The sequence below is a fragment of the Burkholderia crassaminum genome (genome assembly GCF_964265005.1).
Lineage (GTDB): Bacteria > Pseudomonadota > Gammaproteobacteria > Burkholderiales > Burkholderiaceae > Burkholderia.
The window spans coordinates 1,149,646-1,204,640 of sequence record NZ_OZ183799.1 but is presented as its reverse complement, the minus strand read 5'-3'; the positions used below and the strand labels follow the sequence as shown (position 1 = coordinate 1,204,640).

Annotated in this window: 59 protein-coding genes and 2 tRNA genes (2 of these 61 only partly in view); 25 read left to right on the top strand and 36 right to left on the bottom strand. The window is 66.0% G+C overall.

Annotation, left to right across the window (positions count from 1 at the left end; all coding sequences use genetic code 11):
• A protein-coding gene (gene pncB, locus ACPTTF_RS05575; RefSeq protein ID WP_166957582.1) for a nicotinate phosphoribosyltransferase crosses the window boundary here: on the bottom strand, positions 1-747 show its 5' portion. It extends 453 nt beyond the left edge of the window; 747 of the gene's 1,200 nt are visible here — the first part of the coding sequence; it begins with the start codon at positions 745-747; its stop codon lies beyond the left edge, outside the window.
• Between the two features lie 310 nt (positions 748-1,057).
• Here pncB and fdxA point away from each other — a divergent pair, with 310 nt between their 5' ends.
• The 8 genes from fdxA (at position 1,058) to ACPTTF_RS05535 (ending at position 5,439) form a co-directional block, all read left to right on the top strand.
• On the top strand, positions 1,058-1,381 hold the full coding sequence (fdxA, locus tag ACPTTF_RS05570) for a ferredoxin FdxA (protein ID WP_011351384.1): 324 nt from the start codon (positions 1,058-1,060) through the stop codon (positions 1,379-1,381).
• A gap of 100 nt (positions 1,382-1,481) precedes the next feature.
• Positions 1,482-1,557 (top strand) — tRNA-Asn (locus ACPTTF_RS05565).
• Positions 1,558-1,628: 71 nt separating this feature from the next.
• Positions 1,629-1,704, top strand: a tRNA-Asn gene (locus tag ACPTTF_RS05560).
• Between the two features lie 119 nt (positions 1,705-1,823).
• Positions 1,824-2,309 (top strand): CreA family protein, encoded by a 486-nt coding sequence (locus tag ACPTTF_RS05555; protein ID WP_423370506.1) that lies wholly within the window; start codon positions 1,824-1,826, stop codon positions 2,307-2,309.
• 61 nt (positions 2,310-2,370) lie between these two features.
• A complete protein-coding gene (locus ACPTTF_RS05550) occupies positions 2,371-3,270 on the top strand; it encodes an AraC family transcriptional regulator (protein ID WP_423370505.1) in 900 nt (299 codons plus the stop codon).
• Between the two features lie 122 nt (positions 3,271-3,392).
• Positions 3,393-4,160, top strand: a complete 768-nt coding sequence (locus tag ACPTTF_RS05545; RefSeq protein WP_423370504.1) for an AzlC family ABC transporter permease — start codon at positions 3,393-3,395, stop codon at positions 4,158-4,160.
• Entirely contained in the window at positions 4,157-4,495 is a 339-nt protein-coding gene (locus ACPTTF_RS05540; RefSeq protein ID WP_128846180.1) for an AzlD domain-containing protein, read from the top strand. The genes ACPTTF_RS05545 and ACPTTF_RS05540 overlap by 4 nt, the downstream gene beginning before the upstream one ends.
• A gap of 161 nt (positions 4,496-4,656) precedes the next feature.
• On the top strand, positions 4,657-5,439 hold the full coding sequence (locus ACPTTF_RS05535) for a DUF4088 family protein (RefSeq protein WP_166957574.1): 783 nt from the start codon (positions 4,657-4,659) through the stop codon (positions 5,437-5,439).
• Between the two features lie 123 nt (positions 5,440-5,562).
• On the opposite strand, the gene ACPTTF_RS05530 is transcribed toward ACPTTF_RS05535, so the two are convergent.
• A complete protein-coding gene (locus ACPTTF_RS05530; RefSeq protein WP_423370503.1) occupies positions 5,563-5,964 on the bottom strand; it encodes a hypothetical protein in 402 nt (133 codons plus the stop codon).
• Between the two features lie 270 nt (positions 5,965-6,234).
• On the opposite strand from ACPTTF_RS05530, the gene ACPTTF_RS05525 reads away from it, so the two are divergent.
• From ACPTTF_RS05525 to fumC, 3 genes are all read left to right on the top strand, one after another.
• Positions 6,235-6,453 (top strand): RNA-binding S4 domain-containing protein, encoded by a 219-nt coding sequence (locus ACPTTF_RS05525; RefSeq protein ID WP_006486208.1) that lies wholly within the window; start codon positions 6,235-6,237, stop codon positions 6,451-6,453.
• Between the two features lie 135 nt (positions 6,454-6,588).
• Positions 6,589-7,977, top strand: a complete 1,389-nt coding sequence (norM, locus tag ACPTTF_RS05520) for a multidrug efflux MATE transporter NorM (protein ID WP_166957570.1) — start codon at positions 6,589-6,591, stop codon at positions 7,975-7,977.
• 155 nt (positions 7,978-8,132) lie between these two features.
• Positions 8,133-9,527, top strand: a complete 1,395-nt coding sequence (gene fumC, locus ACPTTF_RS05515; RefSeq protein ID WP_166957568.1) for a class II fumarate hydratase — start codon at positions 8,133-8,135, stop codon at positions 9,525-9,527.
• A gap of 58 nt (positions 9,528-9,585) precedes the next feature.
• On the opposite strand, the gene ACPTTF_RS05510 is transcribed toward fumC, so the two are convergent.
• Complete coding sequence (locus tag ACPTTF_RS05510) at positions 9,586-10,098, bottom strand: acyl-CoA thioesterase (RefSeq protein ID WP_012328135.1); 513 nt, start codon at positions 10,096-10,098, stop codon at positions 9,586-9,588.
• 132 nt (positions 10,099-10,230) lie between these two features.
• The gene (locus tag ACPTTF_RS05505) at positions 10,231-10,371 is read right to left on the bottom strand and encodes a hypothetical protein (protein ID WP_163008963.1); all 141 of its coding nucleotides are present in this window, start codon (positions 10,369-10,371) and stop codon (positions 10,231-10,233) included.
• A gap of 195 nt (positions 10,372-10,566) precedes the next feature.
• On the opposite strand from ACPTTF_RS05505, the gene ACPTTF_RS05500 reads away from it, so the two are divergent.
• Positions 10,567-11,274, top strand: a complete 708-nt coding sequence (locus tag ACPTTF_RS05500; protein ID WP_166957566.1) for an ArsR/SmtB family transcription factor — start codon at positions 10,567-10,569, stop codon at positions 11,272-11,274.
• A gap of 162 nt (positions 11,275-11,436) precedes the next feature.
• Complete coding sequence (locus ACPTTF_RS05495) at positions 11,437-14,001, top strand: DUF6600 domain-containing protein (RefSeq protein WP_423370502.1); 2,565 nt, start codon at positions 11,437-11,439, stop codon at positions 13,999-14,001.
• A gap of 102 nt (positions 14,002-14,103) precedes the next feature.
• Here ACPTTF_RS05495 and ACPTTF_RS05490 read toward each other — a convergent pair whose 3' ends face one another.
• Positions 14,104-15,075, bottom strand: a complete 972-nt coding sequence (locus ACPTTF_RS05490) for a thymidylate synthase (RefSeq protein WP_423370501.1) — start codon at positions 15,073-15,075, stop codon at positions 14,104-14,106.
• Positions 15,076-15,116: 41 nt separating this feature from the next.
• On the bottom strand, positions 15,117-16,514 hold the full coding sequence (locus tag ACPTTF_RS05485; protein WP_423370500.1) for a sigma 54-interacting transcriptional regulator: 1,398 nt from the start codon (positions 16,512-16,514) through the stop codon (positions 15,117-15,119).
• A gap of 609 nt (positions 16,515-17,123) precedes the next feature.
• Here ACPTTF_RS05485 and ACPTTF_RS05480 point away from each other — a divergent pair.
• Positions 17,124-17,342: a hypothetical protein gene (locus ACPTTF_RS05480; RefSeq protein ID WP_423370499.1), complete on the top strand. Its 219-nt coding sequence runs from the start codon at positions 17,124-17,126 to the stop codon at positions 17,340-17,342.
• Positions 17,343-17,368: 26 nt separating this feature from the next.
• Here the strand turns inward: ACPTTF_RS05480 and ACPTTF_RS05475 are convergent, their stop codons facing one another.
• Entirely contained in the window at positions 17,369-17,590 is a 222-nt protein-coding gene (locus tag ACPTTF_RS05475; RefSeq protein WP_166957556.1) for a hypothetical protein, read from the bottom strand.
• Between the two features lie 26 nt (positions 17,591-17,616).
• Between ACPTTF_RS05475 and ACPTTF_RS05470 the strand changes: the two genes are divergently transcribed.
• On the top strand, positions 17,617-18,117 hold the full coding sequence (locus ACPTTF_RS05470) for a dihydrofolate reductase (RefSeq protein WP_423370498.1): 501 nt from the start codon (positions 17,617-17,619) through the stop codon (positions 18,115-18,117).
• Between the two features lie 81 nt (positions 18,118-18,198).
• On the opposite strand, the gene pmbA is transcribed toward ACPTTF_RS05470, so the two are convergent.
• Positions 18,199-19,569: a metalloprotease PmbA gene (gene pmbA / locus ACPTTF_RS05465; RefSeq protein ID WP_166957552.1), complete on the bottom strand. Its 1,371-nt coding sequence runs from the start codon at positions 19,567-19,569 to the stop codon at positions 18,199-18,201.
• 127 nt (positions 19,570-19,696) lie between these two features.
• Between pmbA and yjgA the strand changes: the two genes are divergently transcribed.
• Both yjgA and mog read left to right on the top strand, forming a co-directional pair.
• Positions 19,697-20,299, top strand: a complete 603-nt coding sequence (gene yjgA, locus ACPTTF_RS05460) for a ribosome biogenesis factor YjgA (protein WP_423370497.1) — start codon at positions 19,697-19,699, stop codon at positions 20,297-20,299.
• Complete coding sequence (mog, locus tag ACPTTF_RS05455) at positions 20,283-20,891, top strand: molybdopterin adenylyltransferase (protein WP_080681382.1); 609 nt, start codon at positions 20,283-20,285, stop codon at positions 20,889-20,891. The genes yjgA and mog overlap by 17 nt, the downstream gene beginning before the upstream one ends.
• Positions 20,892-20,925: 34 nt before the next feature.
• Here mog and orn read toward each other — a convergent pair whose 3' ends face one another.
• A complete protein-coding gene (gene orn, locus ACPTTF_RS05450) occupies positions 20,926-21,546 on the bottom strand; it encodes an oligoribonuclease (protein ID WP_423370496.1) in 621 nt (206 codons plus the stop codon).
• A gap of 117 nt (positions 21,547-21,663) precedes the next feature.
• On the opposite strand from orn, the gene ACPTTF_RS05445 reads away from it, so the two are divergent.
• The 3 genes from ACPTTF_RS05445 (at position 21,664) to ACPTTF_RS05435 (ending at position 24,241) form a co-directional block, all read left to right on the top strand.
• Positions 21,664-22,923: a M48 family metallopeptidase gene (locus tag ACPTTF_RS05445; RefSeq protein WP_166957546.1), complete on the top strand. Its 1,260-nt coding sequence runs from the start codon at positions 21,664-21,666 to the stop codon at positions 22,921-22,923.
• Positions 22,920-23,861, top strand: a complete 942-nt coding sequence (gene rsgA / locus ACPTTF_RS05440) for a ribosome small subunit-dependent GTPase A (protein ID WP_166957544.1) — start codon at positions 22,920-22,922, stop codon at positions 23,859-23,861. Before ACPTTF_RS05445 ends, rsgA begins: the two co-directional genes overlap by 4 nt.
• A 62-nt stretch (positions 23,862-23,923) precedes the next feature.
• The gene (locus tag ACPTTF_RS05435; protein WP_423370495.1) at positions 23,924-24,241 is read left to right on the top strand and encodes a DUF2007 domain-containing protein; all 318 of its coding nucleotides are present in this window, start codon (positions 23,924-23,926) and stop codon (positions 24,239-24,241) included.
• Positions 24,242-24,305: 64 nt separating this feature from the next.
• On the opposite strand, the gene ACPTTF_RS05430 is transcribed toward ACPTTF_RS05435, so the two are convergent.
• The 6 genes from ACPTTF_RS05430 to rpsP form a co-directional block, all read right to left on the bottom strand.
• Positions 24,306-25,244, bottom strand: a complete 939-nt coding sequence (locus tag ACPTTF_RS05430) for a CobD/CbiB family protein (protein WP_166957540.1) — start codon at positions 25,242-25,244, stop codon at positions 24,306-24,308.
• Positions 25,245-25,364: 120 nt separating this feature from the next.
• Entirely contained in the window at positions 25,365-26,051 is a 687-nt protein-coding gene (locus ACPTTF_RS05425; RefSeq protein WP_423370494.1) for a CoA pyrophosphatase, read from the bottom strand.
• An 87-nt stretch (positions 26,052-26,138) separates the two neighbouring features.
• On the bottom strand, positions 26,139-26,531 hold the full coding sequence (gene rplS, locus ACPTTF_RS05420; RefSeq protein WP_166957536.1) for a 50S ribosomal protein L19: 393 nt from the start codon (positions 26,529-26,531) through the stop codon (positions 26,139-26,141).
• Between the two features lie 133 nt (positions 26,532-26,664).
• Positions 26,665-27,459: a tRNA (guanosine(37)-N1)-methyltransferase TrmD gene (trmD, locus tag ACPTTF_RS05415; protein WP_043181891.1), complete on the bottom strand. Its 795-nt coding sequence runs from the start codon at positions 27,457-27,459 to the stop codon at positions 26,665-26,667.
• 1 nt (position 27,460) lies between these two features.
• A complete protein-coding gene (rimM, locus tag ACPTTF_RS05410) occupies positions 27,461-28,138 on the bottom strand; it encodes a ribosome maturation factor RimM (RefSeq protein ID WP_166957534.1) in 678 nt (225 codons plus the stop codon).
• A gap of 42 nt (positions 28,139-28,180) precedes the next feature.
• Positions 28,181-28,435: a 30S ribosomal protein S16 gene (gene rpsP / locus ACPTTF_RS05405; protein ID WP_006050280.1), complete on the bottom strand. Its 255-nt coding sequence runs from the start codon at positions 28,433-28,435 to the stop codon at positions 28,181-28,183.
• A gap of 152 nt (positions 28,436-28,587) precedes the next feature.
• Here rpsP and ACPTTF_RS05400 point away from each other — a divergent pair, with 152 nt between their 5' ends.
• Both ACPTTF_RS05400 and ACPTTF_RS05395 read left to right on the top strand, forming a co-directional pair.
• On the top strand, positions 28,588-29,727 hold the full coding sequence (locus tag ACPTTF_RS05400; RefSeq protein WP_423370493.1) for a PQQ-dependent sugar dehydrogenase: 1,140 nt from the start codon (positions 28,588-28,590) through the stop codon (positions 29,725-29,727).
• A 109-nt stretch (positions 29,728-29,836) separates the two neighbouring features.
• Complete coding sequence (locus ACPTTF_RS05395) at positions 29,837-30,304, top strand: NINE protein (protein WP_060062168.1); 468 nt, start codon at positions 29,837-29,839, stop codon at positions 30,302-30,304.
• A gap of 49 nt (positions 30,305-30,353) precedes the next feature.
• On the opposite strand, the gene ACPTTF_RS05390 is transcribed toward ACPTTF_RS05395, so the two are convergent.
• Together ACPTTF_RS05390 and ACPTTF_RS05385 are read right to left on the bottom strand one after the other, a co-directional pair.
• Entirely contained in the window at positions 30,354-31,541 is a 1,188-nt protein-coding gene (locus ACPTTF_RS05390; RefSeq protein WP_423370492.1) for a PA0069 family radical SAM protein, read from the bottom strand.
• A 90-nt stretch (positions 31,542-31,631) separates the two neighbouring features.
• A complete protein-coding gene (locus ACPTTF_RS05385; protein ID WP_166957528.1) occupies positions 31,632-32,120 on the bottom strand; it encodes an Lrp/AsnC ligand binding domain-containing protein in 489 nt (162 codons plus the stop codon).
• A gap of 145 nt (positions 32,121-32,265) precedes the next feature.
• On the opposite strand from ACPTTF_RS05385, the gene ACPTTF_RS05380 reads away from it, so the two are divergent.
• Complete coding sequence (locus ACPTTF_RS05380) at positions 32,266-33,552, top strand: D-amino acid dehydrogenase (protein WP_166957526.1); 1,287 nt, start codon at positions 32,266-32,268, stop codon at positions 33,550-33,552.
• 93 nt (positions 33,553-33,645) lie between these two features.
• On the opposite strand, the gene ACPTTF_RS05375 is transcribed toward ACPTTF_RS05380, so the two are convergent.
• The 6 genes from ACPTTF_RS05375 to ACPTTF_RS05350 form a co-directional block, all read right to left on the bottom strand.
• Entirely contained in the window at positions 33,646-35,436 is a 1,791-nt protein-coding gene (locus ACPTTF_RS05375; RefSeq protein WP_423370491.1) for an acyl-CoA dehydrogenase, read from the bottom strand.
• 98 nt (positions 35,437-35,534) lie between these two features.
• A complete protein-coding gene (locus ACPTTF_RS05370) occupies positions 35,535-36,470 on the bottom strand; it encodes an electron transfer flavoprotein subunit alpha/FixB family protein (RefSeq protein WP_423370490.1) in 936 nt (311 codons plus the stop codon).
• 16 nt (positions 36,471-36,486) lie between these two features.
• Complete coding sequence (locus tag ACPTTF_RS05365) at positions 36,487-37,236, bottom strand: electron transfer flavoprotein subunit beta/FixA family protein (protein ID WP_423370489.1); 750 nt, start codon at positions 37,234-37,236, stop codon at positions 36,487-36,489.
• Positions 37,237-37,464: 228 nt separating this feature from the next.
• Positions 37,465-38,259 (bottom strand): MetQ/NlpA family ABC transporter substrate-binding protein, encoded by a 795-nt coding sequence (locus ACPTTF_RS05360; protein ID WP_166957518.1) that lies wholly within the window; start codon positions 38,257-38,259, stop codon positions 37,465-37,467.
• Between the two features lie 29 nt (positions 38,260-38,288).
• The gene (locus ACPTTF_RS05355) at positions 38,289-38,942 is read right to left on the bottom strand and encodes a methionine ABC transporter permease (RefSeq protein ID WP_043181878.1); all 654 of its coding nucleotides are present in this window, start codon (positions 38,940-38,942) and stop codon (positions 38,289-38,291) included.
• The gene (locus ACPTTF_RS05350; RefSeq protein ID WP_166957516.1) at positions 38,932-39,966 is read right to left on the bottom strand and encodes a methionine ABC transporter ATP-binding protein; all 1,035 of its coding nucleotides are present in this window, start codon (positions 39,964-39,966) and stop codon (positions 38,932-38,934) included. Before ACPTTF_RS05350 ends, ACPTTF_RS05355 begins: the two co-directional genes overlap by 11 nt.
• Before the next feature lie 216 nt (positions 39,967-40,182).
• On the opposite strand from ACPTTF_RS05350, the gene ACPTTF_RS05345 reads away from it, so the two are divergent.
• The gene (locus tag ACPTTF_RS05345; RefSeq protein ID WP_423370488.1) at positions 40,183-41,103 is read left to right on the top strand and encodes a lysophospholipase; all 921 of its coding nucleotides are present in this window, start codon (positions 40,183-40,185) and stop codon (positions 41,101-41,103) included.
• 30 nt (positions 41,104-41,133) lie between these two features.
• On the opposite strand, the gene ACPTTF_RS05340 is transcribed toward ACPTTF_RS05345, so the two are convergent.
• Positions 41,134-42,057 carry a histone deacetylase family protein gene (locus ACPTTF_RS05340; RefSeq protein WP_166957512.1) on the bottom strand — a complete coding sequence of 308 codons (924 nt, stop codon included), beginning with the start codon at positions 42,055-42,057 and terminating at the stop codon, positions 41,134-41,136.
• Positions 42,058-42,100: 43 nt separating this feature from the next.
• Here ACPTTF_RS05340 and mltB point away from each other — a divergent pair, with 43 nt between their 5' ends.
• Positions 42,101-43,444: a lytic murein transglycosylase B gene (gene mltB, locus ACPTTF_RS05335; protein WP_423370487.1), complete on the top strand. Its 1,344-nt coding sequence runs from the start codon at positions 42,101-42,103 to the stop codon at positions 43,442-43,444.
• An 80-nt stretch (positions 43,445-43,524) separates the two neighbouring features.
• Here mltB and cysM read toward each other — a convergent pair whose 3' ends face one another.
• The 12 genes from cysM to ACPTTF_RS05275 all read right to left on the bottom strand — a co-directional run.
• Positions 43,525-44,427 (bottom strand): cysteine synthase CysM, encoded by a 903-nt coding sequence (gene cysM, locus ACPTTF_RS05330; RefSeq protein WP_166957507.1) that lies wholly within the window; start codon positions 44,425-44,427, stop codon positions 43,525-43,527.
• Between the two features lie 212 nt (positions 44,428-44,639).
• Entirely contained in the window at positions 44,640-44,972 is a 333-nt protein-coding gene (locus ACPTTF_RS05325; RefSeq protein ID WP_423370486.1) for a ComEA family DNA-binding protein, read from the bottom strand.
• A 73-nt stretch (positions 44,973-45,045) separates the two neighbouring features.
• A complete protein-coding gene (rfaD, locus tag ACPTTF_RS05320; RefSeq protein ID WP_166957503.1) occupies positions 45,046-46,038 on the bottom strand; it encodes an ADP-glyceromanno-heptose 6-epimerase in 993 nt (330 codons plus the stop codon).
• Positions 46,039-46,101: 63 nt separating this feature from the next.
• Entirely contained in the window at positions 46,102-47,052 is a 951-nt protein-coding gene (gene rfaE1, locus ACPTTF_RS05315; protein ID WP_051363294.1) for a D-glycero-beta-D-manno-heptose-7-phosphate kinase, read from the bottom strand.
• 7 nt (positions 47,053-47,059) lie between these two features.
• Positions 47,060-48,460 carry a UDP-glucose dehydrogenase family protein gene (locus ACPTTF_RS05310; protein WP_423370485.1) on the bottom strand — a complete coding sequence of 467 codons (1,401 nt, stop codon included), beginning with the start codon at positions 48,458-48,460 and terminating at the stop codon, positions 47,060-47,062.
• Between the two features lie 90 nt (positions 48,461-48,550).
• Entirely contained in the window at positions 48,551-49,723 is a 1,173-nt protein-coding gene (gene lapB, locus ACPTTF_RS05305) for a lipopolysaccharide assembly protein LapB (protein WP_166957497.1), read from the bottom strand.
• Positions 49,724-49,776: 53 nt separating this feature from the next.
• A complete protein-coding gene (locus tag ACPTTF_RS05300) occupies positions 49,777-50,070 on the bottom strand; it encodes a lipopolysaccharide assembly protein LapA domain-containing protein (RefSeq protein WP_021157458.1) in 294 nt (97 codons plus the stop codon).
• Positions 50,071-50,280: 210 nt separating this feature from the next.
• On the bottom strand, positions 50,281-50,604 hold the full coding sequence (locus ACPTTF_RS05295) for an integration host factor subunit beta (protein WP_006486894.1): 324 nt from the start codon (positions 50,602-50,604) through the stop codon (positions 50,281-50,283).
• A gap of 22 nt (positions 50,605-50,626) precedes the next feature.
• Positions 50,627-52,339 (bottom strand): 30S ribosomal protein S1, encoded by a 1,713-nt coding sequence (rpsA, locus tag ACPTTF_RS05290; RefSeq protein WP_166957495.1) that lies wholly within the window; start codon positions 52,337-52,339, stop codon positions 50,627-50,629.
• 142 nt (positions 52,340-52,481) lie between these two features.
• Positions 52,482-53,168, bottom strand: a complete 687-nt coding sequence (cmk, locus tag ACPTTF_RS05285) for a (d)CMP kinase (protein WP_166957493.1) — start codon at positions 53,166-53,168, stop codon at positions 52,482-52,484.
• A gap of 13 nt (positions 53,169-53,181) precedes the next feature.
• Complete coding sequence (gene aroA / locus ACPTTF_RS05280; RefSeq protein WP_423370484.1) at positions 53,182-54,486, bottom strand: 3-phosphoshikimate 1-carboxyvinyltransferase; 1,305 nt, start codon at positions 54,484-54,486, stop codon at positions 53,182-53,184.
• Positions 54,487-54,499: 13 nt separating this feature from the next.
• A protein-coding gene (locus ACPTTF_RS05275; protein WP_423370483.1) for a prephenate dehydrogenase/arogenate dehydrogenase family protein crosses the window boundary here: on the bottom strand, positions 54,500-54,995 show its 3' portion. It continues 431 nt past the right edge of the window; 496 of the gene's 927 nt are visible here — the last part of the coding sequence; the start codon falls outside the window, past its right edge — the gene reads right to left on this strand; it ends in the stop codon at positions 54,500-54,502.

The following is a 54,995-nucleotide window of genomic DNA, read 5'->3' as shown; positions in this document are numbered from 1 at the left end:
GAGGTCGCCGCGATACTCCTTCGCCCACATCTCGAAGCCGTAGATCTGCGAATCGCGCAGCCGCGGGCCGAGCGCCTGGCACGCCTGCAGATACTCGTGCGCCATCGTGCCGAGCGGCGTGATGTCGTGCCGCATCGCGTACAGCACGTTGCTCGTGCCCGCGAACTGCGGGCCGAGCCCGTCGCGCAGCGTGAGCGCGACCTCCTCGTGCCAGACCTTCGAGAAGCGCCGGCGCGTGCCGTAGTCGGCGATCTTGCAGTCGGCGAACTCGGGCTTCGCGCCGAGCAGCTTGATCTTCTCGCACAGCCGCTCGCGACCTTCGCGATAGTCGGGCTCGCGCTGCGTGTTGCGGAAATAGACTTCGTTGACGATCGCGAGCACCGGGATCTCGAACAGGATCGTGTGCAGCCACGGCCCCTCGATCACGATGTCGATCTCGCCGTTGCCCTTCGGCGACGGCGTGATCGAGATGTACTTCTCGTTCAGGTGGAACAGCGCGAGGAAATCGACGAAATCGCTCTTGATGAAGCGCATCCGCCGCAGGTAGTCGAGTTCGACGTCGATGAAGCGCAGCGCACACAGGCCGCGCACCTCGTCGCGGATCTCGTCGATGTACGGCACGAGATCGACGCCCGGCGTGCGGCACCGGAAGCGGTACTCGACGTTTGCGGCAGGAAAGTGATGCAGGACGACCTGCATCATCGTGAACTTGTAGAGATCCGTGTCGAGCAGCGAAGTGATGATCATGATTACGGCACCGCCAATATCGTGACAGGGCCCCGGCGCACCGCGCGCCGCCCGGTCTGTCGGCCATGTTACCCGAATGCGGGCCCGACCATCGTGAAACCGCCTGCCGCCCTGCTCCGGTCGCGCCGCCGTACCGGCGTACGGTACACGCGCCCCCGTTGGTGCGCCCCTTCGGCAGGCCGCCATAAACTAATCACGAAACGATATAAGCCGGATAGCCGACCACGCCATGCGGGTTTTGCGCTTCAGTTACAATGCCGGTTTTGGCGCAAACGCCACCCCATATATACCGCCAAGCAGGAGCGTTTTAATGACTCACGTTGTGACCGAAGGCTGCATCAAGTGCAAATACACGGACTGCGTGGATGTGTGCCCGGTGGATTGCTTCCGTGAAGGTCCCAACTTTCTCGCCATCGATCCGGACGAGTGCATCGACTGCGCCGTGTGCGTCGCCGAGTGCCCGACCAATGCGATCTATGCCGAAGAAGACGTTCCGGGCGACCAGCAGCAGTTCACCGCGCTGAACGCCGAGCTGGCGAAGGACTGGCCGTCGATCACGAAGACCAAGCCGGCACCGGCCGACGCGGACGAGTGGAAGGACGTGCAGGACAAGCTGCACCTGCTCGAGCGCTGATCGCGTAGCGGCCGCAAAAAATTTGCTCGCCGCGGCTCAAAAGTATTGACGGCTTGATCAACGCTCCATATAATCTCGTTTCTCTGCTGTTGTTGTTTGTTCCCCGATAGCTCAGTCGGTAGAGCGCCGGACTGTTAATCCGTAGGTCCCTGGTTCGAGCCCAGGTCGGGGAGCCAAAAACGCAAAGGCCCGTTGAAAGTGGACGGGCTTTTTGCTGGTAGACAAACAAGCAGATGTACCGATTTATTCCCCGATAGCTCAGTCGGTAGAGCGCCGGACTGTTAATCCGTAGGTCCCTGGTTCGAGCCCAGGTCGGGGAGCCAAATAGCGAAAGGCCCGTCATTCGACGGGCCTTTTGTTTTTCCGGCCCGCCTGTCGGCTTTCATCGCCCGGTCGCGCGCATGCTAGAGTCTCTGTCCCGCATTCGCATCCGGTTCCGTCGATGAAGCACCGCCTCCTCCGTTCAGCACCACTCGCCCTCCTGCTTTCCGCGTTCGCCGCGGCACCGCTCGCGCACGCGGAGGAAGTCGGCAGCGTCAACACCCATTTCCGCGTCACGGGCTCCGATCGCGTGGTCGTCGAGGCGTATGACGATCCGGTCGTGAACGGCGTGACCTGCTACGTGTCGCGCGCCCGCACCGGCGGGATCAAGGGCACGCTCGGTGTCGCCGAGGATCCGAGCGAAGCGTCGATCGCATGCCGGCAGGTCGGCCCGATCAGCTTCAAGGAGCCGCTCAAGCAGCAGACCGACGTGTTCAGCGAGCGCATGTCGTTCATCTTCAAGACCCTGCACGTCGTGCGCGTGGTCGACGCCAAGCGCAACACGATCGTCTACCTGACCTACAGCGACCGCATCGTCAGCGGCAGCCCGAAGAACGCCGTCACCGCAGTGCCGATGCCGGCCGGCACGACGATTCCGGTCAAGTAAAGCCCGCGCCTGCCGGGCGTGCGAGCGATACACTGACGGTTCGACCGCTCCGCGCCCGATCATGTCCGCCACCCGCCTTCCAGACTCCGCACGCTACTGGCGCACGCCGCTGCTGCCGGAGGCGGATCTCGTCACGGCCACCTATCGCGACCACACGTTCGCGCCCCACTGGCACGACGCGTACACGATCCCCGTGATTCTCGAAGGCGCGGAACGCTTCACCTATCGCGGTAACGGCTATGTCGCCGAAACGGGTTCCGTGCCCGTGATCAATCCCGGTGAAGTGCATACGGGTTCGCGCGCTGCGGACGAAGGCTGGTGCTATCGCGTCAGCTACATGCCGGTCGAATTCATCCGCGAACTCACCAGCGCGATCGCCGGCCGCCCGCAGGACGCGCCGTGGTTTGCGCCCGACGTGATTCGCGACGCCGACCTGGCGGCCCGGCTCACGCTGGCGCACCGGATGATGGAGGCCGGCAGCGAGCGCGCACTACCCTCGCAGGCGCACGGGCAGCCGGCTGACGATCCGGTGACGGGCGCACCGCGCATCTACGATCCGCTCGCCGCCGAAACGGCGATGCTCGATGCGTTGTCGACGCTGATCGTGCGCCATGCCGACGCACTGCCGCGACCGGCGCCGCTCGCAGCGGACGAACCACGCGTCGACGCGATGCGCGAGCGGCTCGCCGCCGATCTCATGTGCACGGTGACGCTCGACGAAGTCGCGCAGGCGGCCGGCCTGTCGCCGTTCCACGCGGCGCGCCTGTTCACCCGCACGACCGGCATGCCGCCGCATGCCTGGCGCAACCAGTTGCGCCTGCAGCGCGCGCTGGCGCCGCTGCGCGCGGGCGTGCCCGTCGCCGACGTCGCGGCGGCCAGCGGCTTCGTCGACCAAAGCCACTTCACACGGCACTTCAAACGCATGTTCGGCGTGCCGCCCGGGCGCTGGCAGGCGAGCTGACGCGCAGCATCCGGCCCGCCACCGCGATGCCGCCGGCGCCTGCGGGCGAGCAAGCCCCGGCTCGCCGCCCAAGCGCAAGAACATACAAGCCGGCACACCCCCTGCCCGCTATCCTCCCGTTCATGGAGGAGCACCCTTTGAACCCGACACCCGCATCGCCTGCTCGCCGCCCATTCAACGAATGGCTCGACGGCGCGCGCGACACGATTCCAATGATGATTGGCGCCGCCCCGTTCGGCGTGATTTTCGGCACGCTCGTTGGCGGTGGCCCGCTCGCCGCGTGGCATGGCGCGCTGATGTCGCTCGCCGTGTTCGCGGGCTCCGCGCAGTTCATCGCACTCGGCCTGATCGCGGGCAGCGCAAGCTTCGTCGTCGTGCTCGCGACCACGCTGATCGTGAACCTGCGCCACCTGCTGTACAGCGCGACGCTCGCGCCCTATGTCGCGCACCTGCCGCTGCGCTGGCGCGCGACGCTCGGCGCACTGATGACCGACGAGGTGTTCGCGGTCGCCTATGCGCACTACCGGCATTTCCCGCCCGGCGCGATCGGCCCCCACTACTTCTTCGGCTCGGGGCTCGCGATGTACCTGAACTGGCAGGTCTGGACGCTCGCGGGCATCGGTTTCGGCGCGGCGTTCCCGGGCCTGCAGTCGCTCGGCCTCGATTTCGCGATGGCGGCGACCTTCATTGCAATCGTCGTCCCGCAGCTCGGCACGCTGCGCTATTTCGCTGCGGCCGTGACGGCCGGCACGCTGGCGTACTTCTGGCAGGGCTGGCCGTACAAGCTCGGACTGCTCGGCGCAGTCGCCGCCGGCGTCGCGATCGGCGTCGCGCTCACGCTGCTGCACGAACGCACGCGCGCCGGCTCGCGCACGGAGGCCGCATCGTGAGCTACGCGCTGCTGATTCTCGGGATGGCCGTCATCACGTACGCGATCCGCTCGACGCTGTTCCTGTTCGGCGAACGGCTGACCTTCCCGCCGCTCGTGCGGACCGCGCTCGGCTTCGTGCCCGTCACCGTGCTGACCGCGATCATCGTACCGATGACCGTCTCGCCGCACGGCGGCACGGCCGAGCTGACCTGGCGCAATCCGCAGCTGGTCGGCGCGCTGGCGGCCGTGCTCGTATCGGCGGCAACCCGCCGCCCGCTCGTGACGATCGCAGCGGGGCTCGTGGTGTTCTTCTTCTGGCAAGGGGTCGTGTTGCCCCACTGGCTGCCCGCCTGAGCGCACGCTCGGTCACGCGCACTCAAGTTTTCGCCCGGCACGCCGATATAGGGAATGAAGACCCGCCACCGGCCTCGGCGCGCACCGGTCAGTCGACGCTGCGCCCGCCCCGGTGCGCCGTGCCGGCCGCCGGCTTGCGCGGGCCGCCATCGAGACGATTCATGGGCCAGATCACCCTTTCCCTCAAGGACGACACGCTAGAGTCCCTACGCAAGGACTACGACGCGTTCGTCCGCGTGTCGCTGAAACTCGACCCGCAGTTCGCGACGCCGTCGTTCGAGGATTTCCTGCGCGCCAAACTGCTCGACAACATGGTGCCGCTGACCGAGCACGCCGTGCAGCGAATGCTGCAGGGCGGCCAGTACGCGTGGGCAAAACGCACGCTCGACAAGGAGTTTCCGGACGTCGTCGCGATCCTGATGCGACAGGCCGGCGAATTCGGCTTCGGCTTCGCGTCACGCTCCGAATGGACCCCCGACGAACTCGCGAAGGCTTGCCGCGACTGGGCGAAAGCGATCGTCGCCGAAGCGCAGGGCGACCCGTCGCTGATCGACCCGCTCGCATCGCAGATCAAGGGGGCGGCGCAAGACATCCAGGCGCTCGAGGAGCTGATGCAGACGCCTGCGTGGCGGCTCGCGGAATCGCTGCGACAACGGGTCTACGAGGCCAAGCTCGCGTGCGAGATGAGTGTCGGCAGCACCGCGCGCGACAAGCTCGGCGAACTGCGCGGGCTGCTGCGGCTCGGACTCGCGCACGGCTCGTTCCAGAAGCAGGAAGCGCAGCAGATCATGGAATACCTGCGGCTGCTGAAGCCGGAGATCTTCGTCGAGGAGCCGTACGACGTCTTCGCACGGCTCGCCGCGTGGTTGCGCAGCGTATTCACGCCGGCTGCCGTGCGGCCGGCGCAGGGTCCGGGACAAGGGCAAGGACAGCGCCGGCCGTAACGGCGCGCCCATGCGCATCAACACATGAAAACGTCCCGGTTCGCATAACGCGAACCGGGACGTCGGGTGGCCACCGTCGCGACGCGTCGTCCGGGGCGAGCGTCGCGCGGCGCCGGGCACCGCTTACTGCGTGGTGCCCTGGGCCGATGCACCGCCCTCCGCGCCCACCGATGCGCCGCCTTCGGTCGCTTCGCCGGCCTTCGCCTTGGCCGAGCCGACATGGCTCTTGGCCGACTTCGCGGCATGCTTCGTGTGCTTCTTGGCCGAGTGGACGGCCGACGACGACGTATCCTTCGCGCCGTCGGCTGCCGCGCCAACCGCATCGGTTGCACCGCCGGCCGCATTGCCCGACGCGTTCGCGCCCGCACTGCCCTGCATGCCGGCACCGACACCCGCCGCCGGCGTCTGCGCCTGCACGCCGGCACCGGCTGCGCCCTGTACCGCCGTGCCCGTCTGGGCAAATGCGGCCGAAGTGGCGAACGCCGTCAACGCGGCACCGATCAGCATCGTACGAATCTTGGACATGGCAATTCTCCTCAGGAAGTTGTGAGCCCGGACCCCAGCGATGCGGTCCGTTGCGTCCCCCGCCGCAACACGCGGCAGGTACGACAAAAGACCCGCGGCCCGCACGGCCGGTTCTCGAATCTCTCAGACTGTTACCCACCGTTTCATTTGCTGACGAATGGCTCACATTTCCTGACAACCGCGTGCGGCAGCCGGCCGCGCTCGCGCGCCGGCCCGCCGTGCCGTATGATGCGAGGCGATTCCTCCCGCGCATTGCGCACCTTCTTCGTCATGCCCAACCTGGATTTCACGCTGACCGGCGAATACGTCGAGCTGCACAACCTTCTCAAGATCACCGGCCTCGCGGACAGCGGCGGCACCGCGAAGCTGATCGTCGCGTCCGGCGCGGTGAAAGTCGACGGCGCGGTCGAACTGCGCAAGACCTGCAAGATCCGCGCGGGCCAGGTCGTCCTGCTCGGCGACACGCGCATTGCAGTGCGCGAAGCCTAGGCCGGACGGTTCCCCCTGCCTGCGACATGGCCATCGGCGCGCGCGTTCGACATGGTTCGAATAAAGCCGTAAGCTAGCCGTCTCTCAAAATAAATACATAGAGCGCGGGCCCGCACCCGCGCGAGCGCCCATTCCATGTCGCATTCCGGTCTTACGCGGACGGCCGCCGCGCCGCCGTCCCTGTCCAGTCATGCCGCCGATACCGCGCGCCTCGCCGCGCCGCTCGCGATCGCGCAGCTCTCGCAGATGGCGATGAGCGTCACCGACACGGTACTGCTCGGCTCGCTCGGCCCCGATTCGCTCGCCGCGGGCGGGCTCGGCGCGAACTTCTTCTTCGTCATCGTGACCGTGCTGCAAGGCGTGCTGTCGTCGGTCAGCGTCAGCGTCGCGCACGCGCGCGGCGCCAAGGCCGACGAGCGCGTGCCGCACATCTACTGGACCGGCTTCGCGCTGTCCGTGCTGCTCGCGATTCCGGCCATCATCGCGCTGTCGCTGTCCGAACCGATCCTGCTGATGTTCCACGAGCCGCCATTGCTCGCGCATCACGTCGGCGAATACACCGGCATCCTGCGCTTCGCCGCGCTCGGCAGCCTGATCGGCGTCGGGCTGATGCGCGCATTCCTGCCGGCGATCGGCGCGGCGCGGCGGCTGCTGTGGGTGTCGGTCGGCGGCGTCGGCGTCAACGGCGTGCTGAACTACGGGCTGATCCACGGCGCGTTCGGGCTGCCGCGCCTCGGCTTCCTCGGTTCGGCGGTCGCGACGACGATCACGATCTGGCTCACCGCGCTCGCACTGATCTGGCTGCTGCACGGCCGGCAACGCTTCCGTCATTTCGTTACCGCCGCGCGCCCGAAGCTGCCCATGATGGGCGAACTGATCGGCATCGGCTGGCCGGTGGCGATCACGTACGGGGTCGAGTCGACGCTGTTCCTCGCAACCGGCCTGACCATCGGTGTGCTCGGCGCGACGTCACTGGCCGCGCACCAGATCGCGCTGAACGTCGCGTCGGTGGCGTTCATGGTGCCGCTCGCGATCGGCCAGGCCGCCAACGTGCGGGTCGGCTACTGGGTCGGCGCAGGGGCGCCCGTCGCCGCGCGGCATGCGGGCTTCGTCGCACTCGGCCTCGGTGTCGCGTTCATGACGCTGTCGGGCATCGTGCTGGTCGTCGCGCCGCATGCGATCGTCGGCCTATACCTGAACCTCGACGATCCGTCGAACGCGGCCACCGTATCGCTCGCCGCGTCGCTGCTCGGCATCGCCGCGGTGTTCCAGATCGTCGACGGCGCGCAGACCGTCGCATCGGGTGCGCTGCGCGGCCTGAAAGACACGCGCATCCCGATGCTCGCGGCGACCCTCGGCTACTGGGGCGTCGGTTTCCCGACCGGCTACTGGTTCGCGTTCCACGTGGGCCTCGGTGCCCGAGGCCTCTGGTGGGGCCTCGCGGCCGGCCTCGCCAGCGTGGCCGTGCTGATGGCATGGCGCTTTCATCTGAAGAGCGCGTCGCTCGTGACGTCGCCGCACTGAGCGCGACACGACGCGAAATCCCGGCCGGCGCTATGCTAGTCGGCTGAAGACCTCGAGACGCCGCGCAAGCGGCGCGGCCGCCTCACGATACGTCTGATTACGTCTGAGGCCGCGCGACGACGCGCGGCCTTTCCCCTTTCCTGGAGGAGTGGATCATGAACGAAGCAGTTCGGATGGAACGCGATACGTTCGGCGAGATCGCCGTACCGGCCGACCGGCTCTGGGGCGCCCAGACCGAGCGCTCGCTGCAGAATTTCCGGATCTCGACCGAAAAGCAATCGCCCGAGCTGATCCATGCGCTCGCGATCGTCAAGCGCGCCGCGGCGGCCGTGAACCAGTCGCTCGGCGTGCTGGCCGACGACAAGGCGCACGCCATCATCGACGCGGCCGACGAGATCATCGCCGGCAAGCATCCGCGCGAATTCCCGCTCGCCGTGTGGCAGACGGGCTCCGGCACGCAGACCAACATGAACCTCAACGAGGTGATCGCGAATCGCGCGAGCGAACTGATGGGCGGCGAGCGCGGCGAAGCGCGCAAGGTTCATCCGAACGACGACGTGAACCGCGGCCAGTCGTCGAACGACGTGTTCCCGACCGCCATGCACGTCGCGGCCGCGTACGCGATCGTCAACCACCTGCTGCCGGCGCTGCGCACGCTGCGCACGACGCTCGACGCGAAGTCGAAGGCATTCGCCGACATCGTGAAGATCGGCCGCACGCACCTGCAGGACGCGACGCCGCTCACGCTCGGCCAGGAGTTTTCCGGCTACGTCGCGCAGCTCGACCAGAGCATCCGTCACGTCGAATCGGCCTTGCCGCACCTGTACGAACTCGCGCTCGGCGGCACGGCAGTCGGCACGGGGCTGAACGCGCATCCGGAGTTCGCGGTGCGTGTCGCCGATGAAATCGGCCGGCTCGCGAAGCTGCCGTTCGTGACGGCGCCGAGCAAGTTCGAGGTGATGGCGGCCGCCGATGCGCTGGTGTTCGCGCACGGCGCGCTGAAGACGGTTGCTGCCGGCCTGATGAAGATCGCGAACGACGTCCGCTGGCTCGCGAGCGGGCCGCGCTGCGGGCTTGGCGAGCTGTCGATTCCCGAAAACGAGCCGGGCAGCTCGATCATGCCGGGCAAGGTGAACCCGACGCAGTCTGAAGCCGTGACGATGCTGTGCTGCCAGGTGTTCGGCAACGACGTCGCGGTCAACGTCGGTGGCGCGAGCGGCAATTTCGAGCTGAACGTGTTCCGGCCGATGATCGCGCACAACGTGCTGCAGTCGGTGCGGCTGCTTGCCGACGGCGCACAGAGCTTCAACGACCACTGCGCGGTGGGCATCGAGCCGAACCGCTCGCGGATCGACCTGCTGCTGAACGAATCGCTGATGCTCGTGACGGCGCTCAATCCGCACATCGGCTACGACAAGTCGGCGCAGATCGCAAAGAAGGCGCACAAGGAAGGCACGACGCTGAAGGCCGCCGCGCTCGCGCTCGGCTACCTGACCGAAGCGGAATTCGATGCGTGGGTGCGCCCTGAGGAAATGATCGGGTCGCGGTAACAGTACGACTCGGAACGGTACAACGGGCGCGGCGCGAACTGCGCGGCGCCCGCTGCGATCAAACCGCGCCTTTCGCGACTTCTTCCGGTTTCATCTCGACGATCTTGTCGAGCGCGGCCCGCACGTCGGCCGCATATTTCGCGAGCACCTTCTGCTCGTCGGTCTCGGGCACGAACGGCGGCACCGGCACCGGGTTGCCGTTCTCGTCGACCGCGACGAACACGACAAGGCAATCGGTCGTCTGGCGCAGCACACCGCCCTTCGGATCGCCGGCATGGACGGACACATGGATGTGCATGCTGGTGCGGCCCGTCGCAACGACGCGCGCCTTCAGCTCCACCAGATTGCCGACCAGGATCGGACGCTGGAAGCGGATGTTGCCGACGCTGACCGTCACGCAATAGCGGCTCGACCAGACGGCCGCGCACGCATACGCGACTTCGTCGATCCACTTCATCAGCGCGCCGCCATGCACCTTGCCGCCGAAGTTCACGGACGACGGTTCGGCGAGGAAGCGGAATACGGTTTCGGTGCGGTCGAGGGCGGCCGGTACGGGGGACGGTTGGGACATTGCGTTGGCTCCAGGCGGCAGGGGCGCTGTAATCGGCCGATTATACGTTGCACTGCGGCAACGCGTCGCGGGGCGCCCCGTATGGCGCGGCTGCCGGGGGGCTGTACCCGGCGCGCACGCGGCCGGCGCCGGTCAGCGGCGCACCGTGATGCCCTGATCGATCGTTCCGTACATCTCGATACTGCCGCCGCGCTCGCCGGCCGCGCCCGCACCACCCTGCGCGCAGGCTGCGCAGACTAGCGCGGCCGCCAGCAAACAGAAAATCGTCTTCATCGTTGCATCGTGTCACATGCGGCAGCCCGCTGCCGCCGCTTTCGGCCATTCTACGCGCGCGCCGCATGCGGCCGCAGCCCGGCTCGCCGGATCGACGACGCCGGTGCGACTGCATCCGACACTTCAGCCAAAAGCGAAACATCGAATGCGCGCGCCCACTACACTGAAGATCATCCCGCCTGACGAGACACGACGATGACCGACCAAGACGACCACCACTTTCCGGGCCTGAGCCGCATCGGCTCCCTGATCGCCGACCCTGGGCGCGCCGCGATGCTGTGGGTGCTGATGGACGGCAGCGCACGACCGGCAGGCGAACTGACGATGATCGCGGGGCTGTCGCCTTCCGCCGCAAGCGCCCACCTCGCGCGCTTGACCGAAGGCGGCCTGCTCGCGCTCGACGTGCGCGGCCGGCACCGCTACTACCGCATCGCGTCGGCCGACATCGCAGCGTCGCTCGAAGCGCTCGCAAACGTCGCCCGCGCGGCCGCGCCGCACCGCCCGGTTCCGCCGCCGTCGCGCACGGTACCAGCCGAACTGCGCTATGCGCGCACCTGCTACGACCACATGGCCGGCGAACTTGCCGTACGCATTTTCGACGGGCTCACCGCGCGCGGCTGGCTGCTCGCGGACGGCGATGCGATCGAGGCCACCGAACTCGGCACGCAGGCGCTGGCCCAATGGGGCATCGACGTCGCGCAGCAACGCACGCGCCGGCGCCGCTTCGCATGCGGCTGCCTCGACTGGAGCGAGCGGCGCTCGCATCTCGGTGGCGCGCTCGGCGCGGCGCTGCTCGAGAGCTTCTGTGCGAACGGCTGGATCGAACGTTCCGCAAGACCGCGCGTGTTGCGCGTGACCGTGCCCGGCCAGCAGGTTTTCGACGGGTGGCTTACGTCCGCTTGACGCCTGGATTGCGTCTGCACGACAACGGCGCGCGATGGACAGGTTTTGTTACATCGCGTGCCATCCGACTTACAAAACATGGGGCATTGAAACAGGCCAAGCGGATATTGTGAACTCATCGGCACGAATCGACGCGCCGCGATAATGACGAAGACGCTCACCATGGCCACCCTGTTCACGCTCAAGCGAACCGCCCGCTGCACGCTGCTCGCGTTCGTCGCGCTTGCGGCACTGCCCCCTGCATTCGCGCAATCGGCCGACGCCCCTCCCTATGCGGCCGCGGCACGGCAACCGGGCGGCGATCCGCCCAGCCGTGTCGCGCGGCTCAATTACCTGTCGGGCGCCGTGACGACCGAGCCGGCCGGCACCGATACGTGGTCGTATGCCGCCGTGAACCGGCCGCTGACAACCGGCGACCAGCTCTGGAACGATGCCGGTGCGCGCTCGGAACTGCACATCGGCTCGGCCGCGGTGCGGCTCGGCGAGTCGACGAGCCTGTCGGTGCTGAACCTCGACGACACGACGACCCAGCTGAAAGTGGGACTCGGCACCCTGTCGACGCACGTGCGCAATCTGCCGGCCGGCGGATCGTACGAAATCGACACGCCGAACCTCGCGCTCGGCATCACGGGCCCCGGCGACTATCGCGTCGATGTCGCACCGAACGGCGCGAGCACGACGGTGACGGTGCGCAGCGGCAGTGCGACCGTCTACGGCAGCAACGGCCAGTATCCGCTGTCGCCCGGGCAGCAGGTCGTGTTCACGGGCACCGACCTGCAGGTCGCGCAGCAATCGGCGGCGCCGGGCCCCGACCCGCTCGACCAGTGGGCCGCCAGCCGCGACGCGGCCGAAGAGCGCTCGGTATCGGCCCGCTATGTGTCGCGTGACATTCCCGGCTATCAGGATCTCGACGCGAACGGCACGTGGCGCGAAACCCCGAATTACGGGCAGGTATGGGTGCCGAACGACACGCCGGCCGACTGGGCGCCGTATCACGACGGCCACTGGATCTGGCAGGCACCGTGGGGCTGGACGTGGGTCGACGACGCGCCATGGGGTTTCGCGCCGTATCACTACGGCCGCTGGGCGTACGTGGACGATAGCTGGGCCTGGGTACCGGGCCCGGTGGTCGTCAGCCAGCCGCCGGTCTATGCACCGGCACTCGTCGCGTTCGTGGGCGGTGGCGGCGGTCCCGACTGGAGCGTCGCGCTCACGGTGGGCGGCGTCGCCGCGGCCGGCTGCGCGTGGTTCGCGCTCGGCCCGGGCGAACCGTGGCATCCGGGCTGGGGCGGCTGGAGCCCGCACTACTACGACCGCGTGAACCGCAACATCGTTGTGAACAACGTCAACGTCAACGTCAACGTGAACAAGACCGTGAACGTGACGAACATCACCAATATCACCAACATCAACAAGACGTACGTGAACTTCCGTGCGCCACATGCGATCACGGCCGTACCGGCCTCCGCATTCGTGCACGGCCAGCCAGTCGCACACTTCTCGCAGCACGTTGACCCGCAGCAATGGCGCAATGCACACGTCACGCCGGGTACGCCGGGCATTGCTCCGGTGCGCCAAAGCTTCACCGGCGGGCTGCGCAATGCGAGCTACCGTCCGCCGGCGGCGATTGCCCAGCACCCGTACGTCGCCACGCGCAATCCCGCAGTGCCGGCCGCGTATCGCGACCAGGCCGCCGCCCACCTCGCGCAGCAAGGCGGGCGCGTGCCGGGTGCCGGCGCGCCCGTCGTAAAGACGAACGTGCCGGCCGACTATACGGCGCGTCCGGTCCGCGTACCGGGTACGCCGGGCGGCGGCGCATGGGCGATGCACAACGTGCAGCTCGTGAATCCGCATGGCCCCGTCGTGCAGCCGTCACGCGCGCCGCGCGAAGGCCAGCCGCCTGCCGTGCAGGCCGGACGGACGGGTGCACCGGGTGCGCCGGTGCCGGGCGCGCTGAATGCCGGGCGGCCGGCGAATGGCGAACCGCCCAACGCACCGCATTTCGCCAACGGCAGCATGCCGCAGGCGCCCGGCAACGCGACGCCGCATCAGGCCTTCGGCCCCGGCAACGGTGTCCCGCATCCGCCGGTCGCAAGCAACACGCCGCTGGGCATCGGCAGCGCACACGCAGCCGAGACGCCGTCACCCGCGTGGATGCAGCCGCACACGCCGATGGAACGTCAGCGCGCCGCCCCGCCGACCGCCCTTCACGCGGCGGGCCAGAATGCGCTGCCGCCCGTGCGCAGCGCAGCGGTGCCGCGTCCGGAAGGCGTACTGACGCCGCAAGGCATGCAGCCCGGCGGCCGGAACGAAGCGCCACGAGCGCTGCCGCAACCGAGGATCGACAACACGGCGCAGATTTCGCAGCCGCGTCCGCGCCCTGATTTCCAGACGCCGGGCCAGCACGCACAGCCGCAACCGGAACGGGCCGCCCCGGCGCCGCAACCGCGCCCCGAATTCGCGCAACCGGCGCCGCACCGCGACATCGCACCGCCGCGCGTGAACGAGTACCGGCCGCCGGCGCCTGCCGTGCACGACATGCCGCGCCCGCAGCCGCAGGCGCCGCGCATGGAGCCGCGTCCGCAACCGGCGCCACGCATGGAACCGCGCCCGTCGATGCCCGCACCCCGCATGGAACCGCGGCCGCAACCGGCGCCGCACGTCGAGGCGCCACACCCGAGCAACCCGCCGCCGCAAGGCGGTCACGAAGAGCGGCATCGCCAGTAAGTGCCGCAAACATGAAACAAAAAGGCCCGACCGGTATCAGCCGGTCGGGCCTTTTTCCTGTGGGGAGCGGATCGATGCGTCCGCGCGGCCCGGGCCGCTCGATCAGACCGCCATCGGTGCGGTCAGCGGCTCATGGTGGCGATAGCCGACGAGCGAGAAATCGGACGGCTCGATCTGCTCCAGCCACTCGGGCGCATAAACGCCCGTCTTCGCGTAATCCGGCACACGCTCGGAAATTTCGAGCCGCGGGCTTTCGTACGGCTCGCGCGTGAGCTGCTGCTGCAGCATGTCGAGCTGGTTCTCGTAGATGTGCGCGTCACCGATGAAGTACGTGAACCAACGCGGCGTGTAGCCCGTCAGCCGGCCAACAAGCGCCAGCAGCGCGGCCCCTTCCGTCAGGTTGAACGGCGTGCCGAGGCCGACGTCGTTGCTGCGGATGTACAGGCACAGCGAGATTTCGCGCTTCGTCGCGTTCGGCAGGAACTGGTACAGCAGATGGCACGCGGGCAGCGCGATCTGGTCGAGCACGGCAGGATTCCACGCGTGAAACAGGATGCGGCGGTCGGACGGGTTCTCCATGATCGTGTCCAGGCACTGGCGCAGCTGGTCGATCGCCTTGTACAGCAGCACCTTTGGCGCGCCGTCTTCGTCGAAACGCGTGACGATCCGGAAGCCGCGGCGCGTCGCATCGGCGATTTGCGCATCGGCGCCCGCGTCGAGCACCTTGTAGCCCGGCCACTGGCGCCATTGCACGCCGTACACGTCGCCGAGATCGTCGACGCCCTGGCGATACGGGTTCGCGAGCCACTGCTCGTTCTCGTTCGCGTTCGCGTCCCACACCTTGCAGCCGAGCGCGCGGAAATCGGCCGCGCTGCGGGAAGCACGCAGGAAGCCGACCAGTTCGCCGATCGCCGACTTGAACGCGAGCTTCTTGGTCGTTACGGCCGGAAAACCTTGCTGCAGGTCGAAGCGGAGCATCGCGCCCGGCATGCTGATGGTGCGGATCCCCGTGCGGTTCTCCTGCCAGGCGCCGGTATCGAGAATGGTACGAACGAGATCGAGATACTGTTTCATGCGGGTTCCTTCGGCCGCGAGGGCGGCCGTACCCGCCAATTTTAGCAAGCGTGGTGAGGAAGCTCCGGCAACGGCGCCGAAAACCCTGCCAGCGTTTCGCCGCGATCGCGCATCCCGTGCGCGCACATCAGCCGGTAGAGTGTGACGCGCGACACGCCGAGTTCGCGCGCGGCATCCGCGAAACGGCCGCGATGGCGCAACAGCGCCTGCTCGATCGCCTGCCGTTCGGCCGCCTCACGCGCCTCCAGCAGCGACACGGGCGCGAGCGTCGCAAAGTCGTTCAGCTCGAGATCGGCCGCAGTGATCATCCGCCCCTCCGACATGACGATCGCGCGGCGCACGCGATTGATCAGTTCGCGCACGTTGCCCGGCCACGAATAACCGTACAGCGACGCGACCGCGTCAGGGGAAAAGCCGCGCAGGCGACGATGCGCGTCGCCCTTGAAACGCTCGAGCATGTGGCGCGCGAGTATCTCGATGTCCTTGCCGCGCGCGCGCAACGGCGGTTCCTCGATCTTCAGCACGCACAGGCGATGGAACAGGTCCTCGCGGAACCGCCCTTCGCGCAACGCCGCCTCCATGTCCACGTGCGTCGCACAGATCACGCGCACGTCGACGGGCACCGATACGTGAGCACCGAGCCGCTCGATCTTGCCTTCCTGCAGGAAGCGCAGCAGGCTTGCCTGGCTTTCGAGCGGCAAATCGCCGATCTCGTCGAGAAACAGCGTGCCGCCGTTGGCGGCCTCGACGCGGCCGATCTTGCGCTGGTTGGCGCCGGTGAACGCACCGCGCTCGTAGCCGAACAGCTCGGCCTGCAGCAGCGTCGACGGGATCGCGCCGCAATTGATCGCGATGAACGACGCCTGCGCGCGCGACGAACGCTCATGAATCGCGACCGCCGTCAGTTCCTTGCCCGTACCCGATTCGCCGGAGATGAACACCGGCGCATCGGTTGCCGCAACGCGGCGAATCGTCCTGAAGAGCCCCAGCATCGCATCGCAGGTTCCAACCATTTCGCCTTCGCTGCGTCCGGCCCCGACGGGCGGCGCAACGGGTTCCGTCAGCGCGACCATGCCGTGCGCATGACCGACGGTCTCGACGATCCGCGCCGTCTCGTACGGCATCGTCACGTAGTCGAAACAGTAGTCACGAATGAGATGGCGCAGCGTGGCGTCCTGCAACTGGCCGCGGCGCGTCGCCGCGATCCAGCCGATGTGCTGAATGCTCAGACAGGATTCGAGTTCGCGCAGATCCGAGGGCTTGAAGCCCGGCGAAAAATCGAGCAACCCGGCCGTTGCGACACCATGCTGCACGACGCGTCGTACGTCTCGCACGGTCTCCGCGAGATCGACACGCCAACCGCATTCGTCGAAATGGCCGCGCAACGCGTCGTTCGGTTCGCGCGAATAGTAGATCACGTGCCGCAGATCGGCTCCCATATCCTCACCCCGTTCCTCAACCGTCTAACGATTGCCGTGCACGCCAGGTCACGTGCGAAAGGTTCGAATCGGGTCAGCCGAAGGCGGCTCGATTCGCCATGCCGATGCGCGGCGACGACAAAGCCTCGCATGATGGCGCTTATCTCGCGTCCAGTTATTTTGATCAAGACAGCTTAGTTATAGGCACTGAATACGACAATCCGATTTCAGCGCGGTGGGCGATACGGCCGAATCGCTCAGGAGGTCGATGCATGTCAATCGTCTGCACATAGCACCTGCGCAGCGATGCGTTCTGCCATCAACGCATGCGACGATTGTCATCCTTGAAGCGTATCGATTGAATCCGCAGTATTCCCGAGCCCCCTCGTTTCAGGCCTGAAACATTTTCAGCCGTTTTCCGACACAATTCGCAACGCTTGCGCACGAATCGCAGGCTCGACAACGGTCGCGGCGCGATGGCATGCATTTCGCTGAATATGGAAAACGTCGGAGACAGCGACCATGCGAAAACATCTTTTACTTTCTTTCGTGCCGATGACCATTGCGGTCGCGGCCGCGGGCCCGCCTACGCCCGTACGCGCAGACGAAAGCTCGAGTCCGGATCACGCAATGCTGCTTGCGGCAAACGTGCCGAGCATGCAGCACGGCATCGGGTTCGGCATCGTGACCGTGTCGGCACCGCAACCGCTGCCGGCCGGCAGGACTTCAGTGACACTGTGGGACGAGATCCCCCCGCCGCCCCAGTTGCCGATGCCACTCCCGGCACCGCAGCCGGGCGACGTGCAGCACGCGATGGAAGGCACCACGCAAGGCAGTACGCACCAGTGAGCATCAATCGATCCATTTGATAAGGATCACATATTGATTTTAGCGGGCCGGACAGCATCGATCAGATGCCGGCCTCCTGCGATCTCGCAACACGAAACGGTTTTGTGCTCCGTCCCCCGGCGGGCACTCTTTTTATTCATTCCGTTGCCGCGACGCGTTGCTTCAAACGTCGCGGCGCGCAGCGCAGGAAGGCGGATGCACACATCCGGAACCGGTGCGCGCCGCCGTTCCGGTAAAATCGGCGCCATTCCGGTTTTCCTCTCCCCCGACCTTCATGACGACGTTGACCCTGATCGTCGCGCGTGCCCGCAACGGCATCATCGGCCGCGACAACCAGTTGCCCTGGAAACTTCCCGAGGATCTCGCCTTCTTCAAGCGCACGACGATGGGCGCACCGATCGTGATGGGTCGCAAGACCCATGAGTCGATCGGCCGGCCGCTGCCGGGCCGCCGCAATATCGTCGTCACGCGCGACGCCACGCGACGCTTCGACGGCTGCGATACGGTCACGTCGCTCGCCGATGCGCTGGCGCTCGCCGCGCGCGACGGGGTGCCCGAGGCGTTCCTGATCGGTGGCGCGCAACTCTATACGGAAGGCCTCGCACTCGCCGACAAGCTGGTCGTCACCGAGATCGACGCCGACTTCGACGGTGACGCATCGTTCCCGGCACCCGACGCCGCGCACTGGCAGGAAGTGTCGCGCGATGTGCACCAGGCCTCCGCGCCAAACACGTTCGGCTATGCGTTCGTCGTCTACGAGCGCAAGCACGGCTGACGTATCGCGCGCAATGAAAAAGCCCGACAGGCTCACGCCGTCGGGCTTTTTCGTTTGATGGCGGCCGATGCCGCGCGCCGCTTACTGCCCGGCGATCGTCATCTGCTCGATCAGCACCGAGCCCGTTTCCTTCGTGCCGCGCACGATCGAATCGGCGCCGATCGCTACGATATGCCGGAACATCTCCTGCAGCGTGCTCGCGACCGTGATTTCCTCGACCGGATACTGGATCACGCCGTTCTCGACCCAGAAGCCCGCCGCGCCGCGCGAATAGTCGCCCGTTACGTAGTTCACGCCCTGCCCCATCAGCTCGGTCAGCAACAGGCCCGTGCCGAGCTTCTTCAGCATCGCGTCGAAATCGTCGCCCGGCTGCGTGTTCGAGCTGCGCAGCGCGAGGTTGTGCGAACCACCCGCGTTGCCGGTGGTTTGCGTGCCGAGCTTGCGCGCCGAATAGGTCGACAGGAAGTAGCCTTCGACGACGCCATCCTTGACGACGCTGCGTGCACGCGTGCGCACGCCTTCCTCGTCGAACGGCGCGCTGCCCATCGCGCGCGGCACGTGCGGATCCTCGACGACCTGGATGTGCGGCGCGAACACCGGCTTGCCGAGGCTGTCGACGAGGAACGACGTCTTGCGGTACAGCGCGCCGCCACTCACCGCCTGTACGAACGCGCCGAGCAGCCCGGCCGCGAGCGGCGCCTCGAACAGCACGGGCACCTTGCGGGTGTCGAGACGGCGCGCGCCCATCCGCGCGAGCGCACGCTCGGCCGCGTAACGGCCCACCGCTTCGGGCGCCGCGAGATCGATTGCGCTGCGCTTCGACGAATACCAGTCGTCGCGCTGCATGTGGCGGCCGCTGCCCGCGATCGGCGCGCAGGCGATGTAGTGGCGCGAATACGGGTAGCCGGACAGGAAGCCACGCGACGTCGCGAGCACGAACTGCGAATGCTGGGCCGACACGCTCGCGCCTTCCGAATTGCGGATCTGCGGGCTGACTGCGAATGCGGCATCTTCCGCGCGGCGGGCGAGCTCGACGGCCTCGTCGGCCGTCAGCGCCCACGGGTGGTACAGATCGAGGTCGCGCGGGTCGGTTTCGAGCAGCTCGGCCTCGGCGAGGCCGGCGGCCTCGTCCTCGGCCGTGAAGCGCGCAATGTTGTAGGCGGCGGCGACGGTATCCTTGATCGCGCCCGGCGAGAAATCCGACGTGCTCGCGTTGCCGCGTTTCTTGCCGATGAACACGGTCACGCCGACCATCTTGTCGCGGTTATGCTCGATCGTTTCGACTTCGCCGCGGCGCACCGACACCGACAGGCCGTCGCCTTCGGAGATTTCGGTCGCGGCGTCCGACGCGCCGAGTGCCTTCGCATGGCGAAGGATGTCCGACGCGATTTCTTTGAGCTGGTCCTGCGTGTGCGGGAAATAGCGCGCTTGTACGTCGAGATTGGCTGCCATCGTCTTGGTATCCGGTGGCGGGCGGGCGCCCGCATGGTCAAAATGTTGCGTATCCCGCGATCATAGCAAGGTCCGGGGCCGGACACCGACAAGCTTGGGGTGTCCGCGGCGCGATACAATGCCGCCCATGACACGCAAAACCCGAATCCAGCCGATCGAGCATGCCGTCGAAGACGACGACAACGGCTACGATCGCCCCAGCAAATCCCAGTTGAAGCGCGAGATGCACGAGCTGCAGGTGCTCGGCCAGGCGCTCGTCGATCTGCCGAAAGACGCGCTGAAGCGCATGCCGATGCCCGAAAGCCTCTCGGACGCCGTGCGCGAGGCGCGCCGGATCACCGATCACGAAGGCAAGCGCCGCCAGCTCCAGTACGTCGGCCGCGTGATGCGCTCGCTGACCGACGACGAGACGGCCGCGCTGCGCACCGCGCTCGACGCGCAGCGCGGCGTGAACAAGGCCGCGACGGCCCGCCTGCACTGGATCGAACGCACGCGCGAACAGTTGCTCGCGAGCGACGACGCGCTGACCGAATTCCTGCACCAGCACCCGGAAGCCGATATCCAGGAAGGCCGCACGCTGATCCGCAACGCACGCAAGGAAGCGCAGCAAGGCAAGCCGCCGCGCTATTTCCGCGAGCTGTTCCAGTGGATCAAGACCGCTGGCGGCACGTCCGTTGCGGACGACGACGCGGCGGACGACGCCGGGGACGACCATGACGACGAAGCGTAACCACCCGGACGAGCTCGTTGTCGGCCTCGTGTCGATCAGCGACCGCGCGAGCACGGGCGTCTACGAAGACAAGGGCATTCCGGCGCTGCAGGAGTGGCTCGCCGGCGCGCTGGTGTCGCCGTGGCGCGCCGAAACGCGCCTGATCCAGGACGATGCGCCCACGATTTCCGCCACGCTCGCCGAGCTCGTCGACGTCGCGGGGTGCGACCTCGTGCTGACGACGGGCGGCACAGGCCCCGCGCGCCGCGACGTGACGCCCGAGGCCACGCTGGCCGTGGCGACGAAGGAAATGCCCGGGTTCGGCGAACAGATGCGGCAGATCAGCCTGAATTTCGTGCCGACCGCGATCCTGTCGCGGCAGGTCGCGGTGATCCGCGAGACGGCCGACCATGCGGCGCTGATCATCAACCTGCCCGGTCAACCGAAATCGATCCGGGAAACGCTCGAAGGGTTGCGCGATGCCGACGGCAAGTCGACCGTACCCGGCATCTTCGCCGCCGTGCCCTACTGCATCGACCTGATCGGCGGCCCGTATATCGAGACCGACGCCGCGGTGGTCGCGGCGTTCCGGCCGAAAAGCGCGCGGCGCTGAGCCTGTACCCAGCGCCGGGCGCGTGCCGGCCCGCTCAGGCGGCCGGCGCGGATTCGCCCGCCGAAGCCGGCGCGGCCGGAATCAGGAAATGCTCACGGTAGTACTTCAGCTCGTCGATCGATTCGTGGATGTCCGCGAGCGCCGTATGCATCGCGCGCTTCTGGAAACCCTTGTAGATCGCGGGCTGCCAGCGGCGGCACAGCTCCTTGAGCGTGCTGACGTCGAGATTGCGGTAATGGAAGAACCGCTCGAATTCGGGCATCCAGCGCGCCATGAAGCGGCGGTCCTGGCAGATCGAGTTGCCGCACATCGGCGACTTGCCGGGCGACACGTACTGCGCGAGGAATGCCTGCAACTGCGCGGCGGCTTCCGCTTCGGTCACGGTCGACGCGCGTACGCGGTCGATCAGGCCCGAGCGGCCGTGCGTCGACTTGTTCCAGTCGTCCATCTTCGCGAGCGTTTCGTCGCTCTGGTGGATCGCGAAGACGGGGCCCTCGACCGCGATGTCGAGCGTGGAATTGGTCACGACGACCGCGATCTCGATGATGCGGTCGTTATCCGGGTCGAGGCCCGTCATCTCCATGTCGAGCCAGACGAGGTTCAACTCGTTGCGCACGAGCGCGGGCTGGCTGGTGGAAGCGGCGGTATCGGTCATGAGTCATCCTGGAAAATGGCGGACGGCGCGCGGCGCCGCCCGGGCGGCCGGCATCGCATCAGCGGGCCCGGTCCGCAAGAACATATAATTCTCGCATAGAACCCTTTGGCGCCTTCGATGTCACCCTTTTCGTTCACCCTGCTGTTCGCGCTCGCCGTACTCGCGATGGTCGTCACCAAGCTGTGGCTCGCGTCGCGGCAGATCCGCTTCGTCGCGGCGCACCGCAACGGCGTCCCCGCGCAGTTCAGCGCGACCATCCCGCTGACCGCCCACCAGCGCGCGGCCGACTATACGGTCGAGCGCACCCGGCTGACGATGCTCGAGATCGTCGTCAGCGCGGCCGTGCTGGTCGGCCTCACGCTGCTCGGCGGCGTCGGCGCGCTCGACACGCTGCTCACCGGCTGGCTCGGCCGCGGCTACGGGCAGCAGGTCGCGCTCGTCGCGGCGGTGCTCGTGATCACGAGCGTAATCGACGTCCCGTTCGAGTATTACCGCCAGTTCGGGATCGAACAGCGCTTCGGCTTCAACCGGATGACGAAGCGGCTGTTTTTCACCGACATGCTGAAAAACTCGCTGCTCGGCGCCGCACTCGGCCTGCCGCTGCTGTTCGTCGTGCTGTGGCTGATGAACCAGGCCGGCAGCCTTTGGTGGCTGTGGACCTGGATCGTCTGGGTCGCGTTCCAGATGCTCGTGCTGCTGATCTACCCGACCTTCATCGCACCGATCTTCAACAAGTTCGAGCCGCTGAAGGACGACGCGCTGCGCGCGCGCATCGAGTCGCTGATGAAGCGCTGCGGCTTTGCGGCGAAGGGCCTGTTCGTGATGGACGGCAGCCGCCGCTCCGCGCACGGCAACGCGTACTTCACGGGCTTCGGCGCCTCGAAGCGGATCGTGTTCTTCGACACGCTGCTCGCGCGCCTGTCCGGCCAGGAAATCGAGGCCGTGCTTGCGCACGAACTCGGCCACTTCAAGCGCCGCCACGTGATGAAGCGGATGCTCGTGTCGTTCGTGCTGAGCCTCGTGCTGCTCGCGCTGCTCGGCTGGCTTGCGCAACGCACATGGTTCTACACCGGGCTTGGAGTCACGCCGTCGCTCGACACGAGCAACGCGGGTGCCGCGCTCGTGCTGTTCTTCCTCGCGATTCCCGTGTTCCTGTTCTTCGCGACGCCGTTCGGCAGCCTCACGTCGCGCAAGCACGAATTCGAGGCCGACGCATTCGCGGCCAGCCAGACCGACGCGCAGGATCTCGTCAGCGCACTCGTGAAGCTCTACGAGGACAACGCGTCGACGCTGACGCCCGACCCTGTCTACACGGCCTTCTACTACTCGCATCCGCCCGCCTCGCAGCGGATCGACCGCCTGATGCAGCACGCATGAGCCGGCCGACCTCCCGCAAGCCGGCACCGCGCGCGTCGGGCGCGCAACGTGCCGAAGGCCGCGTGATCGCGGCGCACGGGCGCCACTACATCGTCGCGCCCGACGATGGCGGCCCGATGCTGCAGTGCTTCCCGCGCGGCAAGAAGAGCGATATCGCGGTCGGCGACCGTGTTGCTTACGAACTCGCATCAGCCGACCAGGGCGTCATCGTCGAGATCGGCGAACGACGCAACCTGCTGTACCGTTCCGACCAGTTCAAGTCGAAGCTGTTCGCGGCCAACCTCGACCAGTTGCTGATCGTGCTCGCGACCGAGCCCTACTTCAGCGAGGACCTGCTCGGCCGCGCGCTGATTGCCGCCGAGGCGAACGAGCTGAAGCCGCTCGTCGTGCTGAACAAGATCGACGTCGAAGCCGCGCTGCCGGTCGCGCGCGAACGCCTCGCACCCTACCGCGCACTCGGCTATGACGTGCTCGAGCTGTCGGTGAAAGGCTCGCCCGACGACGCGCGCGCGCAACTGATGCCGCACCTCGCCGGGCATTCGACGATCCTGCTCGGCCAGTCCGGGATGGGCAAGTCGACGCTCGTGAACCTGCTCGTTCCCGATGCCGAAGCCGCCACGCGCGAGATTTCGGCCGCGCTCAACAGCGGCCGTCACACGACGACGTTCACGCGCCTCTACCCGCTGGAAGGTGGCGGTGCACTGATCGATTCGCCGGGCTTCCAGGAATTCGGCCTCTACCACCTGACGGAAGGCCGTCTCGAGCGTGCATTTCCGGAGTTCCGGCCGCTGCTCGCCGACTGCCGTTTCTATAATTGTCATCATCTGCACGAGCCCGGCTGCGCGATTCTCGAAGCCGTCGACGACGGCCGCATCGCGCCGTCGCGGCATGCGCTGTATGCGCAGCTCGTGCACGAGGCGAGCCAGATCGTCCGCTGATCGCGCGACAGGCGCGCGGTGGCCGGCACCGTTCGGACCGGCCTTCACCGACAGGAGCCGCCATGCGTTTCAAGGCACCCAATCTTGCGACGGCGCAGCATTGGGCCAACGTGCTTCAGGTAGCGGGCATCGGTTGCGAGCTGCATAACTGCTACGCGACCGGCGCGCTGGGCGGCCTGCCCGCCGACGCGTGCACGCCCGAGCTGTGGCTCGACGACGAACGCGACGACGCGCTCGCGCGCCGGCTCCTCGACGCCGCGTCGCACGGCCCGTCGGCCGGTGCCGCGGCGTGGCGCTGCCGGCAGTGCGGCGAGGCGCTCGAAGCCCAGTTCACCGCGTGCTGGCAATGCGGCGCCGTACGCGACCCGCGCGACGATTGACTCACAGCAGAAAGGCCGGCATCAAGCCGGCCTTTTGCCTTTCATCGGGTACCGTACCGCCCCGTCACGACACCCAGACGGCGAGCGTCAGCATCAGCAGCAGAATCATCCACAGGATCACCGCGCGCCAGACGAGGCCAACTGCGGATTGCAGCGTACGCGGCGTGCAATCGTCGCCCACCGTCAACGGGCCGCTGTCACCGACCGCCAGCGCATCGAGGCTCGACGGTTCCGCGAGCGGCCCGGCGAGGCGTGCGCCGAGCGCTCCGCTACCGGCCGCCAGCAGGACGCCGTCGTTCGGATCGGGCCACTGGCGCGTGTGGTTGCGCCACGCGTAGATCGCGTCCTCGAAATTGCCGACGATTGCGAATCCGAGAGCGGTCAGTCGCGAGGGAATCCAGTCGATCACGAAGAACGCGCGCTGCGCGAACGTCGAGAAGGCCGCCGTGCGGTCGTCGCCCGGCGTCGACCAGCTGCGCGCGAGGTATTCGGAAATCCGGTACAGCACCGCACCGGCCGGGCCGATCGGCAGCACGTACCAGAAGAACACGCCGAACACGTGGCGATGCGATGCGACAACGGCGTGAATCAGCGTGTGGCGGACGATTTCGCCAACTGGCATGTCGACCGTGTCGATACCCGTCCACTCGTGCAGGATTTCGCGCGCACGCGGCACGTCATCGTTGTTGAGCGCGAGGTGGATGTCGGTGAAGTAGTGGCTGAACTGGCGGAAGCCGAGCGTGAAATACACGACGACGACGTTCCAGATGAACGCGAGCACGAAGCTCACCTTGTACAGCAGGAAATAGACCAGCGCGACGATCAGCACCCACGGCAGCACGACCGCGAGCCATGCGAGGATGCCGTGCTTCTGCTTGCCTGCGTCGAGACCATGCGCGACGGTTTCCGCATGAAACTGGAACAGCGCGAACACCGGATTGTTCGGCGACAACGCGCGGACCTGTTCGATGATGAGAGCGAGGAGAACCGAAAAGAAAGTCATGCGTGGCGCCGTCTTCGGAGTTATGTCATTTTTTGCATAACGATAGCACAGCGTAAGCACCGGATGGCTGCCGGCGCGGTCGCGCGGCAGCCATCCGCGCGCGCCAGCCGCCGTGTGCGCCTAGCCGGCGGCCAAGAAGCGGTACAGATTGCGCAACATGCCGGCAGTTGCGCCCCAGATGAAGTAATGCCCGCCGGGTTCGCCATTCGGATAGGGCATCGCAAAAAAACGACGCTCACCGCCTTCCCAGCGGAACACACGAACCTGATGGTTCGCGGGATTCATCAGGAATGCGAGCGGCACTTCGAAAATCTCGGCCACTTCGAAAGTGTCGGCCTGAACGGTGAACGGCGGATGCACGAGGCCGACCACCGGCGTCACGCAGAAGCCCGTGCCGGTCAGGTAGTCGGGCAACGCGCCGAGGATCTCGACACGCTCGTCTGCCAGCCCGATCTCTTCCTTCGCCTCGCGCAGCGCGGTTGCGGTTGCATCGCGATCGAACGGTTCACGACGACCGCCGGGGAAACTGATCTGTCCGGCGTGGTCGTTCAGGTGGTCAGCGCGCTGGGTCAGCAGCATGGTGAGGCCAGACTCGCGGACGACGAGCGGGACGAGGACGGCCGCGCTACGTGGATCGACGCCCTCCTGCAGTCTCGCTTCGCCGGGCTCGACACTCCATTCGAGCGCGCGTGCGAAACGGTCGCGCAGGCCGGACGGCGTCATCAGGCGGGAATCGATGGCCGGCAGGCCGGCGCCGGTGCCTTCGACGGGCAGGACTTCGGGATCGATGATGGGGCGGCGATTCAATGGGGCTCTCGGGTTCGTGTCGTATCGAGCATATTGTCGCGCCAGAATGAAAAAAGCACCCGGTTGGGTGCTTTTTCCTTACAGCTCTTACTCTTGGGAAGCTGCTGCGGCGCGATCCTTCGACACCAGCTTTTCCTTGATACGAGCCGACTTGCCCGAACGCTCGCGCAGGTAGTACAGCTTCGCACGACGCACATCACCGCGACGCTTCACGACGATGCTTGCCAGCAGCGGCGAGTACGTCTGGAACGTACGCTCGACGCCTTCGCCCGACGAGATCTTGCGGACGATGAAGTTCGAGTTCAGACCACGGCTGCGAATCGCGATCACGACGCCTTCGTAAGCCTGAACGCGCTTGCGGGTACCTTCAACCACGTTCACGTTCACGATCACCGTATCGCCCGGGGCGAAATCGGGAATCGTCTTGCCGGCGAGCGCGCGCTCGATTTCTTCCTGCTCAAGTTTTTCGATCAGATTCATTACTGACTCCTTATGCCATCGTGTCGGCGTTGGCACCCGCCTGCTTCCAGGCCTGGCCCCGATAGAGGATGGATTCACATCAGGTACCGCGCACGCATGCACGGCACCGCCAATTCCCGCCCGCGCAGCCGCCTCAGGAGGCGTTCTTCGCTTCGCGTGCGAGGTTCGCAAGCCACGCCTCGTCGGCCCGGCTCAACAACTTCTCGCGGCGCGCCCGGACGATCAGGTCCGGCCGCTTCCGCAATGTATTCCGCAAGGCTTCCTGCCGCCGCCACCGCTCGATCTCGGCATGATGCCCGCCGAGCAGCACATCCGGCACGCGCACGCCGTCGTATTCCTCCGGGCGCGTGTAGTGCGGACAATCGAGCAGCCCGTCGGCGAAACTGTCCTGCACGGCCGACAGCGAATCGTTCAGCACGCCGGGCAGCAACCGCACGACGGCATCCATCATCGCCATCGCCGGCAACTCTCCGCCAGACAGGACGAAATCGCCGAGGCTGATTTCCTCGTCGACGCAACGATCGAGCAGGCGCTGGTCGATCGCTTCATAGCGACCACACAGTACGACGACACCGGGTTCCTGCGCCATCCGCACCGCGCGATCGTGTGTGAGCGGTGCACCTTGCGGCGACATCATCACGACACGCGTGCTCGCGATGCCCTGCTCCGCCTGTGCCGCTTTCGCGGCATCGATCGCGGCTTCGAGCGGCCTGGCCAGCATCACCATGCCCGGACCGCCGCCGTACGGACGATCGTCGACCGTGCGGTAGTTGTCCGTCGTGAAATCACGCGGGTTCCAGGTGCGCAACCCGAAGCGCCCTTGCTTGACGGCCCGGCTGGTGATCCCCCAGTCGGTCAGTGCACGGAACATCTCGGGGAAGAGCGTGACGACGTCGAACTGCACCGCGCTCTCGGTAACCTGGTTCATTTCAGTAATCGGCTTCCCAGTCGACGACGATGCGACGCGCCGCCTGGTCCACCGTTTTGACGTATACGCCGACGAACGGAATCAACCGCTCGTCGGTGGTCGGCTGACCGTCTTTGCCGGTCGCCGGATACTCGACACGCATGATCGAATGCACGCCATTGTCGATCATCCCGCTCACCTTCCCGAGCGCCACCGATTGCTCGTTGACGACATCGAGACCGATCAGGTCGACCCAATAGAATTCGTCCGCGGCCAATGCCGGGAAATCTTCTCGACGCACGAACACGCGAAAGCCGCGCATGGCCAGCGCGGCATCGCGGTCGCTCACACCCTCGAGTTGCGCAACGACAGTATCGCTGTGCGTCTTCGACTGCATGATGCGAACGGAAAGCCGCTCCGCGCCGCGCTCCAGCCACCAGCGACGCGCCTTGAGCAGCGCATCGCCGCCGCGACCGGCGTCGGCATGCGCCGCCACCTTGACCCAGCCCTTCAGGCCATAGGCGTCGACCACCGCCCCGACCTCGACGGCATCGTCGGGCCAGGCTTGCGCCACCTCGAGACTACCCTGCTCGGCAGCCTCACCGGCGTTCGCGACAGCGTCGCGCTCGACCGGCTTGCGGACGAATGCGCCAAACGACGCACGCCCGCGCCTTGCATTACCGGAATCGTGACCCGCCATCAATGCACCTCACAGCCGGCACGACCGGCACACCGTGCCATGTCAGGCAGCCGGTTGCGCCTTTTGCGCTTCCTTCACGAGACGCTCGACGGTCGGCGACAGTTGCGCGCCAACGCCTTGCCAGTACGTCAGGCGATCCTGAGCGATACGCAGCGATTCGCCCTTCGTAGCGACCGGGTTGTAGAAACCAACGCGCTCGATGAAGCGGCCGTCACGACGGTTGCGCGAATCGGTAGCGACGATGTTGTAGAACGGGCGCTTCTTCGAGCCGCCACGAGCCAGACGGATGATAACCATATGATGTCCTTCGGAAAACCGGGTTCGAAACTACTGAAACACGCGATTATAGCCGGAAACCAGAGGTACAACAAACACTTACGCGTAAAAAATCCGCGGGCGGCCTGTCAGGCGGGCATACAATCGTCGTGTCCGGGACGCTCCACACCGTCATGCCGCCCCTTCGCGCCGCCTCGATGCGCCGCGCGCAGCACCGTTTCGCGGCGCTGCTTGCCGGTCTCGCCTGCCTCGCATCCGCACCGGCGCTTGCCGCGCCGTTGCCGGTGGGCGAACTCGTCGTGCCGCCCGGCTTCCACGTCGAAGTGCTGACCGATGCGGTACCGACCGCGCGCGAAATGGCGTGGTCGCCGCGCGGCATCCTGTATGTCGGCACCCGGGAAGGCCGCGTGCATGCGTTCGTGATGCACGAGGGCCGGATCAGCGCGCGCTACGTGATCGCGTCCGGGCTCGACATGCCCGTCGGCGTCGCCTACCGTAGCGGCGCACTCTATATATCAGCCGTCTCGCGCATCCTGCGCCTCGATCACATCGACGACCGGCTCGCCACACCGCCCACACCCGCCGTCGTAACCGACGCGCTGCCGACCGAACACCATCACGGCTGGAAATTCATCGCATTCGGCCCTGACGGCAAGCTGTACGTGCCGACCGGCGCGCCATGCAACGTCTGCCTCGCCGATCGCAGCCGCTACGCGATCATCGCACGCATGAAGGCGGACGGTAGCGGGAACGAGGTTGTCGCGCGCGGCGTACGCAATACGGTCGGCTTCGCGTGGCACCCCGATTCGGGTGAGCTGTGGTTTACCGACAACGGGCGCGACATGATGGGCGACGACGTGCCCGACGACAAGCTGAACCGCGCCCCGCGCGCCGGGCTCGACTTCGGCTTTCCGTACTGCCATGGCGGCGACACGCCCGACCCCGAATTCGGCAGTGCCGACGTATGCCGCCGCTACGTGCCGCCCGTATTGAAGCTCGGCGCGCACGTTGCCGCGCTCGGCATGCGCTTCTATACCGGGCCGATGTTTCCGGCGTCGTATCGCAATAACGTGTTCATTGCCGAACACGGCTCGTGGAACCGCAGCACGAAGGTCGGCTACCGCGTGATGCGTGTGATCGTGTCGGCGGACGGCAGCCAGGCGCGCGAGACGCCATTCGTCACGGGCTGGCTGCGGCCCGACGGCACGGTATGGGGACGCCCGGCCGACGTACTGCCGCTACCGGACGGCTCGCTGCTCATCAGCGACGATTACGCCGGCGCCATCTACCGCGTGACCTATGCGGCACCTTGACGCAGGCAAGGGATGACCGGGCCCGACCGGGCATCGTAGAATGCGTGCCGGGCCGCGTGCCCGCGCCGGCCCGCCGGCCACCCATGCCAACGACAATACGCCGCCATCCATGTCCAGCAGCACCGCACCGTCCCGCCGCTTCCGCTCCAAGACGCTCACCGCCGCCCTCGCGTTCCTGTTCGGATCGCTCGGCGCGCACCGCTTCTATCTGTATGGCTTTCGCGACGTGTACGGCTGGGCGCACCTGCTTGCGACGATCGTCGGCATCCCGGGCTTCCTCTTGCTCGCCGCGACCCAGCGCAGTGCCGGCCTCGGCTGGTGGCTCGCGGTACCCGGCGCAATCTCGCTGCTGGCCGCATTCCTCGCCGCGCTCGTCTACGGGTTACGCCCCGACGAAAAATGGGACGCGCAATTCAATGCGGAGACGGGCAAGCACAGCAAGTCGGGCTGGACCGTGATCTTCGTGGTGATCTTCTCGCTGCTGATCGGTGCGTTCCTGCTGATGACGGCGCTCGCGTTGTCGTTCCAGACGTATTTCGAGTCGCAGGTCGAAGCGGCCAAGCAGATTTCGCAGTAAGCGCAACGAACGCGACGTACCGGCACCCTGCGCCGGTTTAGCGCGCTGGTCAGAACAGGTTCAATTGCATGTCGTCGCGCGACTGCGTCGACCGCGTGCCGGCCGAACGACCAGCAACGCGCGGCACCGGCACCGCAGCAGCCGACGCGCCCCGGAACTGCGACAGATCGAGAATGCCGTTCGTGCGCTCGTTCATCCCGAGCCGCTTGACGGCCTGGCGGAAACGCTGCCGCAGCAGGTCGGCCCAGATCCCCTCGCCTTTCATCCGTTTCGAGAAATCCGAGTCGTAGTCTTTCCCGCCGCGCATGTCGCGCACGCGGTTCATCACGCGCTCCGCGCGGTCGGGAAAATGCGCGGCAAGCCAGTTCTTGAACAGCGGCGCGACTTCCCACGGCAGCCTCAGGATGATGTAGCTCGCATGCGTTGCGCCGGCTTCCGCGCACGCCTCGAGCACGCGCTCCATATCGGGCTCGGTGACGAACGGAATCATCGGTGCAATGCTCACGCCGACCGGCACGCCTGCCTCGCTCAGCGCACGGATCGTGCGCAACCGGCGCGCCGGCGTCGCCGCGCGCGGCTCGAGCGTGCGCGCGAGATCGGCATCGAGCGTCGTGATCGTGACCGCCGCCATCACCTGCCTGCGTTCGGCCATCGGTGCGAGCAGGTCGAGATCGCGCTCGATCAGCGACGACTTCGTGATCGCCGCGAACGGCAGCCCGCGATCGTGCATCACCTGGATCACGCTGCGCGTGATGCGCAGGTCGCGCTCGACCGGCTGGTAGGCGTCGGTGTTGACGCCGAGCGCGATCGGCTCCGGCACGTAGCGCTTGCGCGCAATCTCGCGCTCGAGCAGTTCGGCCGCATTGACCTTCGCATAGATGCGGCTTTCGAAATCGAGCCCCGGCGACAAGCCGAGATAACTGTGCGTCGGACGCGCAAAGCAGTAGATGCACCCGTGCTCGCAACCGCGATACGGATTGAGCGATACGCTGAACGGAATATCGGGCGACTGGTTGTGCGTCAGGATGCTCTTCGCCCGCTCCTCGAATACCTGCGTGCGCAGCGGCGCGGGGAAATCGGCATCGTCCGACTCGTGTGTCCAGCCGTCGTCGACCGCTTCACGCTGCGCGATTTCGTATCGCCCCTGCAGGTTGTCGACCGCACCGCGCCCCTTGCGGGGCACGGGCGGCGCTATCGGAAATTCGTTGTCGGATCGATCGACCATGTACCCACCCATTCGCCTGCGCCCAATACTGTACATTTATACAGTATTGGGCGCAGCGTGCCAAGGGCGGGATAAAGAGCCCGACAACCTGCCGCAGGCGCGTCAGTCGCCCACGGCGATCGTCAGCGTTTCCTTGATTTCTTCCATCACGACGTAGCTCTTCGACTGCACGGCGCCGGGCAACTGCAGCAGGATGTCGCCGAGCAGCTTCCGGTAGTCGGCCATCTCGCCGATCCGCGCCTTGATCAGGTAGTCGAAATCGCCGGACACGAGATGGCACTCGAGCACCTCGTCGATCTTCATCACTTCCCGGCGGAATTGCTCGAACATGTTGCCACCCTTGTGGCCGAGCGTAATCTCGACGAACACCAGCAGCGAGGCACCCAGCTGGTGGGGATCGACACGCGCGTGATAGCCGGTGATCACGCCATCCCGCTCCATGCGCCGTACACGCTCGATACACGGCGTGACGGTCAGTCCGACCTGTTCCGCGAGGTCTTTCATCGCCATCCGGCCGTCGTCCTGGAGCAGTTTCAGGATGCGCCGGTCGAGCTTGTCGAGCGAGCGTACGGGCTGACGTTGCGTTCTCATTTGTTTATGCTGAAAACCTGAAAAATACGATAACAAAACCTACACATTCGACAATACCATAGCGCAAAAAACTAGATCAGCTAGAGGTTACACGGAGCCGCAGGTGCGCCCGGCCTCGACCTGGTCCCTTCCATCTGGAGCAGCTATGCGAGTCGTCATTCTGGGCAGCGGTGTGGTGGGCGTGGCAAGCGCGTATTACCTCGCGCGCGCCGGTCATGAAGTCACGGTGATCGACCGGGAGGCCGGCCCGGCGCTCGAGACGAGCTTCGCGAACGCTGGCCAGATCTCCCCTGGCTATGCCGCGCCGTGGGCCGCACCCGGCGTGCCGCTGAAGGCCGTCAAATGGATGTTCGAGAAACACGCGCCGCTCGCGATCCGCCTCGACGGCACTCGCTTCCAGCTCCAGTGGATGTACCAGATGCTGCGTAACTGCACGGCCGAGCGCTATGCAGTCAACAAGGGCCGCATGGTTCGCCTTGCCGAATACAGCCGCGACTGCCTGCAGGCGCTGCGCGCCGATACCGGCATCGAATACGAAGGCCGCACGGGCGGCACGCTCCAGTTGTTCCGCACGCAGCAGCAACTCGACGGTGCAGCGAAGGACATCGCCGTCCTGAAGGAAGCGAACGTGCCGTTCGAACTGCTTTCGCCGGCCGACCTGAAGAACGCCGAACCGGCCCTCGCCGCTGTCTCGCACAAGCTGACGGGCGGCCTGCGCCTACCGGGTGACGAAACGGGCGACTGCCAGCTGTTCACGACGCGCCTCGCCGCACTCGCCGAATCGCTCGGCGTCAAGTTCCGCTACAACACGCCGATCGATGCGCTCGCGATCGCGGGCGGCAAGATCGCCGGCGTACAGTGCGGCAGCGAGACGGTGCGTGCGGACGCGTACGTCGTCGCGCTCGGCTCGTACTCGACCAGCTTCATCTCGAACCTGATGAAGATCCCCGTCTATCCGCTGAAGGGCTATTCGATCACCGCGCCGATCGTCAACGAAGCGGCCGCGCCCGTGTCGACGGTGCTCGACGAAACCTACAAGATCGCGATCACGCGTTTCGACCAGCGCATCCGCGTCGGCGGCATGGCGGAAATCGTCGGCTTCGACAAGAAGCTGCGCGCCGCGCGCCGCGAAACGCTCGAAATGTGCGTGAACGACCTGTTCCCGGGCGGCGGCGACACGTCGAAGGCCACGTTCTGGACAGGCCTGCGCCCGATGACGCCGGACGGCACGCCGATCGTCGGCCGCACGCCGGTGTCGAACCTGTTCCTGAACACCGGCCACGGCACGCTCGGCTGGACGATGTCGTGCGGTTCGGGCCAGCTGCTCGCAGACCTGATCTCGGGCAAGATGCCTGCGATCCAGGCCGACGACCTGTCGGTGCATCGTTACCTGAAGGAAGTGGCCGGTCAGACGCGCCCGGCGTACGCGTAAGCCGCGACGGCCTGCAATGCGGGCCCGGTCGGTGGCAAAAAGAAAGGCGCCCCTTGGGGCGCCTTTTTCATTTCGCGATAGTGTTGCGCGCGGTCAGAACTGATCTTCCGTCAACGCGAGCACGCCCTCGTTGCCCTTCGTGCCGACGATCGACGCTTCGAGCCCGCCTGCCTGCACCAGCACGTGCTCCGCATAGAGCTGCGCGATCGCAATCTTCGCATCGAAGAACGCCGGATCGCTCGAGCGGTTCGCCTGCGCGGCCACCAGCGCACGCGCCATCTGCCACCCGCACAGCACCACGCCCGCCAGCTTCAGGTACGGCACGCTGCCCGCGAACACCGCGTTCGGGTCCTGTTTCACGTTCGCCACCACGTAATCCACCACCGACGACAGCGCCTTCGCGCCCTTCTCCAGCTGCACCTTCATCGACGCGGCCGCCGCGCCGTCCAGCTTGTCCAGCGCCGCGACCGTCCCGCCGATCTCCGCGATCAGCGCCTTCGCCACCGCGCCGCCGTCGCGCATCGTCTTGCGACCCACCAGGTCGTTCGCCTGGATCGCCGTCGTGCCTTCGTAGATCGCCAGGATCCGCGCATCGCGATAGTACTGCGCCGCGCCCGTCTCCTCGATGAAGCCCATCCCGCCGTGCACCTGCACGCCCAGGCTCGCCACGTCGTTCACCATCTCCGTGCTCCAGCCCTTCACCACCGGCACCAGATACTCGTAGATTGCCTGATGACGGCCACGCGTCGCCTCGTCCGAATGGCGGTGGGCAATGTCGCTGTGCGCCGCGGCCACGTAAGCCAGCGCCCGCGCGCCTTCGGTCAGCGCGCGCATCGTGCCGAGCATGCGGCGCACGTCCGGGTGATGGATGATCGTCACCGACTGCTTCGCCGAACCGTCCACCGGGCGGCTCTGCACGCGTTCCTTCGCGAATTCCGCGGCCTTCTGGTACGCGCGGTCGGCCACGCCGATCCCCTGCATCCCGACGCCGAAGCGCGCCGCGTTCATCATGATGAACATGTATTCGAGGCCGCGGTTCTCCTCGCCGATCAGGTAGCCGATCGCGCCGCCGTTATCGCCATATTGCAGCACCGCCGTCGGGCTCGCCTTGATCCCGAGCTTGTGCTCGATCGACACGCAGTGCACGTCGTTGCGCGCGCCCAGCGAGCCGTCCTCGTTGACCATGAACTTCGGCACGATGAACAGCGAGATGCCCTTCACGCCTTCCGGCGCGTTCGGCGTGCGCGCCAGCACCAGGTGGACGATGTTGTCCGCCATGTCGTGCTCGCCCCACGTGATGAAGATCTTCGTGCCGAACACCTTGTACGTGCCGTCGCCCTGCGGCTCGGCGCGCGAGCGCACCAGCGCGAGATCCGAGCCCGCCTGCGGCTCGGTCAGGTTCATCGTGCCGGTCCATTCGCCCGAGATCAGCTTCGGCACGTAGCGCTGCTTCTGCTCATCGGTGCCGGCCGTCAGCAGCGCCTCGATCGCGCCGTCGGTCAGGAGCGGACACAGCGCGAACGACAGGTTCGCCGCGTTCAGCATCTCGATGCACGGCGTCGCGATCAGCTTCGGCAGCCCCTGGCCGTCGTATTCGGACGGGTGCTGCAGCCCCTGCCAGCCGCCTTCGACGAACTGGCGGAACGCTTCGCCGAAGCCCGGCGTCGCGGTCACGACGCCGTCCTTCCAGCTGCTCGGATTGCGGTCGCCTTCGACGTTCAGCGGCGCCAGTACCTCGCCGCAGAATTTCGCGGATTCGTCGAGCACGGCCTGCGCCGTGTCGTAACCGGCATCCTCGAAACCGGGCAACTGCGCGACGGCGTCGATGCCGGCCAGTTCCTTCAGCACGAACAGCATGTCCTTGACGGGGGCGTTATAGCTCATGGTGCGTCTCCCTCTTCTCTCTTCTGTCGATGGCGAAAAAAAGGGGCGCTCGTCGCGCCCCTCTTCTCATGTGCTTACCGCTGAAGCGTCACGTCGCGTCAGCCGAGCTCGGTCACGAGCTCCGGCACGAGCGCGAACAGATCGCCGACGAGGCCGTAGTCGGCCACGCTGAAGATCGGTGCTTCCGGATCCTTGTTGATCGCGACGATCACCTTCGAATCCTTCATGCCGGCCAGATGCTGAATCGCACCCGAGATGCCGACCGCGATGTACAGCTGCGGCGCGACGATCTTGCCGGTCTGGCCAACCTGGTAGTCGTTCGGCACGTAGCCGGCGTCGACTGCCGCGCGCGATGCGCCGAGTGCCGCGCTAAGCTTGTCCGCCAGCGGCTCCAGCACCTTCGTGTAGTTCTCGCCGCTACCCAGACCACGGCCGCCCGACACGATGATCTTCGCGCTGGTCAGCTCCGGACGGTCCAGCTTCGTCACTTCACGGCTCACGAACTGCGACTTGCCGGCGTCGGCTGCCGCTTCGATCTTCTCGACCGTCGCGCTGCCGCCTTCGGCTGCAACCGGGTCGAAACCCGTCGCACGCACCGTGATGACCTTGATCGAGTCGCTCGACTGCACCGTCGCGATCGCGTTGCCCGCGTAGATCGGGCGCTCGAACGTGTCGGCCGAATCAACCGCCGTGATGTCCGAGATCTGCGCGACGTCCAGCTTCGCGGCGATACGCGGCGCGATGTTCTTGCCATAGGCCGTGGCCGGCGCGAGGATATGCGAGTAATCCTTCGCGATGTTCAGCGCGGTCGCCTCGACGTTTTCCGCCAGGCCCGCTTCGAGTTGCGGCGCGTCGGCCAGCAGTACCTTCGACACACCTGCGATCTTCGCCGCTGCGTCCGCAGCCGCTTGCGCGTTGTGGCCCGCGACCAGCACGTGGATGTCGCCACCGATCTTCGCTGCCGCCGCCACCGTGTTCAACGTCGCGGCCTTGACCGACGCGTTGTCGTGTTCTGCAATCACCAGAATCGTCATTTCTTTGCGCTCCCTCTTACAGCACCTTGGCTTCGGTCTTCAGCTTCTCGACCAGCGTCTTCACGTCCGGCACCTTCACGCCGGCTGCGCGCTTCGGCGGCTCGACGACCTTCAGCGTCTTCAGACGCGGCGCGACATCCACGCCGAGGTCTTCCGGCTTCACGGTTTCCAGCGGCTTCTTCTTCGCCTTCATGATGTTCGGCAGCGTCACGTAGCGCGGCTCGTTCAGGCGCAGGTCGGTGGTGATCACGGCCGGCAGCGACAGCGACAGCGTTTCCGCACCGCCGTCGACTTCACGTGCAACCGTTGCCTTGCCGTCGGCCACCGTCACCTTCGACGCGAACGTCGCTTGCGGGAGACCGGCCAGCGCAGCCAGCATCTGGCCCGTCTGGTTCGAATCATCATCGATCGCCTGCTTGCCGAGGATCACCAGTTGCGGCTGTTCCTTGTCGACCAGCGCCTTCAGGATCTTCGCGACGGCCAGCGGCTCGACGCTGTCGTTCGATTCGACGAGGATCGCGCGATCCGCGCCGATCGCCAGCGCCGTGCGCAGCGTTTCCTGCGCTTGCGTGACACCTACCGACACGGCGATCACTTCGGTCGCCACGCCCGCTTCCTTCAGGCGCACGGCTTCTTCAACGGCGATTTCGTCGAACGGGTTCATCGACATCTTCACGTTCGCGATGTCGACACCCGTGTTGTCCGACTTCACGCGGACCTTCACGTTGTAATCGACCACTCTTTTCACTGGCACCAGGATTTTCATGCACACGCTCCAAAGTTACGAATACGACCAGAGGCCATTCTATAGCGAGGCCTCATGACTGCGCGGCCAAGCGGACCCAACCTTCGTGGTTGTCGAGAATACCGCTTCTTGGCGACGCGCCAATGATAGCGAACGGTCGTTCTATTTTAAAAGAGAAAAAACCCGGACGCAAAGCCCGGGTTTTCGATCATCAACTCTAATCTCGCCGGGCGCCCCGTGCTTCGCCTGTTACCAGGCGGCAATGACCGCTCCGCCGAACTTGCCTTCGATGAACTGCTTCACCTCGGCCGAATGATAGGCCGCGACCAGCTTCGCGACCCACGGCTTGTTCCGGTCCGCCTCGCGAATCGCGAGGATGTTCGCGTACGGGCCGTTCGGACCCTCGATCGCGATCGCATCCTGTTTCGGTTTCAACCCCGCTTCCATCGCGTAGTTGGTATTGATCGCGGCCGCGTCGACGTCGCCGAGCGAGCGCGGAATCTGTGCCGCATCAAGCTCGACGATCTTCAGCTTGCGCGGATTGTCGACGATATCGAGTGGCGTCGCCTTGAGCCCCGCGTCCGCGCGCAGCTTCAGCAGGCCCTGCTTTTGCAGCAACAGCAGCGCACGGCCGCCGTTGGTCGGATCGTTCGGAACCGCGATGCGCGCGCCCGGCTTCAGTTCGGCCAGCGATTTCACGCGCTTCGAATAGATGCCCATCGGGAACGTGACGGTATCCGCAACCTTGATCAGCTTGTAGCCGCGATCCTTCACCTGCGCCTGCAGATACGGATCGTGCTGGTAGCTGTTCGCGTCGAGGTCGCCGGACGCAAGCGCGGCGTTCGGCTGCACGTAATCGGAGAATTCGACGATGCGGATCTCGAGGCCGCTCTTCGCCGCGACCTTCTTCACCGCCTCCATGATCTGCGCGTGCGGCCCACCCGTCACGCCCACCTTGATGGTTTCGGCCTGCGCGTGTGCGCCCGCGAACAACGCGGCCGCACCCAGTGCCGCCGCGAACTTCAGCATGAAGCGTCGTTGCATCGTGTGTCCCCTATCGGATCAGTTTTGTTTTACTTGTGGCTCAGCCGGCGGACGAGCCAGTCGCCGAACGACTGCACGATCTGCACGAACACGATCAGGATCGCGACCACCGTCCACATCACTTCGGGCAGATAGCGCTGGTAGCCGTAGCGGATCCCGAGATCGCCAAGGCCGCCGCCGCCGATCGCGCCCGCCATCGCCGAATAGCCGACCAGCGACACGAACGTGATCGTCAGGCCCGCGACGACGCCCGGCAGCGATTCGGGCAGCAGCACCTTGAAGACGATCTGCGACGTGGTCGCGCCCATCGATTGCGCAGCCTCGATCAGCCCGCGGTCGACTTCGCGCAACGCCGTCTCGACCAGACGCGCGATGAACGGTGCGGCCGCGAGCGTCAGCGGGACGACCGCAGCGGCCGTGCCGATCGACGAACCCGTAATGAGCCGCGTAAACGGAATCACCGCGACCAGCAGGATGATGAACGGCGTCGAGCGGACGGCATTCACGATGCCGCCGAGCACGCGATTCACCGCGAGGTTCTGCAGCACGCCCTGGCGGTCGGTCAGGTAGAGCAGCACGCCGAGCGGCAGGCCGACGAGCGCGCCAACCACTCCGGAGATGCCGACCATGATCAGCGTCTCCCAGAACGACTGCACGAACATATCGAACATCTCACTCAACATACGAAAGCTCCTCTACCACCACACCTTGCTCGCGCAGGAACGCGAGCGCCTGCCCGACCTTGCCCGGCTCGCCGCCCGCGAGTACCGCGAGCGAACCGAATGCCTGCCCCTGGATCTCGTCGATCTGGCCGTGCAGGATGTTGAAATCGAGTTCGTACCGGCGGATCGTCTCCGACAGGATCGGCTGGTCGACCCCCGAGCCCGTGAACGCGAGCCGCAGCAGATGCCCGCTGCCGGTCTTCAGCCGCTCGGCCACGCGCGCCTTCAGCGCGGGCGGCAGTTCCTGCGCGATCACGTCGCCGATCAGCGCGCGCGTCACTTCGTGATGCGGCTGCAGGAACACGTCGATCACGCGGCCTTCCTCGACCACGCGCCCCGCATCGAGCACCGCGACGCGATCGCACACCTGCTTGATGACTTCCATCTGGTGCGTGATCAGTACGATCGTCAGGCCGAGTTCGCGGTTGATGCGCTTCAGCAGGTCGAGGATCGAGCGCGTGGTCTCGGGATCGAGCGCGGACGTCGCTTCGTCCGACAGCAGCACCTTCGGCTGGCTCGCGAGCGCACGTGCGATGCCGACGCGCTGCTTCTGCCCGCCGCTGATCTGCGACGGATAGCGATCCTTCTGCGCGGACAGCCCGACGAGGTCGAGCAGCGGCAGCACGGCAGCTTCGATCTCGGTACGGCTGGCGCCGGCCAGCTCCAGCGGCAGCGCGACGTTGTCGAATACCGTGCGCGACGACAGCAGGTTGAAGTGCTGGAAGATCATGCCGATCTCGCGGCGGGCCTCCCGCAGCGCGCCAGCCGGCAGCACCGTGAGATCGCGCCCGCCGACGACGACGTTGCCCTCGGTCGGCCGCGTGAGCAGGTTGATGGTGCGCACGAGCGTGCTCTTGCCGGCGCCGCTTCGGCCGATGATGCCGAACACCTCGCCCTGCGGGATCGTCAGGTTGACGTTGTGCAGCGCCTCGACCCAGCCGCCCGGCCCGGGAAATCGCTGCGAAAGATTGCGTAATTCGATCATGTAAACAAAACGGCGGCCGGCCGGCGAGTTGGCCCGCCAGTCGGCCGCCGATGCATCTGGAATAACCGTCGATTTTACCGCAAACCCCTCATTCCCCTTAATAATCGATTTCGATCTTTTCATAACTACACGAAATTAGAGGAGCGCCGCTGGCGCGCCGCGCAAAGGCCGCGTCTATGATCCGGAACACCGACCAACAAACAGGGGACACGCCAGATGACCGCCACCACCACGCCGGCCACCGCACCCGCCACCGCCGACGTCGCGCCTTCGTCGGCACCCGCATCGAAAATGGGCCGGCTGCGTACCGCAGACGGGCTCGAACTGGCGTCGTACCGCTGGTCAGCCGGCGACGGCACCGCGCCGCCGCGTGCGACGATCGCGCTCGTGCACGGTCTTGCCGAACACGCGGGCCGCTATGCCGCGCTCGCCGGCCGGCTGAATGCGGCCGGGATCGACGTGCTCGCGATCGACCTGCGCGGGCACGGTCAGTCACCCGGCAAGCGCGCCTGGGTCGAGCGCTTCGACGGCTACCTGAACGATGCGGATGCGCTGGTCGCCGAAGCCGCGCGCGGCAATTCGCCGCTGTTCCTGATGGGGCACAGCATGGGCGGCGCAGTCGCGGCGCTGTATGCGATCGAACGCGCGCCGGCACGCGGCCACGCGCTGACGGGCCTCGTGCTGTCGAGCCCGGCGTTGGCGCCGGGGCGCGACGTGCCGCGCTGGATGCTCGCGGTGAGTCGCGTCATCAGCCGCGTATGGCCGACGTTTCCCGCGATCAAGATCGATGCGGCACTGCTGTCGCGCGATCCGGCCATCGTCGCGGCCAATCGCGCGGATCCGCTCGTGCATCACGGCGCGGTGCCCGCGCGCACTGGCGCGGAAATTCTTGACGCGATGGCGCGTATCGAAAGCGGCCGCGGCACGCTGCGCGTGCCGGTGCTCGTCTATCACGGCACCGAAGACAAGCTGACCGAACCCGACGGCAGCCGCGCGTTCGGCGCGCGCGTCGGCTCGTCCGATCGTACGCTGACGCTATACGAAGGCGGTTTCCACGAAACGATGAACGATCTCGAACGCGACCGCGTGATCGACGCGCTGATCGCGTGGATTCACGCACGCGTGCCGGTGCGTTGAGCGCGCCCGGCGCGCCCTGCCAGTCAGGAATCAGATACCGGCCAGCACGCGCAGGTGCGCGACGACGCTGCGCCCGAGCGCGGACAGGTTGTAGCCGCCTTCGAGGCAGCTCACGATGCGGCCCTGCGCATGCCGGCGCGCCACCTCGACGATCTGCGCGGTCAGCCATTCGAAGTCGGCTTCGACGAGGCCGAGGTTGCCGATGTCGTCCTCGCGATGCGCGTCGAAACCCGCCGACACGAACAGCATCTGCGGCTTGAACGCATCGAGGCGCGGCAGCCAGAACATGTCGACGGCTTCGCGGATCGCCATCCCGTTGCTGCGTGCGGGCATCGGCAGGTTGACCATGTTCGGTGCCTGGTGATCGACGCCCGAGAACGGGTACAGCGGATGTTGGAAGAAGCTGCACATCAGCACACGTTCGTCGTTCGCGAACGCGGCCTCGGTGCCGTTGCCATGGTGCACGTCGAAATCGATGATCGCCACACGTTCCATGCCGTGTACGTCGAGCGCATGTCGCGCGGCGATCGCGACGTTGTTGAAGAAGCAGAAGCCCATCGCGCGCGCGGGCTCCGCATGGTGGCCGGGCGGACGCACGCCGCAGAACGCATTCGCATAGCGGCCTTCGATCACCGCGTCGGTCGCCGCGATCGCGGCGCCTGCCGCGCGCAGCGCCGCGCGCCACGTGTCGCGGTTCATCAGCGTATCGGGATCGATCTCGACGTAGCCGTCGACCGGCGTCATGCTGCGGATGTAGTCGATATGCGCCTGCGTATGCACTCGGCCCAGCGCGACCTCGCTCGCGAACGGCGCGGTTTCGTGCACGATCAGGTCGTCGATGCGGCTCGCAATCAATTGATCCTGAATCGCCGACAGGCGGGCCGGGCATTCCGGATGCCATTCCCCCATCTCGTGCAGCATACAGTCGGGGTGCGTATAGAAAGCGGTTGCCATAAGCTGTCATCGGCGGCGCACGGTGCGCCGCAGGTCTCCATCAATGATGTCCATCGTCTGCCGCGAATTCGCCGCTAACTTACCACAACGGGGGCCTGCCACGCCCCGGCGCGCCGGATCCGTCGGGTATACTGCGCCGAACCCAATCGCCCTGTCCGCCCGCTTCGACATGAATTCCAGCAAGCCTGCCGCCCCCCTCTCCGCGCTGTTCAGTGTTCGCGTGCCGCTCGTCGTCGCCGCTGTCGTCGCGACCCTCGGCACTGTGCCTGCCGGCGCGCAGACGCAGCCGGCGAAGCCCGCCGGCAAGCTCGTCGCTCAGGCCCAGCCGCAGCAGCCGGCGCCGCAAGGCCAGACCTTCGAAGAGGAAATCGTTCCGCAGCGTTACGCGAACAACGCGAAGGTCGACGCGTTCATCGACGAGATGGCCAACCGCAACGGCTTCGACTCCGCGAGCCTGCATGCGCTGTTCTCGCGTATCAGCTATTCGGCGACAGCCGTCAAGCTCGTGAAGCCGGCCGCGTCGCCGACGGTCAAGAACTGGCGCGTCTATCGCTCGCGCTTCATCGAGCCGATCCGCATCAACGCGGGCGTGAAATTCTGGAAGGCGAACCAGGCGACGCTGCAGCGTGCATCCGAGCAATTCGGCGTGCCGCCCGAGGTGATCGTCGGCATCATCGGCGTCGAGACGATCTACGGCCGCTACATGGGCAATTTCCGCGTGCTCGACGCGCTGACGACGCTCACGTTCGACTATCCGGACACGCCGAATCGCGACAGCCGCCAGGCGACGTTCCGCAAGAACCTCGAGGACTTCCTGGTCTGGACCCGCGACAACCAGCTCGACCCGACCACCGTGCTCGGCTCGTACACGGGCGCAATCGGGATCCCGCAGTTCCTGCCGAGCAGCATCCGCGAATATGCGGTCGACTTCGACGGCACGGGCCACGTCGATCTGCGCAGCAGTCCTGTCGATGCGATCGGCAGCGTCGCGAACTACCTGAAGCAGCACGGCTGGGAAACCGACCGACCGGTGGTCTGGCAGATCACGCCCGATACGGGCAGCCTGGGCATCGCACAGGCCGCCGCCGACGGTCAGCCGGAACCGCACTGGGCACTGTCGCAACTGCTGCGCGCGGGCATGACGCTGAACGAGCCGACGGTCAACATCACGACCGAAGCGGGCACGCCGGTGACCGTGGTCGACCTGCCGTCGCCGGGCCGCGCGACCGAATACATGCTCGGGCTCAAGAATTTCTACGTGCTGACGCGCTACAACCGCAGCTTCTTCTACGCGCTCACCGTGTACCAGCTCGGCGAAGCCGTGAAGGCGCAGATGGAAGCGAGCGGCGCACTTCAGCCGAGCGCCACCGAAACGCAGTCGCAGTAAGCACCGCCTGCCCAATGAAAAAGCGCCGCACAAGCGGCGCTTTTTTTATCACACGCGCAGCTACGCGCGCCTGCCCGCGTTCAGGCAGGAAACACGCCCGTGGACAGGTAGCGGTCGCCTCGATCGCAGACGATGAACACGATCGTCGCATTCTCGACCTGACGCGCGATACGCATCGCGACTTCGCATGCGCCGCCCGACGAAATGCCCGCGAAGATGCCTTCGACCGCCGCCAGCCGGCGCGTCATCGTTTCCGACGCAGCCTGACTCACGCTTTCGACACGGTCGACGCGGCTGCGATCGAAGATCGTCGGCATGTACGCTTCCGGCCACTTGCGGATGCCCGGAATGCGCGAACCGTCTTCCGGCTGCGCACCGATGATCTCGATCGCCGGATTCTGTTCCTTCAGATAGCGCGACGTGCCCATGATCGTGCCCGTCGTGCCCATGGCCGACACGAAGTGCGTGATGCGCCCTTCGGTATCGCGCCAGATTTCCGGGCCCGTCGCTTCGTAGTGCGCAATCGGATTGTCGGGGTTCGCGAACTGGTCGAGGATCACGCCCTTGCCTTCGCGCTGCATCTGGTCCGCGAGATCACGTGCCAGCTCCATCCCGCCCTTCACCGGCGTCAGGATGATTTCGGCGCCGTAGGCGGCCATGCTCTGGCGGCGCTCGACCGACAGGTCCTCCGGCATGATCAGCACCATCTTGTAGCCGCGGATCGCCGCTGCCATCGCGAGTGCGATACCCGTGTTGCCGCTCGTCGCCTCGATCAGCGTGTCACCCGGCTTGATGCGCCCGCGCGCCTCGGCCTTGCTGATCATCGACAGTGCCGGACGATCCTTCACGGAACCGGCCGGATTGTTGCCTTCAAGCTTCGCGAGCACAACGTTGTTGCGCGCGCGAATCTCGTCGTCCGGCAAGCGGACCAGTTGGACGAGCGGCGTATTGCCGATCGTGTCTTCGATAGTTTTGTAAGCCATGGATATACCGTGAGTACGAGGCCGATCAATCGATCGATTGTAAACCAGCACCGCTGCTCGCGCCGGCAACCCCATTGCGGCGATGGAATACGTGTGCCGTGCAACGCGTGGCCCGCATACGCCGCGCCCACGCAAAAAACCCGCGGCATGCCGCGGGAAGCCGTCGCAACGACGGCGACTGAAGGAGCTCGTTGTCGGCCGCGCGCGACGCGTTACTTCTGCGCGGTGCGGGCAGGCTTGCCGGCTGCCGGCTTGCCCGCGGCCGGCAGCGCGGCACCCGTGCCGGCCGCACCGACCGTCAAACCTTCCTGCTGAAGCCGCTCGACGGTATGGCCACCCATGCCTTTCACGCGTGCTGCGAGATCTTCCGCATTCTTGAACGGACCGCGTGCGCCGCGTTCGTCGAGAATCGCCTTTGCCCGCGCCGGGCCAATGCCCTTGATGCCGACGAGCGCATCCTCGTTCGCAGTGTTGACGTCGACGGCCGCCCAGGCCGACGCGATCGTGCCGAGCATTGCCGCTGCGGCCAACCATTTCCTGATCATGTGCTGGATCTCCGATGAATACGGCCGGCGGCTGCCGACCGTGAGACCCAGTCTATCGATGCAACGCTTCCGCTTAAACCTGGCCGGATAGCCAACGCACGTAGCGGTCGACACCTTCCTGCACGGTCAGGAACGGCGCGTCGTAACCGGCCGCACGCAGCTTCGTCTGGTCGGCCTGCGTGAAGCACTGGTACTTGCCGCGCAACGCATCGGGAAACGGCACGTATTCGATCAGCCCTTGCTCGACCTGCTGCGCGAGCGTCAGCGGCGGCAGGTTGTCGAGCGAGCGCAGCGTATTCACGACCGTCGACGCGATATCGTTGAACGGCTGCGCACGGCCGGTACCGAGGTTGAAGATGCCCGACTTCTCCGGGTGATCGAAGAAGAACAGGTTCACCTTCGTCACGTCCTCGACCGACACGAAGTCACGCGTCTGCTCGCCCGGTGCATAGCCGTTGTACTCGCCGAACAGCTTCACCTTGCCTTCCGCGCGAAACTGGTTGAAGTTGTGGAACGCGACCGACGCCATGCGCCCCTTGTGCGTCTCGCGCTGTCCGTACACGTTGAAATAGCGAAAGCCGGCGATCTGGCTCTTCGCGGTCGGCAGCACACGGCGGATCACCTGGTCGAACAGGAACTTCGAATAGCCGTAGACATTCAGCGGCGCCTCGACGTCACGCTCCTCGATGAAACGGGTCGAGCCGCCGTAGATCGCTGCCGACGACGCGTACAGGAACTGCGTGCCCTGCGCGAGGCAGGTATCGAGCACCGCCCGGCTGTAGCGGAAGTTGTTGTCCATCATGTAGCGGCCGTCGGTTTCCATCGTGTCCGAGCAGGCGCCTTCATGGAACACCGCGCGTACCTTGCCGAAATCGCCGCGCGCGAAACGTTCGACGAATTCCGTCTTGTCCAGATAGTCGTCGATCTCGCAATCGACGAGATTCCGGAACTTGTCCGCGCGCGTCAGGTTGTCGACCGCGATGATGCGCGTCTCGCCGCGCTCGTTGAGCGCCTTGACGATGTTTGCGCCGATAAAACCGGCTGCGCCGGTGACGATGAGGGTCATGATCGTCCTGCCTGAAAAGTGCGAGCCATGCATGCGGCGCGCTCGTCGCGCCGCCGCATGCGCTCAGTGAAACAGTTCGTCGTAGTCCACCGTGGCCGTGCCGAGCTTGCCGACCACGATGCCTGCCGCGCGATTCGCGAGCACGACGGCGTCGACGAGCGGCACGCCTGCGCCGAGCATCGTCGCGACCGTCGCGATCACGGTGTCGCCCGCGCCCGACACGTCGAACACCTCGCGCGCGAGCGCCGGTGCGTGCAGTTCGCCGGTGGCGGAAAACAGCGTCATGCCTTCTTCCGAACGCGTGAGCAGCAACGCGTCGATGTCGAGTTCCGCGCGCAGCTTCGCGACGCGCGCGCGCAGATCGTCTTCCGATTTCCACTGCCCGACCACTTCGCGCAATTCCGCGCGATTCGGCGTGATCAGCGACGCGCCGCGATAGCGTGCCCAGTCGTCGCCCTTCGGGTCGACGAGGACGGACTTGCCGGCCGCGCGCGCCTTCTCGATCATCGTCGTGACGTGCGTCAGGCCGCCTTTCGCGTAATCCGACATCAGCACGACGTCGTGCTGCGGCAACAGTGCATCGAAGCGCGCGAGCCCTGCGAGCAGCACCTCGTGCGTCGGCATTGCCTCGAAGTCGACGCGCAGCAGTTGCTGCTGGCGTGCGAGCACGCGCAGCTTGATCGTGGTCGGCAGCGCCGGGTCGCGCTCGAGATGCGGCGTCACGCCGCTACTGCCGAGCAGTTCGACGATCCGCTCGCCGGGTTCGTCGCAACCGACGACACACAGCAACCCGGCCTGGCCGCCGAGCGTCACGGCGTTGCGCGCGACGTTGGCCGCACCGCCGAGCCGCTCTTCCTGACGCTGAACATGCACGACCGGCACGGGCGCCTCAGGCGAAATGCGATCGACGTTGCCGAACCAGTAGCGGTCGAGCATCACGTCGCCGACGACAAGCACGCGCGAGCGCGCGAGTTGCGCGCGCGGCACCGGAACGACCTCGCGGAGAGTATTCATCGTGTGGTCAGCCACGGGAGGACGACTGGGGATCGACATACGGCCGGCCGATCGCGTAGTAGTCGATGCCCAGTTCGGCCATCGCGTCCGGCTCGTACAGGTTGCGCCCGTCGAAGATCACCGGCGCCTTCAGCTCAGCCTTCAGGCGCGTGAAATCGGGGCTCCGGAATTCCTTCCACTCGGTCACGATCACGAGCGCGTCCGCGCCCGTCACGGCGACGTCCTGCGTCTCGACGAGATGCAGCCGCGCCAGCGCGTCCGGATCCGTGGCGAAATCGAGCGCAAACACGCGCCGTGCCTCGTCGACCGCGACCGGATCGTACGCACGCACGGTCGCACCGCGTTCGAGCAGCGCGGCGATCAGGCGGCGGCTCGGCGCCTCGCGCATGTCATCGGTGTTCGGCTTGAACGCCAGGCCCCAGACCGCGAACTCGCGGCCGGTCAGGTCGGCACCGAAGCGCTGCTCGATCTTGCCGATCAGCACGTCCTTCTGTGCATGGTTGGCCGCCTCGACGGCTTCCAGGATGCGCAACGGCTGGCCGTTCTCGCCGGCCGTGCGAATCAGCGCCTGGACGTCCTTCGGGAAGCACGAGCCGCCGTAGCCGACACCGGCGTACAGGAAGTGATAGCCGATGCGCGGATCGGAGCCGATCCCGCGGCGCACGGCCTCGATGTCGGCGCCGACCTTGTCGGCGAGATTCGACATCTCGTTCATGAACGAGATGCGCGTTGCAAGCATCGCGTTCGCCGCATATTTCGCGAATTCGGCCGAACGCACGTCCATGTAGATCGTGCGCTCGTGGTTGCGGTTGAACGGCGCGTAAAGCTTCTTCGTCTTCTCGCGCGCGATCGTGCCCGTCTCGTCGTCGTCGACGCCGATGATGATCCGGTCCGGACGCATGAAGTCCTCGACCGCCGCGCCTTCCTTCAGAAATTCCGGGTTCGACACGACCGAGAAACGATGCGCGACGCTGCCCGCCAGCCCGCGGGCGGCAAGCGCTTCGTCGACCACGCCGCGCACGCGCTGTGCGGTGCCGACCGGCACCGTCGACTTGTCGACGATCACCTTGAAGCCCGTCATGTGGCGGCCAATGTTGCGCGCGGCTTCGAGCACGTACTGCAGGTCGGCCGAGCCGTCCTCGTCGGGCGGCGTGCCGACGGCGATGAACTGGATCTCGCCGTGCGCGACACTCGCCTCGATGTCGGTCGAGAAGCGCAGGCGCCCCGCCGCACGGTTGCGCGCAATGATGTCCAGCAGCCCGGGTTCGTGAATCGGCATCCCGCCGTTGTTCAGGATGTCGATCTTGCGCGGATCGACGTCGAGACAGAAGACGTCGTGACCGATCTCCGCCAGGCAGGCGCCCGTGACGAGACCGACATAGCCGGTGCCGATGATGGTGATTTTCATAGATGTTCCGGTACTTCCCGGTAATTGACTAACTTGGCCGCCGGGACGAGCCCGGCGGCGACCGCAGCGCGTTGGCTCCGCGTGCCGGGATCAGCCCGGCATCGCAGGTTCGACGCGGCGCGGCGCATAGGTTTCCCAGCCGCTGCAGCCCGGGCACTGCCAGTAGAAATTGCGCGCCCGGAAACCGCAATTCTGGCACGTATACCGTGGCAGATTCTTCGTACGCTGCCTGATCAGCGCACGCATCATTTCAAGCTCCTTACGACGCGGTTCGTCGGCCGCCGCGATTTGCGCATCGAGCAGGTGCAGCATCCCCGACAGGTTCGGCGACTTCTCCATCTGCGTGCGCGCGAGCGTATGCGCCGCGTCCTGACCGCGCAAGCCCGCGATGTGCTGGTATGCGATGTCGAGCAGGTCGTTCGACGGATAACGGTCGACATAGCCCATCAGCAACTCGGCGCCTTCGGCGTTCTTGCCGAGCGCGACGTACGCCTTCATCAGCTTGTCGGCGACGAGCGGCAGATATGCCGGATTCTGCGCTTCGACACGCTTCCAGTGCTCGATCGCGGCCGCGTGGTTGCCCTCGGCCGCCGCCGCGTCGCCGGACAGAATCGTCGCGCGAACGTTCTGCGGGTTCACGGTCAGCGCGAGGCGCAACTGTTCGGCTGCCGCCGACGCGTTCTTGCGCTGCAGCGCATCCTGCGCAAGTTCGCAGTGAAACTGTGCGATTTCGACGCCGAGCGGTTTGTCGCTCATCGACTCGATGCGCTTCGCCGTATCGATCGACTTGTTCCAGTCCTTCTCGATCTCGTAGATCGTCAGCAGCGCCCGTTGTGCGCCGAGCGCGTAATCGCCGTCGGCGAGTTTGTGGAACGCCTCCTCGGCACGATCGAGCAGGCCGGCCTTCAGGAAATCCTGGCCAAGCTCGTAAAGCGCGTGGTCGCGCTCGTTGACCGGCAGGTCCGTGCGGCTCAGCAAGTTCTGGTGCACGCGGATCGCGCGATCTGTTTCGCCGCGGCGGCGAAACAGGTTGCCGAGCGCGAAGTGCAGTTCGACCGTCTCGGGATCGAGCTTGGCGACCTCGATGAACGCGTCGATCGCCTTGTCGGGTTGTTCGTTCAGCAGAAAATTCAGGCCGCGAAAATACGATCGCGGCAGGTTGGCGCTCTCCGACAGGAGATTCTTCAGGTCATAGCGTGACGCCGCCCAACCGAGCGCGAATGCGACCGGAATCGCGAGCAACCACCAGAAATCCAGATCCATGCGAAATATCGAAGCAGAGACGAAAACCGCGCGATTATCGCGCGGCGTCCGTGTTAAATAACGGGCGGCATCGGCGGCTGGTCGATGACGGCCGGCGTTTCGCGCGCCGCGCGCAGATCGCGCTTCAGGCGCCCGTTCTCGAGGCGCAGGCGGAAGATCGAAGGCAGCGCGGACAGCAAGCCAGCCAGCAGCCCCACGGCGAAGAACGCCAGGCCGATCAGGATCAGCGGCGCTTGCCACGAATAGCCGGCAACGAAATTCAGCGTCGCGGTTTGCGTATTGGCCAGCGCAAGCACCAGCAGCAGTACGAACACCAATACCCGGATCAGCCAGACGATAAACTTCATGAAGCCCTCTCTTTGTTGAGGTTTGCCGCGGCGCGCGACTCCCCTTCGTCGCACCGAATCGACCCGTATTGTAAAGGAAGCGTTTCCGCGGCTGCGCACATCCTGCGCGCACCCGTTGCGCCGCGATCGCCGGAAATGAAAAAAGCGCCCGCAAGGGGCGCTTTTCTTTTCAGCCTTCGCCGGATGGGTTCCGGGCAACCCGGATGACGCTCAACGCTCGTCGTCCGGATCGTCAGCCTTCAGCGGTTCACCGGCGCGGCCGTCGACGCGTTCCCGCAACTCCTTGCCAGGCTTGAAATGCGGCACGAACTTCTCGGGCACCTGCACTTTCTCCCCTGACTTCGGGTTGCGTCCGACGCGCGCCGGGCGACGGTTGAGGCCAAAGCTGCCGAAACCCCGAATTTCGATACGATGCCCTTTCGCCAGGGCGTCGGACATCGCATCGAGCATCGTTTTCACCGCGAAATCCGCATCCTTGAGGACAAGTTGCGGAAATCGCGATGCCAGCTGCGCGACCAACTCGGATTTGGTCATACTTCAGCAGACCTCGTGAGGCTTACTGGTTCTGGCCGTCGAGCTTCGCCTTCAGCAGCGCGCCGAGGTTGGTCGTACCGGTCGCAGCCGAGCTGGTGTCCGACTGCAGGCCGCGGATCGCTTCCTGTTGTTCAGCCGAATCCTTCGCCTTGATCGACAGGTTGATGCCGCGCGACTTGCGATCGATGTTGATCACCATCGCGTTGACCTTGTCGCCTTCCTTCAGCACGTTGCGTGCATCTTCGACGCGATCCTGCGAGATTTCCGATGCGCGCAGGTAGCCTTCGATGTCGCCCGTCAGCGTAACGACCGCACCCTTCGCATCGACCGTCTTCACGACGCCGTCGACGATCGAGCCCTTGTCGTTCATTGCAACGTAGTTGCTGAACGGGTCGCCTTCGAGCTGCTTGATGCCGAGCGAAATACGTTCCTTCTCGACGTCGATACCGAGCACGATTGCTTCGACTTCGTCGCCCTTCTTGTACTTGCGAACGGCTTCTTCGCCGGTTTCGCTCCACGACAGGTCCGACAGGTGGACCAGCCCGTCGATGCCGCCCGGCAGACCGATGAACACGCCGAAGTCGGTGATCGACTTGATTGCGCCCGTGATCTTGTCGCCCTTCTTGAAGTTGCGGCTGAAGTCATCCCACGGATTCGGCTTGCACTGCTTCATGCCGAGGCTGATACGACGACGGTCTTCGTCGATCTCGAGGACCATGACTTCGACTTCGTCGCCCAGCTGGACAACCTTCGACGGCGCAACGTTCTTGTTGGTCCAGTCCATTTCCGACACGTGGACGAGGCCTTCGATGCCCGATTCCACTTCGACGAATGCGCCGTAGTCGGTGATGTTCGTGACCTTGCCGAACAGGCGCGTGCCCGACGGGTAACGGCGCGAGATGCCTTCCCACGGATCGTCGCCCAGTTGCTTGATGCCCAGCGAGACGCGGTTCTTCTCTTGGTCGAACTTGAGGATCTTCGCGGTGACTTCCTGGCCAACCGACAGGACTTCGCTCGGGTGACGCACACGACGCCATGCGATGTCGGTGATGTGCAGCAGGCCGTCGATGCCGCCGAGGTCGACGAACGCGCCGTAGTCGGTGATGTTCTTGACCACGCCGTTGACGATCGCGCCTTCCTTCAGCGTCTCGAGCAGCTTCGCGCGCTCTTCGCCTTGCGTTGCTTCGATCACTGCACGACGCGACAGCACGACGTTGTTACGCTTGCGATCGAGCTTGATCACGCGGAACTCGAGCGTCTTGCCTTCGTACGGGGTCGTGTCCTTGACCGGACGCGTGTCGACCAGCGAACCCGGCAGGAACGCGCGGATGCCGTTGACCATCACGGTCATGCCGCCCTTCACCTTGCCGGTGATCGTGCCGGTGACGAGTTCGTTGTTGTCGAGAGCCTTTTCCAGCGACAGCCACGATGCAAGGCGCTTCGCCTTGTCGCGCGACAGGATCGTGTCGCCGTAGCCGTTTTCGAGTGCGTCGATCGCGACGGACACGAAATCGCCCGACTGCACCTCAACCTCGCCCTGATCGTTCAGGAATTCCTCGATCGGAATGTAAGCCTCGGACTTCAGGCCTGCATTGACGACCACGAAGTTGTGGTCGACGCGCACGACTTCGGCGGAAATCACTTCGCCGGCGCGCATGTCTTGGCGGGTCAGCGACTCTTCGAACAGAGCCGCAAAAGATTCAGTATTCGGGGTAGAGGTTTGCAGGTCGGACATAAAAATCTGATTGTGCATGGATCGCTGTGCCACGCCGGCCGGAATGGCAGGCTGAAAGGGCCAGATCGACGACCACACGGGGTTAAGGGTTCGAAACACGCTCCGCGCTTACTACGCGGAACACCTACTGCTGCCCGCCTTCTCAGGCGGGCTGGCCAAGCGCCCGGTACCACTGCAGCACTTGATCGACGGCTTCATCGACCGAAAGCGCCGACGTATCGAGCAGCTCGGCATCTGCCGCGGGCTTCAGCGGCGCGGCTGCGCGATTGCTGTCGCGCGCGTCACGTTCACGAAGATCCCGGAGCAAGTCATCTATATTAGCAGAAAAACCTTTTTGCATCAATTGCTTATGCCGTCTGGTCGCGCGCGCCTCGGCGCTGGCCGTCAGGAACACCTTCAACACGGCGTCCGGGAAGATCACGGTGCCCATGTCGCGCCCGTCTGCAACGAGGCCCGGCGTCTTGCGGAACGCGCGCTGGCGCGCGACGAGTGCGGTGCGCACCGGCCCATGCACGGCAATCGCCGATGCACGGTTGCCGACCGCTTCGGCACGGATGTCGTTCGACACATCGACGCCGTCGAGCTGCGCGCAGCCTTCGCGGAACGTGATGTGGAGATCGTCGATCAGCTTCACCAGCGCGTCGATGTCCTCTGCCGCGATGCCGTAGCGCACACTCGCGAGCGCGGCGAGGCGGTACAGCGCGCCGCTGTCGAGCAGGTGGAAACCAAGATGCGCGGCGACGAGCGCGGCGACGGTGCCCTTGCCGGAAGCAGTCGGGCCGTCGATCGTGATGACGGGAGTCGGGTGAAAGGGTCGGGTCGATTTCATCGGAACAGTCGGGTCAGGCTTTGGCGAGCGCGGCGAAGCGGTCGAAATAGTCGGGGAACGTCTTGCCGACGCACTTCGGATCGTTGATCCGCACGGGCACGCCGCCTAGGCTGACGAGCGAGAAGCACATCGCCATCCGGTGATCGTCGTACGTGTCGATCGCCGCGTTCGGCGTGAGCTTTTCCGGCGGCGTGACGACGAGATAGTCAGGGCCTTCCTCGACGATCGCGCCAACCTTGCGCAGCTCGGTCGCCATCGCGGCGATGCGGTCGGTCTCCTTCACGCGCCAGCTCGCGATGTTGCGCAGCGTGCTCGTGCCGTTCGCGAACAGTGCCGCGACCGCGATGGTCATCGCCGCATCGGGGATCAGGTTGAAATCCATGTCGATCGGCTCGAGCTTGCCATGGTCGTGGCCGATGCCCCGCACGTCGATCCAGTCGTCGCCCATCGTCACGTTCGCGCCCATCTGCATCAGCGCATTCGCGAAACCGACGTCACCCTGGATGCTCGCGCGCCCCACGCCTTCGACGCGCAGCGGACCGCCGCCAAGCGCGCCGGCCGCGAGGAAATACGACGCGGACGACGCATCGCCCTCGACCATGATCCGCCCCGGCGAGCGGTAGCGGACCCCGGCCGGCACGACGAAACGCTGCCAGCCGTCACGCTCGATGACCACGCCGAAGCGCTCCATCAGCCGGATCGTGATGTCGATGTACGGCTTCGAGATCAGTTCGCCGTCGACCTCGACGACGGTCCTGCCGTCCTTCGCCTTCACGAGCGGCAGCGTCATCAAGAGCGCCGTGAGGAACTGGCTCGATACGTCGCCGCGCACGCGGATCGGCGCATCGACCGAGATCGTCGCGGGCTTGATCCGCAGCGGCGGGTAGCCTTCGTTCAGTTCATAGTCGATCTGCGCGCCGATTTGCCGCAGGCCGTCGACGAGATCGCCGATCGGCCGCTCGTGCATGCGCGGCACGCCGTGCACGCGATAGTCGCCGCCGTTCACCGCGAGCGCGGCAGTCAGCGGCCGCACGGCCGTGCCCGCGTTGCCGAGAAACAGGTCGGCCGTCTTCGCGGTGAATGCGCCGCGCGTGCCCGTGACGACACAGGTATCACCGTCACGCGCGAGCTTCACGCCGAGCTTGCCGAGTGCGTCGAGCATCACGCGCGTGTCGTCGGAGTCGAGCAGGTTGGTGATCGTCGTTTCACCTTCGGCAAGCGCCGCGAGCAGCAGCACGCGGTTCGAAATGCTCTTCGAGCCGGGCAGGCGCACGGTGCCCGATGCGCTGGAGTACGGGCCGAGATCGAGATAGTCCATGGGAATCGTCCTGTTATTTCTTGACCGGTTCGGCAGCGGGCGCGCCGCCGCGCTCCTGCCATGCCTTGCGCGCGGCGCGCGAGCGCGTGAACACGGCTTCGAGCGCCGCGCCGTCGCCGGCATCGATCGCCGCGCGCAGCCGCGTGAGCACGCGCGTATAGCCATCGAGCTCGTCGAGCAGCGCCGCGCGGTTCGCGACGCATACGTCGCGCCACATCTCCGGGCTCGACGCCGCGATGCGCGTGAAATCGCGGAAGCCGCCCGCCGCGTACGAGAATTTGAGTTGCGCGTCGGCCTCGCCGAGGATCTGCTCGACGAGCGCGAACGACAGCACGTGCGGCAGATGGCTGATCGAAGCAAACACGCGATCATGCTGTTCCGTGCTCATCGTGCGCACGTCGGCGCCGGTCGCACGCCACATCGCGTCGATCCGCGCGACGGATTCGGGTGCGTTCTCCGGCAGCGGGCACAGCACGACGTTGCGGCCGACGTACAGATCCGGCAACGCG

Bases quoted from the DNA above. Each gene is read 5' to 3' on its own strand.
- fdxA (WP_011351384.1), top strand. From the start codon at position 1,058: ATGACTCACGTTGTGACCGAAGGCTGCATCAAGTGCAAATACACGGAC.
- ACPTTF_RS05555 (WP_423370506.1), top strand. From the start codon at position 1,824: ATGAAGCACCGCCTCCTCCGTTCAGCACCACTCGCCCTCCTGCTTTCC.
- ACPTTF_RS05550 (WP_423370505.1), top strand. From the start codon at position 2,371: ATGTCCGCCACCCGCCTTCCAGACTCCGCACGCTACTGGCGCACGCCG.
- ACPTTF_RS05545 (WP_423370504.1), top strand. From the start codon at position 3,393: ATGGAGGAGCACCCTTTGAACCCGACACCCGCATCGCCTGCTCGCCGC.
- ACPTTF_RS05535 (WP_166957574.1), top strand. From the start codon at position 4,657: ATGGGCCAGATCACCCTTTCCCTCAAGGACGACACGCTAGAGTCCCTA.
- ACPTTF_RS05530 (WP_423370503.1), bottom strand. From the start codon at position 5,964: ATGTCCAAGATTCGTACGATGCTGATCGGTGCCGCGTTGACGGCGTTC.
- ACPTTF_RS05525 (WP_006486208.1), top strand. From the start codon at position 6,235: ATGCCCAACCTGGATTTCACGCTGACCGGCGAATACGTCGAGCTGCAC.
- norM (WP_166957570.1), top strand. From the start codon at position 6,589: ATGTCGCATTCCGGTCTTACGCGGACGGCCGCCGCGCCGCCGTCCCTG.
- fumC (WP_166957568.1), top strand. From the start codon at position 8,133: ATGAACGAAGCAGTTCGGATGGAACGCGATACGTTCGGCGAGATCGCC.
- ACPTTF_RS05510 (WP_012328135.1), bottom strand. From the start codon at position 10,098: ATGTCCCAACCGTCCCCCGTACCGGCCGCCCTCGACCGCACCGAAACC.
- ACPTTF_RS05505 (WP_163008963.1), bottom strand. From the start codon at position 10,371: ATGAAGACGATTTTCTGTTTGCTGGCGGCCGCGCTAGTCTGCGCAGCC.
- ACPTTF_RS05500 (WP_166957566.1), top strand. From the start codon at position 10,567: ATGACCGACCAAGACGACCACCACTTTCCGGGCCTGAGCCGCATCGGC.
- ACPTTF_RS05495 (WP_423370502.1), top strand. From the start codon at position 11,437: ATGGCCACCCTGTTCACGCTCAAGCGAACCGCCCGCTGCACGCTGCTC.
- ACPTTF_RS05490 (WP_423370501.1), bottom strand. From the start codon at position 15,075: ATGAAACAGTATCTCGATCTCGTTCGTACCATTCTCGATACCGGCGCC.
- ACPTTF_RS05485 (WP_423370500.1), bottom strand. From the start codon at position 16,514: ATGGGAGCCGATCTGCGGCACGTGATCTACTATTCGCGCGAACCGAAC.
- ACPTTF_RS05480 (WP_423370499.1), top strand. From the start codon at position 17,124: ATGCTGCTTGCGGCAAACGTGCCGAGCATGCAGCACGGCATCGGGTTC.
- ACPTTF_RS05475 (WP_166957556.1), bottom strand. From the start codon at position 17,590: ATGGCGCCGATTTTACCGGAACGGCGGCGCGCACCGGTTCCGGATGTG.
- ACPTTF_RS05470 (WP_423370498.1), top strand. From the start codon at position 17,617: ATGACGACGTTGACCCTGATCGTCGCGCGTGCCCGCAACGGCATCATC.
- pmbA (WP_166957552.1), bottom strand. From the start codon at position 19,569: ATGGCAGCCAATCTCGACGTACAAGCGCGCTATTTCCCGCACACGCAG.
- yjgA (WP_423370497.1), top strand. From the start codon at position 19,697: ATGACACGCAAAACCCGAATCCAGCCGATCGAGCATGCCGTCGAAGAC.
- mog (WP_080681382.1), top strand. From the start codon at position 20,283: ATGACGACGAAGCGTAACCACCCGGACGAGCTCGTTGTCGGCCTCGTG.
- orn (WP_423370496.1), bottom strand. From the start codon at position 21,546: ATGACCGATACCGCCGCTTCCACCAGCCAGCCCGCGCTCGTGCGCAAC.
- ACPTTF_RS05445 (WP_166957546.1), top strand. From the start codon at position 21,664: ATGTCACCCTTTTCGTTCACCCTGCTGTTCGCGCTCGCCGTACTCGCG.
- rsgA (WP_166957544.1), top strand. From the start codon at position 22,920: ATGAGCCGGCCGACCTCCCGCAAGCCGGCACCGCGCGCGTCGGGCGCG.
- ACPTTF_RS05435 (WP_423370495.1), top strand. From the start codon at position 23,924: ATGCGTTTCAAGGCACCCAATCTTGCGACGGCGCAGCATTGGGCCAAC.
- ACPTTF_RS05430 (WP_166957540.1), bottom strand. From the start codon at position 25,244: ATGACTTTCTTTTCGGTTCTCCTCGCTCTCATCATCGAACAGGTCCGC.
- rplS (WP_166957536.1), bottom strand. From the start codon at position 26,531: ATGAATCTGATCGAAAAACTTGAGCAGGAAGAAATCGAGCGCGCGCTC.
- trmD (WP_043181891.1), bottom strand. From the start codon at position 27,459: ATGAACCAGGTTACCGAGAGCGCGGTGCAGTTCGACGTCGTCACGCTC.
- rimM (WP_166957534.1), bottom strand. From the start codon at position 28,138: ATGGCGGGTCACGATTCCGGTAATGCAAGGCGCGGGCGTGCGTCGTTT.
- rpsP (WP_006050280.1), bottom strand. From the start codon at position 28,435: ATGGTTATCATCCGTCTGGCTCGTGGCGGCTCGAAGAAGCGCCCGTTC.
- ACPTTF_RS05400 (WP_423370493.1), top strand. From the start codon at position 28,588: ATGCCGCCCCTTCGCGCCGCCTCGATGCGCCGCGCGCAGCACCGTTTC.
- ACPTTF_RS05395 (WP_060062168.1), top strand. From the start codon at position 29,837: ATGTCCAGCAGCACCGCACCGTCCCGCCGCTTCCGCTCCAAGACGCTC.
- ACPTTF_RS05390 (WP_423370492.1), bottom strand. From the start codon at position 31,541: ATGGGTGGGTACATGGTCGATCGATCCGACAACGAATTTCCGATAGCG.
- ACPTTF_RS05385 (WP_166957528.1), bottom strand. From the start codon at position 32,120: ATGAGAACGCAACGTCAGCCCGTACGCTCGCTCGACAAGCTCGACCGG.
- ACPTTF_RS05380 (WP_166957526.1), top strand. From the start codon at position 32,266: ATGCGAGTCGTCATTCTGGGCAGCGGTGTGGTGGGCGTGGCAAGCGCG.
- ACPTTF_RS05375 (WP_423370491.1), bottom strand. From the start codon at position 35,436: ATGAGCTATAACGCCCCCGTCAAGGACATGCTGTTCGTGCTGAAGGAA.
- ACPTTF_RS05370 (WP_423370490.1), bottom strand. From the start codon at position 36,470: ATGACGATTCTGGTGATTGCAGAACACGACAACGCGTCGGTCAAGGCC.
- ACPTTF_RS05365 (WP_423370489.1), bottom strand. From the start codon at position 37,236: ATGAAAATCCTGGTGCCAGTGAAAAGAGTGGTCGATTACAACGTGAAG.
- ACPTTF_RS05360 (WP_166957518.1), bottom strand. From the start codon at position 38,259: ATGCAACGACGCTTCATGCTGAAGTTCGCGGCGGCACTGGGTGCGGCC.
- ACPTTF_RS05355 (WP_043181878.1), bottom strand. From the start codon at position 38,942: ATGTTGAGTGAGATGTTCGATATGTTCGTGCAGTCGTTCTGGGAGACG.
- ACPTTF_RS05350 (WP_166957516.1), bottom strand. From the start codon at position 39,966: ATGATCGAATTACGCAATCTTTCGCAGCGATTTCCCGGGCCGGGCGGC.
- ACPTTF_RS05345 (WP_423370488.1), top strand. From the start codon at position 40,183: ATGACCGCCACCACCACGCCGGCCACCGCACCCGCCACCGCCGACGTC.
- ACPTTF_RS05340 (WP_166957512.1), bottom strand. From the start codon at position 42,057: ATGGCAACCGCTTTCTATACGCACCCCGACTGTATGCTGCACGAGATG.
- mltB (WP_423370487.1), top strand. From the start codon at position 42,101: ATGATGTCCATCGTCTGCCGCGAATTCGCCGCTAACTTACCACAACGG.
- cysM (WP_166957507.1), bottom strand. From the start codon at position 44,427: ATGGCTTACAAAACTATCGAAGACACGATCGGCAATACGCCGCTCGTC.
- ACPTTF_RS05325 (WP_423370486.1), bottom strand. From the start codon at position 44,972: ATGATCAGGAAATGGTTGGCCGCAGCGGCAATGCTCGGCACGATCGCG.
- rfaD (WP_166957503.1), bottom strand. From the start codon at position 46,038: ATGACCCTCATCGTCACCGGCGCAGCCGGTTTTATCGGCGCAAACATC.
- rfaE1 (WP_051363294.1), bottom strand. From the start codon at position 47,052: ATGAATACTCTCCGCGAGGTCGTTCCGGTGCCGCGCGCGCAACTCGCG.
- ACPTTF_RS05310 (WP_423370485.1), bottom strand. From the start codon at position 48,460: ATGAAAATCACCATCATCGGCACCGGCTATGTCGGTCTCGTCACGGGC.
- lapB (WP_166957497.1), bottom strand. From the start codon at position 49,723: ATGGATCTGGATTTCTGGTGGTTGCTCGCGATTCCGGTCGCATTCGCG.
- ACPTTF_RS05300 (WP_021157458.1), bottom strand. From the start codon at position 50,070: ATGAAGTTTATCGTCTGGCTGATCCGGGTATTGGTGTTCGTACTGCTG.
- ACPTTF_RS05295 (WP_006486894.1), bottom strand. From the start codon at position 50,604: ATGACCAAATCCGAGTTGGTCGCGCAGCTGGCATCGCGATTTCCGCAA.
- rpsA (WP_166957495.1), bottom strand. From the start codon at position 52,339: ATGTCCGACCTGCAAACCTCTACCCCGAATACTGAATCTTTTGCGGCT.
- cmk (WP_166957493.1), bottom strand. From the start codon at position 53,168: ATGAAATCGACCCGACCCTTTCACCCGACTCCCGTCATCACGATCGAC.
- aroA (WP_423370484.1), bottom strand. From the start codon at position 54,486: ATGGACTATCTCGATCTCGGCCCGTACTCCAGCGCATCGGGCACCGTG.